We start from the raw sequence: 57,671 nt of genomic DNA, 5'->3' as shown, positions 1-57,671 counted from the left end.
CGGCAGCGGGTGTGGCGCGCGCCACAGCCGGCGGGTGGAACTGATCGCGGCCGCGAACCGACTTCTTGTCCGGACAGTGTGGATAAGGAGGTCTTGTGCTTGGTGTGTGGGTCAGCTTCGGGCGGGAAGGGTGGCCTGCGGCCGCCGGCGGTGAGTTTGGAGAGAACCCACCGACCCTGCAACCGCGACCGTGCTCGGCCGTGCTCGCAGCGGACAATCGGCAGTTCGACAGGTAGTGCACCTCCGAGACGCCGTACACCCCGGCCCCTTCACGCTCAAGTGCACTACCCACCCCACCCACACGTCCTGTCCACCCGCCGACCACAGCCCCAAAACCCCAGCCACCCGCCCACCACACGACACTGCAGCGTCGCGGGAGCCTTTTCCGGACCGGGCAGGAGCTTTTCTGGCGCTATTCCAGCAAAAGGCTCCACCAACATTCCTCGTGCACCTACATGCCGGACAGCACTTAGTAGCTGTTCCACCTAAGCCACACATCAGTCACAAGAGTCGGATAAGGAGTGGTTGTGAGCGAAGTGCAACGGGCGGCGCCCGCGGCTGGATTGTTCCGTGCGTTCTGGCGATGGCACTTCTACGCGAGCTTCCTGGTGATCCCGGTGGTGCTGATCCTCGCGGTCACCGGTCTGATCTACCTGTTCCGATTCCAGCTGGAACCGGTGCTGCACGCCGACCTGATGAAGGTCGAGCAGCCCACCGGCCTGGTCGCGCAACCGTACGAAGCGCAGCTCGGTGCTGTCCGCAACGCACTTCCGGACGCGACCGTCGTCTCGATGACCGAGCCGTCCGGGCCGGATCGCTCGACGGTCTTCTCGGTCTCGACGCCCGCGGGTTCGCGGGACGTGTTCGTCGACCCGTACGAAGGCAAGGTGCTCGGATCGCTCGACCCGGACACAACGCTGTCGGGAGCCGCGATCCTGCTGCACGGCGAGCTGATGGCTGGGCGGTGGGGCGACTACGTGATCGAGATCGCGGCCTGCTGGGCGATCGTGATGGCGCTGACCGGCTACTACCTGTTCTTCCGTGGCCGGGTGGCGCGAGCGCGTCGGCGCGCGGCGGGGGCGGCCGGGGCGGTGCTCCGATCGCGGCACGGCCGGACCGGCGCCGTACTCGGCGCTGGCCTGCTGTTCTTGATCGTGTCAGGGCTGCCGTGGACCGGGTTCTGGGGCGCGAAAACGCAGGAACTGGCGACCCAGCAGGGGACGTCGTTCTGGAGTCAGGATCCCGGTGCGCTCTCGAACCCGTCCTCGACCCTCGACGAGTCGCTCCCGCACAGCCACACCGTGCCGTGGGGCCTGGGCAAGAGCCAGGTGCCGCGCTCGAACCCGGCGGACCGGGCCAAATCGATCGCGACGGTCGACACCGCTGTCGAGGTCGGCGTACGGAACGGACTCCGCCGCCCGATGACGATCGCCCTGCCGGCCGACGACGAGGGTGTCTACTCGGCGATCGGTTACGCCTTCGAGGACCCCGGCAAGGAACGTACGCTGCACGTCGATCAGTACGGCGGTCGCGTCGTCTCGACGTACGGGTACAGCGACTACCCGGCGCTGGCGAAGGTCGTTGCGCAGGGCATCGCACTGCACGAAGGCCGCCGGCTGGGTACGGTCAACTTCTGGCTCACCACTGTCTTCTGCCTGGGCGTCGTCTTCATGTGCGTCAGCGGACCGTTGATGTGGTGGCGCCGCCGACCGAAGGGCAAGGCGCTCGGTGCGCCGCGCGGCCGGCTGCCGCTTCGCGCGACGCCGGCGCTCGCAGTACTGGTCGTCGCGCTGGCGCTCTTCCTGCCGCTGTTCGGGATCACCCTGCTCGCGGCCCTCATCCTCGATCAACTCCTGCTCCGCCGGCTCCCGACGCTGCGGACCTGGTTCAACGTCGCTCGCTAAGGACCCCATGTCGTGAAACGCATCGTGGCTTTGCTGCTCGTCCTCACCATCGCCGGGTGTTCCGGTCCAACTGCCGCCCCGACCTCCGAAGTGGCGGCCACGACGAAACCGGAGAAGACGACCTATCCGTTGACGATCGACAACTGCGGGTTGAAGCAGACCTTCACCAAGCCACCGTCCCGGGTGGTGATCCTGAACGGCACCTCGGTCGGTGAGGCGGAGAGCTTTGTCCTGCTTGGCCTGCAAAAGCACGTGCTCGCCAACGGGCAGTCGTACGGCGTCTCGGATGACCCGACGATGGTCGCCAAGGTGGCCGCGCTGCCGAAGAACGGTCTGTCGATGAACAAGAACTTCGACGTCCCTGCCGAGCAGGTGCTCGCGCTGAAACCAGACCTTGTCGTGTCGACCTGGTCGGGCGGTTTCCAGGCGTCCAGCGGCTTCGCCACCCGGGAGCAGCTCGCCGCGGCCGGCGCGGCCACGATCGTCAACCCGGTGAACTGCGCCTTCGGCAACCCACAGGCAACAGCCGGTGAGAAGGCGGCGTACGACGCGCAAGGCATCGAATCGTCCTTCGCGTTCATGACGCTGCTCGGCCAGATCTTCGACGTACAGCAGAAGGCCGCCGACACGGTGGCAGCGCTGCGCTCCCGGATCGAGGCCGTGCGTACGAAGGTCCAGGGCAGTGCCCCGAAGAAGGTCGTGATCATGTACCCGGGAATGTCGATGATGAACGAGAACAGCTTGCCCGCGGTGATGACCGGTGGCATCTACGACGACGTGATCAAGGCGGCCGGTGGGGTGAACGCGTTCGCCGGACAGTCGTCGGACGCGACCCGGACGATCAACGCCGAGCAGCTCGCCGCGGCGGACGTCGACGTACTGGTGGTCGGCGCGTTCACGCCCCAGGAGAAACCATTGGAGGAGGCCGCGAAGCTGCTGAAACAGTTCCCGCAGTGGAACGCGGCGAAGACCGGCACCGTCACGACAGTTGCCGATGGCGCGTATCTCGGTCCGCTGAACGCGTACGCGGTCGAGAAGATCGCGAAGGCGGCGCATCCGGACAAGTTCAGCAGATGACCGTCGTACGCCCGGTCGGGCTGGTCGTACTGCTGATCGTGGTTGTCACCGCCTCGATCTCGATCGGTACGGTGACGCTGCCGGTTGATCAGGTGTGGTCGGTGATCTGGTACCACGTGAGCGGGCGCGGTACGCTGCCGGAGCCGCTCATTGAGCAGATCATTTGGTCGATCCGCGTACCGCGGGTGCTGCTCGCGGCGATCGTCGGTGCCGCGCTGAGCGTTGCCGGGGTCGCGTTGCAGGCGCTGATCCGGAACCCGCTGGCCGATCCTTATGTGCTCGGGATTTCGTCGGGGGCGTCGTTGGGCGCGGTCTTGGTGATGGGTGCGGGGTTGGCGGGGCTGAGCACGTCGGCCGGGGCGTTCATCGGTGCGAGTGTTTCGCTGCTGGCGGTGTTTGTGCTCGCGCAACGGTCGGGACGGCTGGCTGACACGCGGTTGATTCTTGCCGGTGTCGCAATGAGCTATCTGGCGATGGCCGGTACGAGTCTGGTGCAGTTGCGGGCGGAGCCGACCCAGGTACGCGGGATCTTGTTCTGGTTGATGGGCAGTGTGGCGGGCGCCGATTGGGCCGATCTCAGGTTGCCGGTGGTGGTGATGGTGGTTGCGGCGGCGTACCTCATGTTGCAGGGGCGCGGGTTGAACGCGTTGGCGGTTGGTGACGACGATGCGGCTGCACTTGGGGTTGATGTGCACCGGTTGCGGATCGTGCTGTTGTTCGTGTCTTCGTTGCTGACCGCAACGGCTGTGGCGGTCGCCGGGGGAGTGGGGTTTGTCGGGCTGATGGTTCCGCATGCGGCGCGGTTGGTGGTTGGCGCGGATCATCGCAAATTGTTGCCGGTCGCAACGTTGGGCGGTGCGGTGTTCCTCGTACTGGTCGATCTGGCGACCCGGACTGTTGACCGGCCCAACGAGTATCCGATCACGGTGTTCACGGCCGCGCTCGGGGCGCCGTTCTTTCTGTGGCTGCTGCGGCGAGGTACGGCATGAAGCTGGTCGTACGGGACGTCGGGTTGGTGCTGGATGGGCTGCCGATCTTGGCTGGGGTCGATCTGACCGTGCAGCCGGGGGAGTTCGTGGCGATCATCGGGCCGAACGGTGCCGGGAAGTCCACGTTGTTGCGGGCGATCTATCGCGCGTTGCGGCCGACGACCGGGACAGTGCTGCTCGGCGATGACGATGTGTGGCGTACGCCCGCGAAGGCGATCGCTCGACGGCGGGCCGTTGTCACGCAGCATCAGACGATGGCGACTGATTTCACCGTTGACGAGATGGTCGCGATGGGCCGTACGCCCCACAAAAGCCTGCTCGACCGCGAAACCCGCGCCGACCGCGACATCATCACGCAGTCACTGGCGAAGGTGAATCTGACCGGAGCCGGCAAGCGATTGTTCTCCACGCTCTCCGGCGGCGAACGTCAGCGCGTACTCGTCGCGCGGGCACTGGCCCAGCAAGCACCACTCATCGTGCTGGACGAGCCCACCAACCACCTCGACGTACGCGCCCAACTCGAACTCTTGCACTTGGTACGAGGCCTAGGCGTAACCACAGTCGCCGCCCTCCACGACCTGGACCACGCCGCAGCCCACGCCGACCGCGTCGCCGTCCTCCAGTCCGGCCGCCTCGTCGCTGAAGGCCCACCCCTGGAGGTCCTCACGGTCGACCTGATCAAATCCGTCTTCGAAGTCCAAGCCCACATAGGCCCCCACCCCCTCCACGGCCGCCCCCACATAGCCGTAGCTCCACTACCGGATCGCGTACCGAAGGACAGGTAGTACACCGGTGATACGGCGTACGCATCCGCGGAATCACGCTCAGGTGTACTACCTCGGCCCGACTACTACCTGTTCTTCGGTACACCCAACTCGATGGTGCGGTCGGTGATGGCGGTTAGGAGGTCGGGGTCGTGGGAGATGGCGAGGACGCCGAACTGGTTGGTGCGGGACTGGTTCAGGAGGTGGTGCCAGATTTGGGCTTGGGTCAGGGGGTCTACGCTCGCGGTGATTTCGTCGGCGATCAGGTAGGCGGGGTTGGTCAGGAGGGCGCGGGCCAGGTTGACGCGCTGGAGTTCGCCGCCGCTGATTTCGTGGGGGAAGCGGTCCAGCCAGCTGGGGTTGACGAGGTTGGGGTCTACCTCGTCGACGGCGGTCGCGTCGGCGCCGGACTCGGCTAGTACGTCGCGGATCTTCCAGTGCGGGTTCATTGCGCGCTCGGGATGCTGTAGGACCAGCTGCACCGGGTACGGACCGCGTTGGCTTGGTGGAAGGGTGATTTCGCCGTGGGTTGGGGTGAGGAGGCCGGCTAGTAGGCGGGCGATTGTGCTTTTGCCGCAGCCGCTGGGGCCGAGTAGGCCGACAACCTCGCCGGGGTCCACCGACAGCGACGCTCCTTGGATGATCCACTCGTCGTGGTAGCGGAACCACAGGTCCTTGGCGATCAGCACGGCTGGGCCTCCGGGACGATCAGGCCGTTGGCGGGGAGCGCATTCCAGAGCAACCGGGCGTACGGATGCGTCAGCCGATCCTCCGCGAAACTCCGCGGATCGGCGGTCTCGACTGTGCGGCCGTCGTGGCAGATCACCACGGTGTCGGCGACGGCGAGTGCGGCGCGGAGTTCGTGGGTGATGAGTACGACGGCTCGGCCTGCATCGGCGAAGGACCGGAAGTCCTGGAGTACGGCGGCGACGTCCGCGGCGGGGAGGCCTGGGGTCGGTTCGTCGGCGAGGATGAGTTCCGGATCGCCCATCGTTGCCATCGTGACCAGGACGCGGCGGATCATGCCGCCGGACAGTTCGTGCGGATAGCGCCCGAGTACCTCCCGCCCGAGACCCCGAGCTTCCAGCGCCTCGGCCGCGTCACTCGACGGCCGGCCAGCCAAGCGAGCGGAGCGGCGTACCTGACGGCCGATCGTTGCGAGTGGATCGAGGTAGTCGATCGACTGGGGGAGCAGCGCGATGTCAGTACCCGCCAGTTGCCGGCGGGCGGGGGTGTCGAGCACGGTGCCGTCGTAGGCGATGGTGCCCGTCTCGGTGGCGTTCGGCGGGAGCATGCCGAGTACGGCGTGCGCGAGCAGGGTCTTGCCGGCACCCGATGCGCCGACCAGCGCCACGACCTGACCGCGTTCGGCGGTCAGATCCATCCCCGCCAGCGCGACGATCTCCCGGCGGCGCAATCCCCGCGTGTACTGCGTGAACGTCACGCGCAACCCGGTGATGCTGAGCAGCGGACCCACCGGCGGTGACTCGTCGCGCCGACCGGTCCGGCGATCTGGATTCACAGGTGATGGCTCCTTGGGTCCAGTAGCGCTCGGGTGTTTTCGGCGATCGAGTCGACCAGCTTCACGGTGATCAGCAGGCAGAGGCCGGGGAGGACAGCCAGCCACCAGGCGCCGGCGGACAGGAAGCGCATGGATTCGGCCAGGAGTACGCCGATGGACGGCTCGGCGGGATCGACACCCAGGCCGAGGAAGGACAACGCGGCCTCGTGCAGGATCGCGTGCGGGAACAGCAGCACGGTGCCGACCAGGAAGTGCCCGAGGAGCTGCGGTACGACGTGCCGCCGCGCGATCCACCACCGCCCGCGACCCAGGCGACCCGAGACGGCGACGTAGTCGGAGGACATCACCTGGCGGGCATGCCCGCGCAGTACGCGGGTCAGCGACGGCCAGTGCGTGACCGCGACCGCGATGATCACCGCCCGCGTACCCCCACCGAGCGCGAACGCGAGCAGGATCAGCAGCACCAGATGGGGGAGTGCGAGGAAGAGATCGACCAGCCAACCGACGACCCGATCGACGAGACGCCCGCCGACCGCCGCTGCGCAAGCCATCAGCACGGCGAACGTACCGGAGATGACCGCCGCGCTGACGCCCACCACCAGACTGAGCCGCAGCCCGGACAGCGCCCGCGCGAGCATGTCGCGTCCGAGCCGATCGGTACCGAACGGGTGCTGCCAGGACGGACTCAAATTGCGATCCGCCAAGTGCGTCGTACTCGCCGCGTCGACCGACAACGTCCCGGCGATGACCACCGCGAGCACGACCGCCAGCGACACTGCAGTGAACGTAACCGTACGCCGCCGCCGATCGCCCAGCCGGCGAACCGCTGCGACCGCGCTCATCGGGCCGCCTCAAGTCGTCGCGTCCGTGGATCAATCCAGCTGTGTAAAAGATCGCCGAGCTGATTGCCCGTGTACACGAAGACCGTGGTGAAGAGCGCGATCGCCAACAGCAGCGGCACGTCCTGCCCAAGCGCGGCGGTGGTTGTCGCCGCACCGAGCCCCGGGTACGAGAAGACCTGCTCCGCGAGCACCGATCCGCCGAACAGCTCACCGAGCGAAGTGAACTGCAGCAGCAATGCAGGACCGGCAGCGTTCCGCAGCACCCGATGCACCACTAGCCCGAACGTACGCTCACCTTGCGCACGAGCGAACGCGACGTAGTCACTCGCCATCGCGACCGCAACCGCCTGGCGCGTATGCAGAACCACCGGTGCGATCCCGACCAAACTCAAAGTAAGTGCTGGAAGCAACAAATGGTGCAGCCGGTCCAGTAATCCGACCTCGCCCGCGACGGCGCCGACCGGTACGGCGCAGCAGATCGGCGTCCACTGGAGCGACACCGAGAACACGTACAGCAGCAGGAGACCGACCCAGAACGTCGGCGCGGACGACAGCGTGTACGCCCACCAGGTGATGATGCGATCGGCCCACCGCCCGCGGCGAACGCCCGCGACGATACCGAGGGTGAAGCCAATGATTCCGGAGAAGCACCAGGCGACGGCCATCAACGCCAGGCTGGTCAGGAACTTGTTCGCGATCACATCGGCGACCGGCTGGTTGAAGGCGTGCGACTGGCCGAGATCGCCGCGGGCAATGTGCGACAGCCAGGTGCCGAACCGTTGCAGCGGCGGATCGTCGAGTCCCCAACGTTCGGCGATCTGCGCCCGCTGCTCCGGCCCGATCGAGGCGATGTCCGCGCCGACGTACGCGCTGACCGGGTCGACCGGTGAGGCGGTCATCAGCGCGAACGACGCACCCGCGACGGCGGTGAGGAGGAGAAGCAGACGGAGCAGCCGGGTGGCGATCGCGCCGACCCAGCGGGAGGGACGCGACCTGACCGGAGGGTCCGCGAGCGGAGATGACGAAGGGCCTCCGGGCTGCTCTGGTCGCGGTGATCCGGCGGCGCGCGGCGCGGTTGTGCTCAACAGGTCCAGCGCCAACCGGTGATGCCGGCGGTGATCGGCCAGCCGTGGCCGTGCGGCTCGATCTGCGGTTTGCCGATGTCGAGGCAGTCGCTCACGTAGTAGGTGTGCTGCAGGTTGACCAGCCACGCCCACGCCGCGTCGCCGGACGGCCCGAAACCGTTGCCGTCGGCATCACGTTGCGCCGCCTTCCAGTACTTGGTCGCCTCGTCCTGATCGGTCGCGCCCATCGCGGCGTCGAGGTTCTTCTGGACAACTGGGTTGGCGTAGTACCCGGGGTTCCAGTACCCGACCCCGGCCGATCCGGACGAGTACAGGTTGTACAGCTCGGTCGGATCCGGGCTGCCCCAGCCGAACAGGACCGCGTCGGCGTGCAGGCGCTTGTCGATCACGTCCCAGCTCACGCCCTTGGTGGTGATCTGGATGCCGATCGGTTTCACCATGTCGGCGACGGCCAGCGCGAGGCCCTGCCGGGTCGTGTCGCCGGCCGGGTACAGCAGGTTGAACGCCGCCTTGACCCCATTGCGCTCACGGACACCGTTGGTGTCCTTCCAGCCCGCCGACTCCAGGAGCTCCTTCGCTTTGCCCGGATCGTTCCCCTGGATCGCCGACGCCGGCTCGAACCACGGCATCCCGTCGACCGGACCGGTGGCCGGCGACCCGTACCCCTCCAGCACGCCGTCGACGAGCGCCTGCCGGTCGACCACCTGGTTGATCGCTTGCCGGATCGCCTTGTCCGAGGTGACGTTGTTGCCGATCGGCAGCCCGGTCGCAGTCTTCTTGCCGGTGTCGGCCTGGTACGGGAACACCAGCCCGCGATTGTCGACCGATTTCACCGGGACCAGCCGCATCGACGGCACCGAGGTCTTCGCCAGACTCGACGGTACGGCCGCCATCGACACCTGCCCGGCCTTCGCCGCGGCGAGCGAAGCGTCCTCGCCGGTGAACGTGAACACGATCCGCTCGAACTTGGGCTTCGTACCGTAGTAGGAATCGTTGCGCTGGACAATCAACTGCTGGCCTTCGTCCCACTGCACCAGCTTGAACGGGCCCGACCCGATCGGCTTCCGCGCGTACTCCTTGCCATGGGCATGTTTCGGTACGATTCCCAGTGAGATCAGCCGGTTCACGAACGTACTCTGCGGCCGCTTCAACCGGAGCTCGACGGTGTCGTTGTCAACAGCAACGGCCTGTGACAGCCCGGTCACATCGGTCAGGCCGCCGCTCTTGCTCGCAGTGCTGAAGGTGTACGCGACATCGGCCGCCGTCACCGGCGTACCGTCGGAGAACTTCGCGTCGGTGCGGAGGTCGACCGTCCAGACCAGGCCGTCCGGACTGACGGTGTGCTTGGTGGCAAGATCGTTGACAATCTTCAGGTCGGCGTCCCGTTTCAGGAGCGTCGACTGGAAGAGCGGGGAGCCGTACCGGCCCCAGCCGAGTGTCGGGTCGTACCCGTCCTCGGACTCGCCGCCGATCGCCAGCCGCAACTCCTTCGGAGCGGACGACGACCCCACCGCGCCGCCCGCGCCGTTCGAACCGGCATCCACCCCGGCGGTACAGGCCGCCAGCGCTAGGCCGAGCGTCACCGCGAATGTCACCGGCAGGACCGTCGTACCGACCCTGCGTGCCCCACGCACCACTGCGTTCCTCCACCGATAGGTGTGCAGCACCGCCGAACCACGGTGCTGCCTCAGATGCGACTCGATCGCAACAACCGAACGGCAACCTATCCAGCCGATCGCTGTTTCCGCAACTGACCTGGACCCGGTGCTGAGATCGCCGTTGCGCAGTGCTGCGCGGATCGGCATGATTGACTCCACAATCACGCAAGTGAGCGGAAGGAGTGGTCAGTCGATGACCGCGAACTGGACGTTTGTCCGCTGCGACGCGCTCGCCAAGGTGCACCCATCACGGGAGCCACGGGCAGTGTCGGCCGAGACCCGATTCCAGGCGTTCCTCGGCGAGAACGCGTCCTTCCAGCTCGCGTACCGGCCACCGATGGACCATGAATACCGTGAGCCGAGTCCACTGCACGTGCGGGTCGAAGGCGCCGCGGCCGACCTGGTCACGATCTCGTGTGTCGACCTGGTGCCATGTACCTTCCTCGCCCGCCCAGGGCACGACGACGGCTACGAATTCGACCAGCCCGGCTTGTACCCGGACGTGCTCCGGCCCGTCCCGAACGGTGAACTGCCGGTGCTCTTCGGCAGCTGGGGCTCGGCTTGGTTCGATGTCCGTACGACCGACGCGGCGCGGGCCGGCGTACACGAACTCACTGTTGTCGTGACCGGGCCGGACGGCTCCGAGCTGCATCGAGAGTCGGTCACGGTCGAGCTCACCGGCGTCGAACTGCCGCCGCTCGGCATCGTGTCCAGCCACTGGATGCACCTCGACGCGCTTGCGGATCACTACGGCGTCGAGGTGTTCAGCGAGGAGCACTGGGGCCTCGTCGACCGGTTCATGGCGTCGGCGGCCGAGATGGGTGCGACCTCGTTGCTCGCGCCGGTGTGGACGCCGCCGCTCGACACCGCGCTCGATACGTACCGCACCGTCGTCCAGCTGATCGACATCGCCGAGACGAGTGACGGGTACGAGTTCGGCTTCGAGCGGCTGCGGCGCTGGCTCGAACTGTGCCGGCGGAACGGGATCGTCGGGGTCGAGGTCGCGCATCTGTTCACCCAATGGGGTGCCGAGAAGACACCGGGCATCGTGGTCAGCCGGGACGGTTCGGAGCCGCAGCGGGTGTTCGGGTGGGACGTCGACGCAACCGACGCCCGGTACCGGACGTTGCTGGAGGCGCTCCTTCCGGCACTGCAGGCCGTGCTCGACGAGGAGTGGGACCGCGAGCACGTGGTCTTCCATGTGTCGGACGAGCCGTCGGGGGAGAAGGGGCTCGCGTCCTACCTCGCGGCGAAGGCTGTTGTCGACGATCTACTGAAGGGCTGGACGGTCGTCGACGCGCTCAGCGAGTACTCGTTCTACACGTCGGGTGCCGTCCCGGTGCCAATCGTCGCGACCGATCACGTCGAGCCGTTCCTGGCACAGCGGCCGGAGCGTCTGTTCGTGTACTACTGCGTGTCCCAGGACCGCGATGTCGCGAACCGCTTCATCGGTATGCCGTCGGCACGCAACCGGGCGATCGGGCACCAGCTGTTCGCGTCCGGGGTGGACGGTTTCCTGCATTGGGGATTCAACTTCTGGTACACCTGGCACGCGACCCGGCGGATCGATCCGTTCCGGGACACCGCCGCCGGTGGTGCGTTTCCGTCGGGCGACCCGTTCGCCGTCTACCCCGGTCCGGACGGTACGCCGTGGCCGTCGATCCGGCATCGCGTCTTCGCGCAGGCGATGTGGGACTACCGGGCGCTGCAGGCTGTACGCGCCGCGCGTGGTGCCCAGGCCGCGCTGGACATCGTGGACCCGGACCGCGACCTGCGCTTCGACCGGCCGGTGCTTGAGCCGGATCACTACTACGCGGCTCGCCGGCGGATGGTCGACGCGCTCAGTCGCGGATGATCGCGGCCAGTGCGGCGGTCGCTTCGGCGGCCGTCGTGCGGTCGTGGATGAGCTCGGTCGCGATAGCTTCGGCGGCTCCGAGTACGCCGCGGCAGCGGAGATGTAGAACGTCCTTGGGTAGCGAGGAGTGCGGCGCGAGCGCGTCGGCCATCAAGGTGATGTAGCCGGCCAGGAGTTCGTGCTGCATGGCTTCGAGTTCCGGATCGCCTTTGAGCGCGGCCGACAAGGACGTGAACTCAGGCATGTCGATCGCGCAGGCGAAGTACGCGGTGCTCATGACATCGGCGAGCGCGTCAATGGTGGGTTCGGCCGTACGCAGGGCGTCGGTCAGCGCGGCGCGGTGGCGTTCGTCGAGTTCGCGGTAGAGCGCGAGGAGCAAGCCGGCGCGGGTGCCGAAGTGGTCGTACACGATCGGTCGGCTGACGCCCGCTGTCTCGGCCAGGGTGACCAGGGTGAGCGCGTCGGCGCCTTTGCCGCGGACGAGCTCGGCGGCGACGTCGAGCAACTGCTCCCGCCGCGCCTGCTTGCTCAGTCGTGCCATCTGCCGTCCCGTCCTTCGTGGTTACAAAATGTAGGTTACATCATGTAGCTTGATGGGTGTGAGCATAGAACAGACATCCTCGGTCCTGATTCTCGGCGGTTCCGGACAGGCCGGCTCGGACACGGCCGCGCTGTTGCGCCGGTGGTATCCGGACCTGCCGCTGACGATCGCCGGCCGCACCCCCGAGCGATTGCGAAAGGTCGCTGACGAACTCGGCGTGGCAACGGTGGCGACGATCGATCTGAGTCGGCCGGATCTCGGTTTGCCGGACCACGGCGCGTACTCGGCGGTCGTCGCGACGCTCTGGGACAACCAGCTGAACGGGTTGCGGATCGCGCAGGATCGCGGGCTGCCGTACCTGAGCATCTCCAGCGGCCTGGTGGACATCGGCCCTGAGGTCATAGCCGCCGCCCAACGCCCAACCACTTCCGCGATCACCATCGCCAGCCACTGGTGCGCCGGCACCGCAACTCTCGCCACGCTCCTGGCCGCCCGCGACTTCACCCAGACCGGCGATGCGCGGGTGGATGCGGTTCGGGTCGGGGCGATCCTGGATGCGAATGACCTTGGCGGACCCGCGGGGGCGGTGGACCTGGAGCGATTTGCGACGGCGACCACGGCTGGGCTGGTTCGTCGTGATGGCGTGTTCGCTTGGGTCAACGGCACGGAAGCCGACGTCGCTGTTCAGCGTGCCGACGGGAGCACCGTCACCGGGCAGGCGATTGCGATTCCCGACGTACCAAGCGTCGCGCTCGCCACCGGTGCCAAGGACGTGACCTTCGCGTTCGCCGTCGTCCCGAACAGCACCCCGCCCCAGGAGGTCCGCATCGACCTGGAGGGCACCGACTCATCCGGCGCGCGCGCCCACCAGTCGTACATCCTGACCCACCCACACGGCCAACGCCCGCTGACCGCACTCGGCCTCGCACTCACCACCGAACGCCTGATCGGCCTCCAAGGCCCACCAGTCGCCCCCGGCCTCCACACCCCCGAATCCCTCATCGACCTAACCCACACCGCCACCCACCTAACCGCCACCGGCGCCACCTTCACCCGACTCGCGTAGGTGTGCTCAGTACTCTGCGGGAATGGAGTTTCGCCTGCTGGGGCAGCTGGAGGTACGGGCCGGTGGTGCTGAGGTCCGGATCGGGCGGCGGCAGGAGCGGCTGGTGCTCGCGGCGCTCCTGCTCAAGGCGAACGAAACAGTCCCGCCGACAGAGCTCATCGACCTGATCTGGCCGGACAATCCGCCGACCGACGCCGCCGGGGCTGTGCAGGTGTACGTCTCGCGGTTGCGCAAGACCGGCGTACGGGTCGACGGTACGCGGGATGGCTATCGCGTAGTCGTCGAGCCGGAAGCGGTTGATTTGTACCGTTTCCGGCGCTCGGTTGCGGAGGCGCGGCGAACGATCGACCCGGTCGCACGGTCGGCCAAGTTGCGTACGGCACTAGAACTGTGGCGAGGAAAGCCGCTCGCGGACTTGTTCGCGGATGCGGTGCGTACGCAAGTTCTTGCCGGCGTGGAGGAAGAACGTCGCGCGGCCGAGCAGGATCGGGTTGATGCGGATCTCGCCGCCGGTCTGCACGAGGCCCTGGCTGAGGAGCTGGCCGAACGCGTCGCGGCCGAGCCGTTGCGCGAGCAGCTGGTGATCGCGTGGATGACAGCCCTGTATCGTTCCGGCCGCAAAGGAGATGCGCTCGCGGCGTACTCCGGTCTCGCGGATCGGTTGGCGGGGGAGTTCGGGCTCGATCCGGCGCCTGCGGTACGACGTCTGCAGCTCGCGATCCGGCGCGATGATCCGGCGTTGAGATTGCCCGGTACGGCACGCGGCGGCGATGCCGTACCCAGAGAACTCCCCGCTGACATCTCCGTGCTCGTCGGCCGCGATGATCTGCTGGAAGAGGCTCGGGGCGTACTCACGGGAACTGCTCGCGTCTACTGCCTGTGGGGTGCGGCCGGCGTTGGTAAGTCGGCGCTTGCGACGAGAATCGGTCATCTGGTCAGTGCGGACTTCCCTGATGGTCAGCTGTTCGCACGGCTGCAGGATGTGCACGGGGCTCCGGTACCACCTGAAGTACTACTCGGCCGCATGCTCCGATCGCTGGGCGTGGCACCTCGCGCAATCCCAGCATCACTGGAAGAACGCACCGCGCTCTTCCGTGAGCAAACTGCCAGCCGGCGCGTACTCGTCGTACTGGACGACGCACTACACGCCCCCGACGTCGCGCACCTCCTGCCAACCGGCCCGCACTCCGCCGCAATCATCACCTCCCGCCGCCACCTACCAAACTTGACCACGCCGGCGCTGCCGGACGCGACCCAGGCAATACACCGGCAAGTCGTACCGCTCGACGCCAACACAAGCCAGGGCCTGTTGATCAGGTTGGTCGGTCGCGCACTGCACGACCACGCGACCCTGCACACGCTGGTGACCGGCTGCGCCGGCCTGCCGCTCGCGCTCCGGATCGTCGGCGCCCGGCTCGCGCTGTCTGGCGAAGATGCCCTCCCAGCACTCCTCGCCAGCCAACCAGGCAGCGGCGATAGTCCGCCGGTAAGCAGCCGGCCAGATACCGGTCAGGGTTTGCAACTGGATTCGCTGGTGGCGGGGGATCTTGCGGTCCGGAGCAGTCTGGATCGGACGGTTGCGTTGCTTGACGGTGAAGGGCAGGCGCTGTTCGAGCGGTTGTCCCTGGTGGGGGTCACCGAGTTCCCGTCCTGGGTCGCGGCCCCGCTTCTCGACTGCGACGAAACCACCGGACTCGCCGCCTTCGAGCGGCTGGTCGACCTCGGACTGGTCGAACTCGTCAGCGGGCGGTACTACAAACTGCACGACCTCGTCCGCTCCTACTCGGCCGCCCGCCTCGCCGCCACTGGTGACCCCAGCAAACCCCGCGACCGCTACCTCACCGCGGTGCACCGACTGACAGCACTCGCAGACACCCAACTCAACCACGGCATGACCCTCGCGACTCACCTCGAAGTGCCGGCACAACCGATCCTGCCCGCGGCCGAGCAAGAGATCACCGACGATCCAACGCTCTGGTTCAGCCGCACCTGGCAGCTGATCGGCGCAGCGGCTTTCACCGCGCTCGACCTCGGCAAAGCAGAGCTCGCCGGCCAACTCGCCCTGCGCCTCAACGGCTACCACGTCACCCAAGAACTCCTCGAACCACGAATCGAACTCCTCGAAGCAGTCCGCGACGCCTTGAAAGACAAAGGACCGTTCGAGCTGTACGTGCGTACCGAGATCGCCCTATTGCCCGCGTACCACCGGAGCCCACGCGAGCTCCTCAGCGAAGGCACTCGACTCCTCGAACTGGCGATCCAGGCCAAGTCGCCGTACCTCCAGGTGCGCGCACTGGTGGAGATGAGCCACGGCGCCCGCTGGGCCGGCGAACCGGAGCTTGCCCTCGAACACAGCACCGAAGCCCTCCGGCTGATCGACCAACCTGACGGTCCGGAGTCGATGCGCTCCGTCGTTCTCCGAACCATCGCCTCGGCAACGACCGACTTGCACGACTACGCCGCCGCGCAGGAATGGTTCGAGCAAATCCTGCAGCTGAGCGTGCCCGGCAGCATGATGGAAGGTCTCGACCTGGCCATCCTCGGCGAGATCAAAATGGAGCTCGACGAACTCGACGACAGCGAACAACTGCTCCGTCGAGCAGCGGCCAACTTCCGCTCGGTGTCGAGCTACTACCACCTGGCCTGGCCCATGGCGCTGCTGGCCCGACTCGCTGTCCGCCGGCAGCGCACCGACGAGGCCGCCGAGCTCGTTGCCGAAGTGCACAGCTGGTTCGAGACGCTGCCGTGGAGCGTGGAGATCCACCTTCGGGCGGCCGAGGCCGATCTGGCGATCGCTACCGGAAACCACGAGGCTGGGCGGGAGATCCTGCTCGCGACCATCAAGAAGGCGGAGGATCGCGGCGACTCACAGTTTGCGACGGCGTACCAGCAGATCCTGGATGCCCACGACCAAGCCGACTGAGTTCAGGGGAAACGGGTCGCGGTGGCGATCGACGCGGCGCCGGCCAGGAAGGTGAGGAGCATCGCGATGCCGGCGAAGCGGGACGTGATCTCCTTGTCCTGCTTGTCGTAGCCCACCGACGAGCCGATGTCCTTGTACACGTCGTCGAGCTGACCGGCCGACTGCGCGGTGTAAGCGTGGCCGCCGGTGATGCCGGCGATCTCTTCCATTTCACCGCGATCCGGTGGTACGCGCTGGCGGATCCCGTCCATCTCGATGTACCCGGAGTCGGTGCCGAAGGTGATCGTGTACACGGGAACGTTCTTCGCCTTCGCGGCGGCCGCCGCCTCCTGGATCGTGCGGCCGACCGTCCGTTTGCCGTCCGATTCGAGTACGATCCGGGCCGGCGCGGGCTCGGTCGGATGGTCGGGATCCGGCGCTACCTGCGTGATCGCCTGCAGCGCCGCGAAGATGCCTTCGCCGGTACCGGTCGACTCGGCCAGTTGAAGACCGTCGATCGAGCGCATCACGACGGCCCGGTCGGTGGTCGGCGGTACGACGATGGTGGCCGTACCGGCGAATGCGACCAGGGCGACGTTGAACTTCTTCGGCAGCCGGCTGATGAAGCTCTTCGCCGACTTCTTCGCGGCCTCGAGCCGGCTCGGTTCGATGTCGTTCGCCATCATCGACAGCGACACGTCGATGGTCATCACGATCGTGGCGCGTTCCCGCGGTACCTTCACCACGCTGCTCGGCCGCGCGAACGCGACCACCGACGACGCGGCCGCGAGCAGTACGAGCCCGACCGTGAGATGCCGCCGCCACTGCGGCCGGCGCGGTACGACCCGGTCGATCAGCGCGATGTTGGTGAACCGCGCGGCGTACGTCGCGCGGCGCCGGCGCATCACCAGGTACGCGGCGACGGCCGCCGGGACAAGCACCAGCAGCCACAGACGCCCAGGGTCCAGGAAGCTCATCGCACGCGGCCACCGCTGCTGGTGCCCGCCACGATCATGTCGGCATTCCGCGACCGCGACTCATGGTCTTGCCACTGTAACCCCGCCACGCACGCAGGCGAGACTGCCGGTTTTCAGCCTCCTCTAAGCTCCCATCAGGCCGGCTGATCGACGCAGGCTCTGTCGCCACCGCAACTGGGCCGGTACGCCGAAGGGGGTACTGGCGTTACCTGGACCAGCAGGGACTCCCGCCGGACCGGATGCAGGCGTTGACTGAAACTCATGAAGAAGCTTTCGAAGCAGGCGACGGGTAAGGGGCCGGCGGATTGGTTCACCGGTGAGGTGTGGTTCGACGAGATCTACCGCGGTGACGAGCCGTCTCGAGCGCGGGTGAACTCGGTGCATTTCACACCGGGCGGCCACACGGCCTGGCACATGCACACCAACGGGCAGACGCTGCACGTCACCGAAGGTGTCGGCCTGGTGCAGGCGCGTGGCGGCGAGGTGATCGTCATGCGCCCCGGTGACACCGTGCACACCCCGCCCGGTGAGTGGCACTGGCACGGCGCGACGCGTACGGACTTCATGACCCACCTGGCGATCTGGGACGGCACCGGCGACCCGGACGTACCCGAAACCACCTGGGGCGAGCACGTGACGGACGCCGAGTACGACGCGGCGAACGGGAATGGATGAGGTCGCGCTTGCGTGGGTACTGAAGAACCCGACTGTGGTTGTGCCTATCGTTGGTGCCACCAAGGAACATCAGCTGGCCGATGCCGCTGCCGCGCTGGATGTCACCCTGACCGATGCTGAAAGCAACATTCTCGAAGGCGTGTACGAACCGCGCCTCCCGACCGGATATTGAGGAATTCTGATGCGTGCCACTTACATGTACGGTGCCGGTGACGTTCGTGTGATCGACGTGCCGGACCCGATCATCAAAGAGCCGACCGACGCGATTGTCCGGGTCGTCCGGGCCTGTGTCTGCGGGTCGGATCTGCACCCGTACCACTCGATGCCCGTGACGCCCGGTGGGAGCTCGATCGGGCATGAGTTCGTCGGCGTCGTGGAAGACACCGGCGCCGAGGTCAGCTCGGTGAAGGCGGGCGACTTCGTGATCGCGCCGTTCGCATGGTCCGACGGTACCTGCGACTTCTGCCGTGAAGGTCTGCAGACCTCGTGCCGCCACGGCGGGTTCTGGAACTCCGGCGAGGTTGGGGGTGGGCAGGCCGAGGCGGTGCGCGTGCCGCTCGCCGACGGGACGCTGGTCGCGGTTCCGGTTGCGGAGGACAGCCCGCTGGTCCCGTCGCTGCTGACGCTGTCGGACGTGTACGGGACGGGGTACCACGCCGCGATCAAGGCGCACGTCAACCCGCGTACGTCGGTAACTGTGGTCGGGGACGGGGCGGTCGGGCTGCTTGCTGTGCTGGCGGCGCGGCAGCTTGGTGCGGAGCAGATCGTCTTGATGGGGCGGCACGCTGCCCGTACTGACCTTGGCCGTGAGTTCGGTGCGTCGGACGTTGTGGCCGAGCGGGGCGAGGAGGGCATTACTCGCGTCCGTGAGCTGACCGGTGGTGACGGTACGCATGTGGTGCTGGAAGCCGTTGGGCACATGCCGGCGTACGAGCAGGCGGTCGGCGTGGTGCGTGCGGGCGGTGTGATCAGCCGGGTCGGCGTACCGCAGTACGACGACGCGCCGGTCGGGTTTCCGAGTCTGTTCGGGCCGAACATCACGCTCACGGGCGGGCCGGCGCCGGCGCGGGCGTACATCGAGACGCTGCTACCGGGCGTACTCGACGGCAGCGTGAACCCGGGGCGGGTCTTCGACCTGGAACTTCCGCTGGCCGACATCGCCGACGCCTACCGCGCAATGGACAACCGCGAGTCCCTGAAGGTACTCATCCGCCCCTGACCGCGCCGCGGCTCAGGCGCGGGCGCCGATCCTCACCCTCCCAGCCAAGTGCGGTCAGGCGCCTGCGCGGGCGCCGATCCTCACCCTCCCGGCCAAGTGCGGTCAGGCGCCTGCGCGGGCGCCGAGGGTGGCTTTGGCCTTGTCGGCGGCGGCCCCCATGGCGCCCTCGAGGTCGTCCGGGACACCGGCGACGACGGTCACGGCCAGCAGGACGTCGTCGACGCCGGTCGTGGACATGGTGATCTCCAGCCCGTCGAGCGACCCGCCGCTGGCGCTGAACCGCACCGCGACCGGATCAGTCCCGGCCTTCGGCGCCGACACCTCGCGTACGGTGATGGTCGACCGTCCTTGACCGGCAATCGCCAGCGACATCGTCCGGCACCCGGTGATCGCCTTCTTGAACGACTGCTGGAAGGCACCAACCGCGGCCTTCGAACCGAGCGCATCAAGGCTCTCGTCGATGAACGGCCCCTGCTCACCCCCGGAGTACGACCGCCCGGCGGACGCCTTGGAGCCGGGCAGGGTGTCGGCGTTGGTCAGCATCACCAGCCGCGCGCACCGCGGGTCCTTCGACGAGACCTTCACATCGGAACCGTCGCCACCGGTATCGGTGTCGATCGCGAACCCGGCCGGCAGATCGGTCAGCGCGAGCAGAGCCTTGGTCAACTCGGCCGCGGTACGCGTCGGCAGTTTCGGCGCCGTGGCCGAAGGGCTGGGCGGCGGCGTCACGACGCTAGGAGTTGACGAGGTGGAAGGCGTGCTGGGCGTGGGGGAGGAGCTGCTCGGAGCCGCCCCGCCGCCGGCCGCATCGGTCGACTCCTTGCCGGAACCACCTGAGCAACCACTGACGACCAGCACCACGGCCGCACCGGCAACGGCAACAGAACGACGGAAGTTCGACATCTTCGGCTCCTCAGGTCTTCTCGGGCAGGTGACAGCACATCGCCGACCAGACTTCCCGGCACACCTGAAAGCACCGCCCCGTGCGGGTACTTGTCCGGTAAATCGCGGTGCCGCGTGCCCGCGTTACAGCAGTCACCAGATCGTGATCTCCGCCCGCGGCCGCGTACGCCGTGGGTGCTGCCAGGTGTTTGCGGCGACGCGGAGTAAGGTTTCGGTCTTATGCCTGCTCCTCGTACGCGTCGTCCGCGCCCGCCCGACATGATCATCCCGGAGGGAGCGCGCTCGGTGTTCACCGACGGCGCCTGCTCCGGCAACCCGGGCCCCGGTGGCTGGGCGTGGGCGCTGTCGAAGACCGAGTACGCCTCCGGTCACGAGGCCGTCTCGACGAACCAGCGCATGGAGATCCGCGCCGCGCTCGAGGCCGTCCGCGCGAACGACGGCCCGCTCCTGGTCGTCTCGGACTCCACCTACGTCGTCAACTGCTTCCGCGACCGCTGGCACGCGGGCTGGCTCGAACGCGGCTGGCTCACCTCGGCCAAAAAACCAGTCGCCAACCGCGACCTCTGGGAACCCCTCGTCGACCTGGTAACCATTCGCGGAGACGTCGCCTTCCAATGGGTAAAAGGCCACTCCGGCCACGAAATGAACGATTTCGTCGACAAACTGGCCGTCGCCGCCTGCCTCGGCCAGGACTGAGATTGGGAAACTGCTTTCACAGGCTATTGGCCAGCTTTCAAGCGGTCAAGATGCTGTGAATGCGCGGCTTTTGAATTGCGGCCGGTCAGGCTGGGTGGGTGGAGGGCCCGAGGGCGAGGGTTGGGGTGGTGAGGTGTTCGCCGGAGGTGTGGTCGGTGGTGGTCAGGCTGGTGGCGCCGAGGCGGCCCAGTTCCATCAGTTCGAGGTCGACCGAGGTCAGTTGGCGGGAGCCGGCCTGGTCGACGACCGTGCCTTCCCAGTTGTCGACGCCGATCAGCGCGAGGTCGTCGGGGATGCGGAGGCCGGCCGCCGCGCAGGTCTCCATTGCGCCGAGGGCGAGGTGATCGTTCGCGCAGAACACGGCGTCGAACTCCGCGCCTGATTGCAACAGCTCCGCCATCGCCGCCGCGCCGCGCACCCTGGTCCAGTCGCTGTGGATCACCGGTCCGACGGGCTCCAGGCCGGCGGCGGTGAGGGCGTCCAGCATGCCTGCTTGCCGGCGCTCGGCCGCGATGCTGCGCTCGGGTCCGCCGAGGTGCGCGATCCGGGTGTTTCCCGTGTCGATCAGGTGCTGCGTCGCCATCCGGCCGGCGCCGCGATTGTCGGGCAGGTACATCACGTCGCCCGGGTCGCGGGACGCGGTGAAGATGTACGTGACGGGTACGTCGAAGTAATGCGTGAGTGACGGCGACGTGTGTTCGTGGCCGTCGCCGATGACGAGCAGGCCGTCGATCCGCCGCGCCCGCAGCTCGCGGATGCTGGCGGACATCGCCTTGCTCTCCTGCACGTCGCCGTCGTAGACGAGCGCGGCCTGATTCTGCGCGCCGAGCTGCACAATCGCCCCCATCGCGACCGGGCGGGCGAACGTGTTCTTCGCGCGATGGGTGAGGACGCCGATGGTGCCGCTGCGGCCGGACGCGAACGACCGGGCGAGCGCGTCCGGCCGGAAGTCGAGCCGCTCGGCGGCGGCCCGGACCCGCTCCCGGGTGGCCGCCGAGATCCGGGTGTTGCCGTTCAGCGCCTTGGACGCGGTGGCCAGCGAAACGCCCGCGACGGCGGCGACGTCGCTCAGGCGGGCGGCTTTCTCTCTCGGCACCGGAAAAGCATATCTCCGCTGCCGAGGTCTTGACGCGACACCCGAACAGAACACATGCTTCCGGCGCAGGTGTGAAACCGCTTTACCACTGCCTCGACTTTGCTCCAGCTCGCCGAAAGCACCTGAGCCCGAGAGAGGAAGCACGTCATGATCCAGCGCCGAACATTCCTCAAGCTCACCGCGGGAGCGGCCGCCGCCTCCGCCGTACCCATCTCCGCACTCACCGCGCTGCCCGCCTCCGCCGCCACCACGCTGACCGCGTGGGGCGTCTGCGGCCATCCACCGTCGATCGACGACACCTCGTACCCGGCCGCCGGCGTCTGGGATCAGCTCGCGCTCGCCGCCTCCCTCGGCGTCGGGTACTACCGCGTGGACTTCATGATCCCGACCCAGGACGAGGCGTCGACGGACTGGAGCTGGTACGACGCGGTGGTCTCCGCCGCACGCGCCAACGGCATCGCGCTGATGGCGATCCTCACCGTTCCGGACGCGATCGCCGACGCCGACAACGGCTGGATCCAGAGCCAGGTGTCGATGCTGGTCACCCGGTACGCGGGCCAGATCCCGCTGTACCAGCTCCAGAACGAAATGGACGGCGTCTGCATCAACGGACCGGGTGTCGACGGCTCCTCGATCAACGACTACAACCCCGCCGTGTACGGACCGGTGCGCGACCGGATGCGGGCGATCGGCGCTGGGGTACGGGCGTCCGACTCGCAGGCCGGGCGCGTCGTCAACATCACCTGGAAGCACACCGGCTTCCTCCAGTTGCTCAACAATGACGGCCTCGCGTACGAGATCAACGGACTGGACTGGTACTGGGGGATGGACGACCTGATCGCCGTCCTCGAGGTGATCAACCGGTTCCAGCAGCGCGAAATCCTGCTCACCGAGCTGAACCTCGCCGACGGGACCCAGTCGGCGTCCGAGGCGGAGCAGGCCGACTACATCGCGAACGCGGTGCAGACGCTGCGGGCGTCCGCGCCGGACAAGGTGCATGGCGTGTACGTGTACGAGCTGCTCGATCAACCCGCTTGGGACGACTCCCAGGCGCACTACGGCCTGGTGAACGTGAACCCCGACGGGAGTTGGGGCGATCAGAAGCAGGCCTTCGGCACCTTCCGCCAGCTCATCGCGGGCTGATCGTGTCCCGGATGAACCGTCGATCGAACCGTAGATCCAACCGAGTCGGAGAAACGCAATGAAACGGAGAACGTTCCTCAGCGTCGGCGCCGCGACCGTGGGCGCAGCAACCGTCGGAGCGGCGACGACCGGTGCCGGGCCGGCCGGTGCCGCGCTCGCGTCCGGGGCCTCACTCGCGTCCGGGGCCTCACTCGCCGCTGCGACGCCGCAGCAGGCCTTGGCCGCCTCCAATGTCTTCGTCACGCCTGCAGTACCGCGCCTCGTGGTCCCGCAGGCGAAGCCGGGGGAGCGGATCGCCATCACCGTGACAGCGCCGGGTGGTGACCGGGCCTGGACGGGGTCCGCGCGGGCATCGTCCGGCGTGACCACCGTCGTCGTACCGGTCGGTCCCGGGTACTACGACGTCGCCTTCGAGCTCCCCGGGCGTACGGTGACTGATTCGTTCTGCGTTCTCAGCAAGATCGCGGGCGTCGTCCCCGGGCTCGGAGTGAACACCCACTTCGGCTTCGGTCCCGATCCCTGGGAGCCGAACGTGCTCGCGCCGATGGTCGCGGCGGCCGGCATCGCGACCGTCCGCGACACCCAGGAATGGTGGGGCGCTGAGACTGCCAAGGGCACGTACGACTTCACTCTGTACAACACGTACCACGACGTACTGGTCAAGAACGGCCTCACCGATCTGCCGGTGCTGAGTTTCAACAATGCGCTCTACGACGGCGGCGCGACGCCGTACACGGATGCGGGTCGCGCCGGTTTCGCGCAGTACGCGGTCGAGCTGGTGAAGCAGAACCCGAACGTTGCCGCGGTCGAGGTGTTCAACGAGTTCAACATCCCGACTTTTGGTGCTCGTGGCAACAGTCCGGCGAACTGCCAGCCGGACTACTACTTCAAGTTGCTGCAGGCAACTGTCACTGAGCTGCGGAAGCACTATCCGGGGCTCAAGTACGTGGCGCCCGCGACGGCCGGCGTACCGCTCGACTGGATGAAGGTGGTCTTCGACAGCGGTGGCCTGGACTACATCGACGGCGTTTCGATCCACCCGTACAACTACCCGGCGTCGCCTGATTCGCTGGCGCAGCAGGTCCGGAGCGTGGCCGCGCTGATCCAGTCGTACGGTGTCCGGCGCGACATCTGGATTTCCGAGCTCGGGTGGCCGGCTGGTACGGCGCATCTTGCTGTTGATACCCGGTCGCAGGCCGCTTACGCGGTGCAGGGTGCCGCGGCCGCGTACGCCGCTGGGGTGACGGACTTCTATTGGTACGACTTCATGAACGATGGCACGAACCCGGGCGAGACCGAGCAGAACTTCGGCCTGGTGACGATGGTTTCGGGTGGTGCGAGCCGGCCGAAGCCCGCTTACGTCTCGTACGCCAACCTTGCTCGGCAGCTTTCCGGGGCGGCGCGCGGGCACAAGCCGACCGGGCTGGCCCAGGACTCGCCGGCCGCTGGGGTGTCGCGGGTGATCATCCCGGACGGTGCGGCGAGGACTTGGATGCTTTGGGCCTCGACTCCGACGCCGTTCGCGGTAACTACGGGTCGGTCGGCGACCTTCACCGACACCTACGGCGAAGCTACGCGAGTGGATGGCACGAACGTCTTCTCCGTGACGGTTGGCAAGGAGCCCGTCTACCTCTCGACGGCGGGTGCGATTGCGGTAGCGCCGGCGGTGCGGCATCAGTTGACGGCGAAGGAAGCCAAGCGCGGTGAGGATCTCACGGCGGTGTGGATTGTTGACAATACTACGGGGACACGCCGGGCGTCGGCTCAGCTGGTGAGCTCGCGGAAGGTGGTTGCCTCGGTCAACGTTCCGGCCGGGGCGAAGAAGAGCGTGGACGTCTCGTTCGGAGCGGCGGCCGCGGTGGGTTGGCGTACGGTGCATGCTTCCGTCACCGAAGGGGACGCGGTGGTCGGCAAGCTGGTCGCCGACTACCAGGTTGCCGAGCCGCTCTCGCTCGCGGTGCAGCATGTGCTGAAGGACGGGTCGGATCAACTGCGCATCCGGGTCTCGAACGACAGCAGCGCGGCACAGACGGCATCGATCGCTTGGACGGTGGGCTCGGCTCAGGGCTCCGCGTCCGCGGTTTCGATCGCAGCCGGTGCGGTCGATGAACGGTTCATCAGCCTGGCTGAGGTGGCCAGCGGGACTTCGTACGACGTGACTGCGACGTTGAGCGACGGTACGCCGTTGAACGCCGCCGGGAAGGTGGTGATTGTCGCGGCCTCCGAGCTGTATCACGCGGCGAACAAGACAATCGCGATCAACGGGGTCAACCAGTTGGCCGGCACGACGCCGACGGGTACGTCGAGTCAGGGCACTGTCGTCGTCACCGGCTACAACGGGCCGCAGGACCTGTCCTTTGATCTGTGGGTCACGCATGACGCGGACAAGCTGTACTTGACGGTCGCCGTGACCGATGACGTGTTGCACGCGACGGCCGGCGGGGATCAGATCTGGCAGAACGATTCGCTGCAGTTCTCGGTCAGCTCGGGTACGCCGGGCGAGGCGCAGAGCTGGAACGAGATCGGTGCGTCGCTTGTCGGCACGGACGTCGACACTTGGCGCTGGTCGGGTCCGGCAACCGGTGCATTGCCGGCCGGGGACGCTGCGATTGTGCGGAGCGGTACCACCACTACGTACACAACTGGTGTCAGCTGGGCTGATCTCGGGATTGATCCGACCGGGAATCTGATCAGCGTCTCGATGCTCGTCAACGACAACGACGGCCAGGGCCGCAAGGGTTACATCGAATGGGGTTCCGGGATCGGCAACGGAAAGGACTCGGCGCTCTTCAAGGCCTTCACGCTCGACGCCTGACATCGAGCCGCGGGCGAGTGGACAGTTGCCACTCGCCCCGCGCGGGCTGGTGAGGATTGTCACCGGCTGACGGGTCGCCGGTCTCCTATAATTGGTCGTGGGACCTGGTTACCGGGTCCGCGGACGAGGGAGCCGTACCCGCCCACGACAAGACGGCCACGAAGAGGTGGTCGCAATGGCATGGCTGATCCTTGTCCTGGCCGGAATCCTGGAATCCGTCTGGGCAACGGCATTATCGGAATCAAAGGGCCTCACCCGCGTACGCCCCGCACTGCTCTTCGTGGTGTCGCTGACGTTGTCGATGGCCGGCTTGGCGTGGGCGATGAAGACGCTGCCCACCGGCACGTCGTACGCGGTCTGGGTAGGCATCGGCGCCACCCTGACCCTGCTCTGGGGCTTCAAAACCGGCAAGGACCGAGCGACCTGGACAAAGTCCCTGCTGCTGGTCCTGTTGGTCGGCTCGATCATCGGCCTCAAGGTGGTGAGCTGACATGCCGTGGCTCGTCCTCGTCATCAGCGCGGTCTTCGAATCCGTCTGGGCCACCGCCCTGGGCGAGTCAGCCGGCCTGACCCGCCTGACCCCGACCGTCATCTTCTTCATCGCTCTGACGATCAGCATGGCCGGCCTGGGCTGGTCCGCCAAGCACATCCCCATCGGCACCGCGTACGCCACCTGGGTCGGCCTGGGCGCCGCCCTGACTGTCCTCTACGCAACCCTCGCCAACGGAGAACCGATCTCCGCCCTCAAGATCCTCTTCCTCACCGGCATCATCGCAGCAGTCATCGGCCTGAAACTGGTCCGCACTGAGTGACCCGGGTGTCCGGCAGACTACTGTGGGTGCTGAAGAAGCTCAGTGGGGTTGGGGTGAGCGCGATCGGGATGGTGACGACGGTGATCGCGCCAAGGGAGTTTCTGCTGACGGCAGTGGTGTTCCTGGTCGGCGGTCTGTTGCTGCTGGCCGAGGCCGCGTTCGGGTCCGGGGACAACCAGTCGGTCAGCCTTGCCGCGCTGGTTGCTGCCGCGGGCGTCGGAGCAGGGCAGTACGTGAAGTCGGGTTGGCTCGTCGACCTCCTGGCCGCGGGGCGGATACCGATCGTGGTGGTCGGAGCGATCGGTGCAGTGGTGCTGAGCGTGGCGGCGTTCCGGCGCCGTCCGCCACCGCGGTACGACCCACGTGATCTGCGGGGGGTCTGAATCATGGACACTCCGTCGACGGTGCTTCAGGTCGCGTTGCTGATCCTGTTCGTCCTGCCGGGGATCAGCTATCAGTTCGTCCGGGAGCGACTGCGCGGCGCGGTCGCGGGCGAGCGGCAAGTGGGCGAGCGCGTACTGCGGGCAGTGACCGCCTCGATCCTGCTCGACTCCCTGTACGCCGTGATCGCGGGCCCGGCACTGGTCAGGGTCGTGCACCGCGATGACGTATCCGGCTGGGACGCGGTCAGGCAGCAACCACGACTCGTTGGCCTGCTGGCCCTGGTGCTGTTCATCGTCATACCGTCCGCGGCCGCGTTGCTGGTCTCCTTGTGGCAGCGCCGCCGGTTGAACGCGGCCTACCGCAGTACGCCCACGGCCTGGGACCACATGTTCCGCAGCAGTAGATCGTGCTTCGTCCGTGCCCGGCTGAAGGACGGTACGTGGGTCGGCGGATGGTACGGCGGACGCTCGTACGCGTCGTCGTACCCGGAACCGGCCGAGGTGTTCCTGGAGTCCGCCTGGCGGATGAACCCGGACGGAAGTTTCGCGAGCCGGATCGCCGGCACCGCGGGCCTGTATGTGCGGACGGCCGACACTGATGTGATCGAGCTGCTCACGGCGCCCAGTCCAGCGGCCAGTTCGGAGGACAACTGATGCCAGACCTGACCCCGGACCTGACACCGGCCGAACGCGAGCTGCTGGAGAATCCCGGCCGGGTGCGCGGTTACACCCCAACCGATGGAGCCGCCGAACCGACGACCGCGCCGTCCGACCCCGCGAGCACGTCGCCGGCCAAGGACGATCAGGACCCGACGTGAACGTGACCCGCCCACAGCGCAGGCAGGTTCGGGTACTTCTCCCGAGCCGCGCGTGTCGACTCGTGGACCGCGAGCGCTGCCTGGGTACCCGCGCCGCCGCGTACAGAGCGGTCGAGGTGCTGATAGACGTCGGCCGCGAAGCCGGCGGCGACCTTGTCGAGCAAGGGCCACAGCGACGCGATGACCTGCGCGAACCCGGCGAGCTGGAACGACGACGCCAAGTGGATCGCTTCGTCGGCAAGCGCAGCGGGCGGTTGCGCCGTCGTACACGAGGAGAGGAACGCGAGCTCGGCGTCGGGTAGCTCCAGCCGGGAGATGTCCAGGACGGTCATCGGTTCGGCCGCGTGATCGTGCAGCAGCAGCCGGCCGCGCGACGGGGCATCCGAGTCCATTTGAGCGTGACACGCGAAGTGCACCCAGTCGTGGTTGGGCAGCCGCCCGAGTACCTCGCGACGCGTCGCCTGCCTGTCCTCGATCAGCTGCCGGTCCGGGAAGTACTGGTGTACGGCCTTCGCCTCGGTCAACGCTGATTCCAGCGGGTCCGCGCCTGGCGTGGTCGTCATCGCGACCACCAAGGGGCGTGGGCGCCGCGCCGGGTTGCGCTTGGTCCGCGCCTGGGCAAGGGCCCGCACCGTTGGGGCGTACGAGGAGACTGCCCGATCGAGCAAGGTTCTGGGTACGGCGAGGCCGGACTCGTGGTGATAGCCGGCGGCGTGGATCGGAAGCAGCGCGAGCGCTCCGGTGGGTATCCACCAGACTCGCTGCCAGCCCGCGCCCGGCGCGGGGCGCTGCAACGCCAACGCGTCCGCAACAGGCTCGGCCAGCGCATCCCACATCCACGCCAGGACGGCGCTGACGTCCTGCTGGCGATCGGGGCTGAGAAGATGCGCGGGGTCGACCGCGGCGGCGAGCTTCCGGACCTGCTCCGCCACGACGCTGGCGCCCGCGCCGGGAAGTTCGAGGGTACGGACGCCGCTTGTCGTCGCGATGATCGCGTCCGACCGGTACCGGCTGACATTGAGGTAGACGATGGGGCCTTGACGGGCTTGGGCCAGCACCGCCGCGGTGTCCGTCGGGCGGGCGAAGTCGCCCAATCCGGGCTCGGCCCGGACCCGGCTCAGGACGTCTTCCCACGCCGCCAGCGCCGCCCGCCGCGATTCCCGGGCCGCCTCACGCTGCGACCCGCCCGCCGCGGCACCGATCGACTCGGTGCGGTCCGGTTCGGCCTCCAAGGCCTTGCGCGCACGTTCGAATTCCCACGCGAGACCTGGGTTCCGGGCCCGGAGAGCCGGCACGTCGCTGCGGCCTTCGATGCCGCGGGCCAGCAGGATGCCGCGGCCCTGCTCCAACAGGTCGACCGCCTTGCCGGGTTTGCCGTCGGCGATCGCACACGAGGCGGCCGTCGTGGCGATGCCACTCCACTGCCCGAGCCGGTGTTCCTGGTCCGCGCGGCGCAGGTCGGGAGCCGCGACCCGGGGGAGGAGGTCGATCACCACGTCCAGCGCGCGGACGGCGTCGGCGTACGCGCCGTCGGCAGCGGCCAGCTCACTCCAGGCCAGACCGGCGGACACCCGAGCGGTGGTTGCGGCGGTGGTCATGGTCGCGGCCTCGCGCAACAACCGCGCGGCTCGCTCGCGGTCGATGATCACCGACGCGCCGGCACCACCGAGGGCGAGACCCAGATCGACGAGATGGCCCGCGCGCGCCGGGTCATCGGCCGGCAGTCCAAGCAGGGCCCGCTCGGAGACGGCGATCGCCTCGATCCGGGCGACGTCGTCGCCGGCTTCGTACCGGAACCGCAAAGCAGCGGCTAGGCTGCGGCGGCTTCGTCCGTACAGGCGGTAGCCCGGCTCGACGTTCCGGACGGCTTCCCGGCCGGCCGCGAGCGCCGCGTCGAGGTCCGACCGACTGCCGGTGTGGCCGAATCGCCGCGTCCGGAGCGAGCACAGCATCGTCAGGTCGCCGACCCGCACGGTCGGCTTGGAGCCCTCGCGGCCGGCCGCGACGAGAGTTTCCACGGTGCGGATTGCTTCGTCGAGCGAATCGAGTTGGCGGCGGCGTTCGTACAAGCCGGCGAGGGCGGCGGCCAGCTCCGTGCCGGCCCGGACCTGATCCGCTGTGGTACGGGCGAGCTCGACGGCGTGCCGGCACAGGTCGACCGCCTCGAGCAGATCGTCCTCGTCGCCGAAGTCGTCGTACCGGATGCGCAGACCGGCCGCGAGTTCGCTGACCACGGCGGCGCGGCGGGGGTCGACGGCGGGCGCGGTACGCAGAGCCTCGCGACCCACTTCGATCGCCTCGGTCAGGTCGGCGGCGGTGCCGAGACGCTCGTACCGGCCGCGCAGCGCCGTTGCGAGATTCGTGGCATAGAGGCTGCGATGCGGCCAGGCGGCACCGGCCAGCCAGGCTGTCCGGAGCTCGTCGATCCCGCGGTCGAGTCGGCCGACGTCGCTGGTGCGGTCGAAGTTGCGCAGCCGGTAGCGGCCTTCGAGATTCGCCTGCACGGCGCGGTCAGGGTCCGCGTCAGGATTCTCCCGCAGCATGCGCATCAGCTGAACGGAGCGGATGACCACCATCGTGCTTCCGGCCACCAGCAGGTACGACCCGGCCGACCGCTGCCACGACGTGAGCGCGCCGTCGGGGGCGTTGGTGTTGAGCCCGATGATCACCAGGCCGCCGGCCATCAGACCCATGGTCCGGCTCCGCGGAGCGATGTGCCGGTCCGGAATCAGCCCGAACACCACGACCATCAGCCCGGCTGCGAGATAGACGACACTCCAGCCGGTCACCATGACCAAACCCTACGGCGTCGTCGCGGCCTTCGCTCAGGTGCTTGACAGGTTCGAGTCCCTAGCCTTCGGGATCATGCATACGCGAGTGTTTTCGGCGCCGAAGGTTCCGGCCGTCTTTCTGATGTTCTGGGTTGTGAAGTTGTTGACCACCGGGATCGGAGAAACCGGGTCGGACTTTCTGGGGACGGTCAGTATTCCGCTGGCCGCGCTGGTGGGGGTCGGGAGTTTCGGGGTCGCGCTGTACCTGCAGCTGAAGGCCGATGCGTACCATCCGGTGCGCTACTGGGTGACCGTACTGACCGTCGCGGTGTTCGGGACGATGGTTGCCGATGGGCCGCACCTTGTGCTCGGCACGCCGTACTGGGTGGACTCCATCGGGTACCTCGCGCTGCTGTGCGGTCTGCTGATGTGGTGGCGGCGGAGTGAAGGCACGATCTCGGTGCATTCGATCACCACCGCGCGGCGGGAGCGGTTCTACTGGGGTGTTGTCCTGCTGACCTTCGGCCTGGGCACGGCCGTCGGCGACGCCACCGCGATCGACTTCGGCCTCGGCTTCACCTGGTCAATCGTTCTCTTCGCGGTCCTGATCCTCGTACCCCTCGGCCTGCGAAAGCTCGGCCTGAACGTAACAATCGCCTTCTGGGCGTCGTACGTCCTGACCCGCCCCCTCGGCGCCTCAATCGCCGACTGGTTCGGCAAGCCCCTCCACACCGGCGGCCTCGGCTGGGGCACCGGCCCAGTCACCGCCATCGGCCTACTGCTCTTCGCCGCCCTCGTCACCTACCTCGCCCGAACCCACAACGACGTCGACCACGCCGCCGTACACAACCGCTCAGCCACCAACGACCTCACCGTCGACGCCCGAGCCTAATTCCGGACCGGACCAGTAAAGGTGGAGCCTTTTCCTGGAATAGCGCGAGAAAGGCTCCTGGCCGGTGCGGAAAGGGCTTCCTGCGACGAGGCGGTGGTGTGCGGGCGAACAGGAGGTGTGGGTTGGGTGGGTAGTGCACTTGAGCGTGAAGGGGCCGGGGTGTACGGCGTCTCGGGGGTGCACTACCTGTCGAGCTGCCGGTTGTCCGTACGGCAGCACGCTGCGGGTACGGCGCCAAAGCAACCCATACGCCAAGTACATCCCCATCAACACAACCTGGACCATCCCAGTCTCCTAGCCGCAAGCGGACGACTGGACAGCGTGAAGCCAGGGAGCGTCACTGACCCTGGTGGCCAGATGCCAGCAATCGGCGGAGGGTTGCGCCGTAGATGTTGGTTTGGGCGGTGGGTGGCAGGGTTTGTAGTGGCGGGAGGGCGATGGTCTGTTGGTATGTCATGTGGGCGAGGGCGGGGGAGAAGTCGCTGCCCCAGATCAATCGGTCGGTGCCGACGGACTCGAGTAGCCAGTGCATCCAGGCCGAACTTGCCGTGTGCGGGTCCTGGTCGCAGGGGCGCGCGCAGGCGTACGTGCCGGACAGCTTGATCCAGCAAGGGTGGTTGAGGACGAGGTCGCGGGTGGCGGCGAGGCGGGCGGAGTCCGGGGCCGGGGCCACGCCTGGCAAGCCCAGGTGGCCGAGCAAGATCCGCGCTCGCGGATGCCTTCCGGCCAGCTCGGCGATCGTGGCGTGAGTCGCTGCCGGTGCGTTGATGCTCAGGATCGAGCGGCGCGCATCGGCCAACGCGAAGATCTCGTTTGCCCAACCCATCCAGCCGGTCGACGCACATCGGCTGGGCTCGACGTACAGCGAGATGCCCTCGTAGCCGCGGTCCAGCAGTGCGGCTGCTCGATCGGAGTTCGTGGACTCATCGACGTACATGACCGGATGCAGCCAGCTTCGACCGGCGGCCAGCCCCAGGATGTACGCGTTGTTGCCCGCGAACCTCGGATCACCTTCAAAGCCGATCACGAGCGCGTCCTCGATGCCGTACGTGGACCTCAGACCCTCGTACTGGGCCAACTCGCCTTCCGGGTGACGTTCACGCAGCTCCAAGCTGAACGAGTCGGCGAAGAGATGGATGTGGGCATCGGCCAGTGGCGGCTGAGACTGCGCGTGGTTCATCATCAAGACCCGCCCGTCGAGGTCGATTGCCTGGTTCCGCCTGGCGGATCTCATCATGGCCCAGGTCAGGCGATGCCGGCGTGGTCGACCCACGCCGGCAACCTGGTGATGATCAGGACGGGCCGACCCAGCTTTGGTTGCGGGTGCCTACGCAGTCGTAGATTTGGAGTTGGCGGCCGTTGGTGAAGTCGGCTTCGGGGAGGTCGAGGCAGCGGCCGGCGGCCTGGTTGACGAGGGCGCCGAAGTTGGCTCGGTGCCATTTCTGGTTGGTGCCGCCGGTGCAGGTCGCGACGCGTACCAGCGAGAAGTTCGCCGTCTGGCCGGACGGGACCTCCATGCAGACTCCTCCGGTTGTCAGCTGCCCGAGGCTGTCCAGGGTCCAGGTCTGGTTGGAGTTCGCCAGGCAGGACCACAACTGCACTCGGCCGCTGGCAACGTCGCGGTCGACGCACGTGTCTTGGCGGGTGGTCGACGCGATGGCGCCGGCGGGCGCTGAGCCCTCGGGCGCGGGTGTCCAGGTCGAGCCGATGGGGGAGAAGGTGAGTGAGGTGAGGGTGACGGCACCACCGACCGCGTAGACGCGGAGCCCGAGGCTGCCGGGGGAGGAGTTGAACGCGACGTTGTCGCTGATCACGGTCTTGCCCTCGTTGCCGAAGACTTCCAGCTGGCCGCGGTCCACGAGGAGCCGGATCGTCACCTGGTTGGAAATCGGTGGCATCGAGGTGCCGTACAAGGTCTGCGCCGCGACGCCGTACGCGACTGTGCGATCGCTCGATCCGTCCGAGCGTACGTGCAGGCGGAAGCCGAACTCCGACGCCGTCGCTCCGGTCAGATCGAACCGGGCGGTGAGCTCGTAGGTGTCGGCCGAGACACCGCTGAGTGGATCGGTTGCCGGATCAGTGGTGATCGAGCGCGTACCCCAGGTCTGGGTCGACGTACGGATGGTGGAGATTTCGCTGACCGGATTTCGGGTCAGGCGGAGGCCCTCCGGATAGGTCTTCAGGGCGAGCTCGACCGGGAAGGACGCGTTGCCGGTCCAGGTCACGCCGGCGTTGCTCGGTTGCCACGCCACTTGCACCACCCGTCCGTTCGGCAGCTGGTTGAACGTCTGCGGCGCGTACCAGGTGGACGGCGGAAAGGCGGCGCCGGAGACACCCCACTCCATCCGCTGCTGGGTGGCCGAGTCCGCGACGAAGAGTCCGTTCGCGTCGAGTGCGCCGATGACGTACTCGCCACTCGCATCTTGCAGGACCCACTTCTTGTTGTTGGTGTTCCCATCGACCGGTAGCTGATAGAGGTCGGGGCATTCGACGAACCAGCCGGCCGCGTACACACCTCGGTAGGTCCAGTTGAGCAGGTTCGTCGAGGTGTAGAAGGCGGCGCCAGTACCGGCGCGGAACGTGATGAGCTCCCAGCGGTTGTGCTGCGGATCCCACTGCACCTTCGGGTCGCGGCTCTCGACCGGATCGGTGATCACCTTCGCGCCGCTGTTGTACATCTGGAACGTCTTCGGCGCGTCGGTCGAGTACGCGATGCTGACGCCGTCGGTGTTGGTGAACAACAGGATCGGATCGTCGGACCCGGTCTTCAGGCCGGTCACATTGTTCACGTCGACCCAGCCGGAGCCGGACCAGAGATTGCCGCTCTGTACGCCCGGTTCGAGCGAGATCGGTTGCTGCGTCCAGTGCACCAGGTCCGTACTGGTCGCGTGCCCCCAATGCACCGCGGCGTCCCAGCCGAGTCCGTGTGGATTGTGCTGGAAGAACAGGTGGTACACGCCGCGGTAGTACAGCGGAGCGTTGATGTCGTTCATGAATCCGTTCTGCGGACTGAAGTGGAACTGGCCGCGGAACGGTTCGGTGTAGTCGGTAGCGGCGTACGGGTACTCCGGATAGTCGGAGGGTGAGCCGGCCACGGCGGCCGGAACCGCCGTGAGACCGGTGAAGGCGAGCACCCAGGCCAGAAACGACGCGACCCGGATCACGGCGTCGCCCGGAACCCGTACGTCGCTCCGGTCAGCGCCTGGAACTCGGCCGACGTGCCGCAGTCCAGGACCTTCGTGTTGACCGTCGATCCATCGAGGACCACGGTGCGTACGGCGACGTTGGCGGCCGTGTGATTGGTCGCGACGTAATTGTTGCTGCCCGACTTCACCAGCACCATCGTCGGCGTCGCCCCGGCCGGTTTGATGTTCGCGGTCGGGACGTCGTACGAGAAGTGATTGCCGACCACGGTGTTTCCGCTGCCGTTGAGCTGCACCAGGCCGAACAGATCGTCGAGCCCGTTGTTGAAACCGGTCATCGCGGGGAACGACTCGGCGACCCGGAGGAAATGGTTCGACCCGATCAGGTTGTTGTGGCAGGCCCCTTCCATCTGGATCATCCCGGGATAGAACGCGTGCAGGCGGTTCGCGCTGATGGTGTTGTTCGTGGAGTTCTTCAGGTGTACGGAGCTCTTGCCCCGCGGGAAGATGTTGTTGCCGGAGACGATGAGGCCGAAGTGGTTCTCCGCGAAGATCGAGAAACCCACGTAACCGGCGCCGATCATGTTGTCGTTGACCATGCAGGCCTGTCCGGAGCTGACCAATTCGATGCAACTGCCGTTCTCGCAGAGGAAATTGCCCTGGATGTGCAGCGCGTCGGCGTCGGTGATCACGATGCCGCGCTCCAGGTACACCATCCCCAGGCCGCGAATCCGCAGCGAGTCGGTGGCTGTGGTCGAGCGGATGCCGATCTTGCCGTTGAGGTAGCTGTTCTGGTTCGGGGTGAACGAGATGCCGTCCAAGCAGAAGTCCAGGAGTTCGATCGAGCTGAGCCGCGGATCGCCGCTGCGGCTGATCAGGATCGCCTCGGCGTTCCCGTCGGTGTTCTCGACCCGGATCCGGCTGCCGCCCGGCCAGAGCTCGTGCCAGCTCGAGGTGTTGCCGGCGTTGTACCGGATGCTCGACGACGTGAAACCGTGCCCGGACCCCTTGATCTGCAGGTAGCTGAGGTCGATCACGATCCGGGTCTTCAGCGAGTAGTCGCCCGGCGGGATGTAGATGACCGCTCCGGGCTTGGAGGCCTGGGACGGCTGGTTCGTCTTGATGTCGGCGATGATGCTGTTCACGATCGCGCCGATGTCGGTGTACGCGGTGGTCGACGGGCTGCCGGGGATGGTCCAGGTGGTGACGTCATAGATCGTCGAGGGCATGAACGTTCTCGTTTCTCTGAGGTGTGAGCGGTGGTCGGTCAGAGCACGCCGAGGAGCGTGTTGTGCGGTCGCGGTGCCGGGGTCACGACGACGGCCGCGGACGCCGGCGTACGCGAATGCTGGAGGTAGCCCGCGGTGACGGCCGCGGCCGCGGCGGCCAGGAAGACCCGGCGGGGCAGGCGTGAATCCGGGGGAGTGGAGGAGGTCATGACGGCTCCTTCGCGAGATGCCAAAAGGTTTTGGCAGAGCGGAATTGATCCGAAGGTAGAACCGCGCCCAGACGGCGGCAAGATCGCCGCGACTGCCAAACGTTTTGGCAGCTGTTTGGCAGAAGTTTGGCGTTGACCGGCCCGCTCCGGCTGGTCAACATTGCTGCCAAGACGTTTTGCCAAAACGTTTAATCACAAGTCTTGAACGGAGTCGGAGCATGAAGCTTCGCAGCACCAGCGGTCGTCTCCGGACCGCGCTGGCCGGTCTCGCGGTCGCCTCGAGTCTGATCCTGGCCGGCTGTGGCGCCGGCGGAACCTCGGCGGGCACCACCGGCAAGCTCACCGTCCTGGTCGAAGGTGGCGGCAAGGCTGAGCTCCAGCCGATCGCCGACCTCTACCAGCAGCAGACCGGTACGACGGTCGAACTGGTCGAACTGCCCTACGACGGTCTCTACGACCGGATCCAGACCGAGCTCGGCGCGGGCAAGACGTCGTTCGACGTCGCGGCCCTCGACGCCATCTGGCTGAGCGCCTTCTCGGGCGGCATGTCGCCGCTCGACGGGCTCTTCACCGACGACGTGAAGCGCGACCTGTTCCCGGGCCTGGTGACCGAGGCGCAGGTCAACGGGTCGTACGTCGGTATGCCGGCCTGGACGAACTCCGAAATTCTGTACTACCGCACCGACCTTTTCGGCGATCCGAAGGAGAAGGCCACGTTCCAGGCGAAGTACGGGTACCCGCTCGTACCGCCGACCACCTGGAAGCAGTACAAGGACGTCGCCGAGTTCTTCACCCGCGACACCAACGGCGACGGCCAAACCGACCTGTACGGCACCGACGTGAAGGGTGCGGTCGAGACCGAGTGGCTGGCCACGGTTTCGCAGACCGGCGAGAAGAAGATGGTGCTCGATCCGAAGAGCGGCGAGGTCACCATCGACGACGCCGATCACCTGGCGGCGCTGAACTTCTACACCAGTTTGTTGCCGTACGCACCGCCCGGCGCCGCGCAGCTCGACTGGGCCGGCGCGCAGAACCTGTTCTACCAGGGGAAGCTCGCGATGATGCGCTTCTGGGGCCACGCGTACACGCAGACTCCGGCCACCGCCAAGGTGAAAGGCAAGATCGGCGTCGCGCCGATGATCGCCGGTCGTGGCGGCATCGCGGGCGTGCCGGGCGCTTGGTACCTGTCGGTGCCCAAGGCAACCACCAAGCAGGACGAGGCGAAGAAGTTCATCGCCTTCGCGTACGAGCACAACGATCTTTCCATCAAGACGTCTTTGGGTTTGGTCGCCCGGGTCTCCGCGTTCGAATCGCAAGCCGGCGTCGCCGGGCACGAGAACTACCCGGCCATCCTCACGACCCTGAAGTCGCCCGCCACGATCGCGCGGCCGGCCACCCCGAAGTGGCAGGAGATCGTCACCTCGGTGCTGACGCCGATGCTGCAGAAGGCGGTCGCCAAGCCCGCCGACAATGCGGCGCTGCTGAAACAGGCGAAGGCTCAGATCCAGGCGATCGTCAAGTAGAAGGACATTCCTGTGCGCCTTACCGACCGCCGGTTCGCACTCGTACTGATCGCGCCGGCCGCCTTGTTCCTGGCCGCCTTCGTGGCGTGGCCCTTGTTCCGATTCATCAGCGACGCGTTCTACGAAATCTCGCCGATCGCGGGCGGCCCGCGGAAGTTCGTGGGGCTGGAGAATTTCTCGGCCGCTTTCGGTTCCGCGGCGTTCCAGGGCGCGGCGCTGCGGACGATTGTCTACACGGTCATCGTGGTCGCGCTCGAATTCACCTTCGGGCTTGCCGTGGCGCTGGTCTTCTCGGCGCTCGGCAACCGGTCGGCCGTGTTCCGGACCGTCTTCATGTATCCACTCATGGTCGCCCCGGTGGTTGCGGGACTGCTGTGGAGATTCCTGCTCATCGACAACTTCGGCATTCTCAACGAATTGCTGCGACGAGTCGGTGTGCTGCACAGTACGGATCAGATCAGCTGGCTGAGCAATCCGAAGATCGCGTTGTTTTCGGTGGCATTACCGGACATTTGGCTGACGACGTCGTTCATCACGCTGGTGTTGTTCGCCGGGCTCCAGAACGTACCGGGTGAGGTCATCGAAGCGGCTCGGATCGACGGAGTACGGTTCCCGACACTGCTCTTCCGGATCATCCTGCCGTTGCTGCGACCGGTGATCGCGGTGGCGTTGATCGTCCGCGGCATCGATGCGGCGCGTGCGTTCGACATCATCCTGATTCAAACCAACGGCGGGCCACAGGACAGTACGACGACGCTCAGTCTGCTGATCTACCGGACGATGACGCGCAACGGCGATCCGGGTCTGGCCAGCGCGATGGGCACGGTGTACCTGATCGTGATGCTCGCGGTGGCCGCGGTCGCGATCTTCGCGCTCTGGCGGCCAGGGGGTGAGGAGGCATGAACGGCCTTGAAACCCGGCGCCGCCCGACGCGCGTCATCCTGTGGTGTGCGCTGGTCGCCGTGCTGGTGCTGTACGGATTCCCGTTCATCTACCTGCTGCTGACGTCCTTCAAGACGCCGCTCGACGCGATCGCCGTACCGCCGCAGGTGCTGCCGTCGCAGTGGACGCTCGACAACTACGTCGCCGCGCTCAGCAAAGAAGGCGTCGTCCCGGCGTTGATCAACAGCGTTGCGACCGCGGTGCTCAGTACGGCGTTCTCGCTCGTGCTGGGCGTACCGGCCGCGTACGCGATCACGCGCTTTCGGACACCGAGCGGGCGGATCTTCGTGGTTGCTGCGCTGATCACCCGGATGGTGCCGACGATCGCGGTCGGGGCGCCGCTGGTCGAGACGATGCGGCGGCTCGGGATCTCCGACACCACGATCGGACTGGCGATCGCCCACACCACGATCTCGCTGCCGCTGTCGATCTGGCTGATGTCGAGCTTCTTCGAGGCGGTACCGGTCGAGCTGGAAGAAGCGGCCAAGGTCGACGGCAGCGGCCGGTTGCAAGCGTTCCGGCACGTCGTCCTGCCGGTGGTGTCCGGCGGCTTGGCGGTGACGGCGATCTTCGCCTTCCTCGCGTCCTGGAACGAGTTCCTGTTCGCGTTGCTGCTCACGTCGGTGCGGGCGCAGACCACGCCGATCGTGATCGCCAACTTCCAGACCCAGTTCGGCCTCGACTGGGGCGGGATGACCGCGCTCTCGGCGGTCTACTCGGTCCCCGTCATCCTGCTCACCCTCGCACTCCAGCGGCACATCGTCGCCGGCCTGACCCTCGGCGCCGTCAAGGGCTGACCCCTCTAGTACACGGAGTAGATATGGAATTCTGGCAACCGAACAGCCCGCTCGGCGGACTGGCCCACGTGAAGCCGGGCCGGTCGCGACGCGAGTCGAGCTGGGACCGCACCGGCGGCAACCGGGACTTCGCGGTGGTTCCCGCGGGGGAGACCTTCGTGATCGCGGACATCGGCGGGGCCGGTCGGATCGAGCACATCTGGCTGACCACGCGGTGCTACTCGGAGAAGTACCTGCGCAAGCTTGTCATCGAGATGTTCTGGGACGGCGAGGAGAACCCGAGCGTACGCGCGCCGCTCGGCGACTTCTTCGGCGTCGGGCACGCCGTCGCGAAGCACTACGTCTCGCTTCCGCTGAACGCGGTGTTCGGTCCGCGGCGTGGTCCGAAGGGACCGTTCGCGGCGGCGATGAACTCGTACTTCCCGATGCCGTTCGGCAGTCATGCGAAGATCCAGATCCGCAACGAGAGCGATCAGCCGATCGAGAACCTCTTCTATTACGTCGATTACTCGTTGAGCACCGAGCCGATCCCGGACGACGTAGCACGGTTCCACGCGTACTACCGGCAGGAAACGCCGACCACCGCCGTACGCCACACGACTGATCTCGAGAACCCGGCGCCGTGGGATCTGCCGGGGACAAACCTGACCGGCGACGACAACTACGTGATCCTCGATGCGACTGGTAAAGGCCACTACGTTGGCTGTGTGCTCAGCATCGACAACTTCGACGCCTCCAACCAGGTGTTCACTTGGCCGGGGGAGGGCGACGACATGTTCTTCATTGACGGGGAGGTCTGGCCGCCGTCGCTGCACGGAACGGGTACCGAGGACTACTTCGGTGCTGCCTGGGGATTCCCGAGTGGGGAGTACGCGGGTCCGTACCACGGCATCACGCTCGGCGCGAGCCCGCAGGAGCACTTCGGCCTGTGGAGCATGTTCCGCTGGCACATCGAGGACCCGGTACGGTTCGAGAAGAGCCTGCGGGTGTCGATCGAGCACGGACACGCCAACGATCAGGGGAACGACTACTCGAGCGTCGCCTACTGGTACCAGTTGGGTGAGCACGCGCCGCACGCCGAGCTGCCACCGGTGGCGGAGCGGCTGCCGCGACGGTGGCCGGAGCACGGCCTCTGGGACGAGTAAATGCCTGACGAGGAGGTGGTCGTGCCGAAGGTGGGGATCCGCGACGTCGCGCGGGCCGCGGGCGTATCCGTCACGACGGTTTCGCACGTACTGAACGACACGCCGCACACCCGGACGAGCGAGGCGACGCGGGATCGGGTGCGATCGGTCGCGCGGGACCTCGGGTACACGCCGAACCGGCTCGCGCGCGGGCTGCGGACGCGGTCGTCGGACATGATCGGGTTGCTCACCGAGGAGATCGCGACCACCCCGCACGCGGGCCGGATCATCCTCGGCGCGCAGGAGGAAGCGAGCCGGCACAACCTCACGTTGGCGATCATCAACTCGCATCTCGACGCCGGCGCGGATGCCCGCCGAGCCGACGCCCGGGCGCTGATCGAGCGCCAGGTCGACGGCATCATCTACGCCACCGTCTTCCACCACGAGGTGTCGGTGCCGCGCGAGCTGCGCGCGGTGCCGGCGGTGTTGATAGGAGCACTGGACCGGCAGGGCGTCGTGCCTGCTGTACTGCCGGACGAGGCCAGTGGTGCGGCCGATCTCGTTGCCTTGCTGGTTGGTGCGGGGCATCGGCGGATCGCGTTCGCGGACTCGAGCATCGAGGTTCCGGCTACCCAGGGGCGTCTCGTCGGGTACCTCCGCGGTCTGGAGGACGCCGGCATTCCGCGCGATGACCGGCTGATCGCTTCAGGTGAATCGGAGGCCGCGGGCGGGTACGCGACCTGCCTGGAGCTGCTTGATCGGGCGGATCGGCCGACGGCGATCTTCTGTTACAACGACCGGATGGCGATGGGGGCGTACCGGGCGGCGCAGGAGCTCGGGTTGCGCGTACCGGATGACGTGTCGATCGTCGGCTTCGACGACCAGGCGCCGATCGCGGCGAGTGTGCACCCGGCGCTGACTACGGTCGCGTTGCCGCATTACGAGATGGGCGCTTGGGCGGTGGCTACGTTGACGCGGCTGATTCAGAGCAGCAGTACGTCGTGGTACCGCTCGACCCACCCGACGTTGCTGCCTTGCCCGGTCGTCGTTCGCGAATCGGTTGCCCCGAACAACAAGTGAGAAAGGCTGACATGCGTCCGCGATTTCACTTCACCGCCCCGAGCGGATGGATCAACGACCCACACGGCATCACGTACCGCGACGGCCGGTATCACCTGTTCTACCAACACGTCCCGGACAGCCTGGAGTGGGCGCCTGGCTGCCACTGGGGACATGCGGTGTCCGACGATCTGTTCTCCTTCGAGACATTGCCGATCGCGCTTGCCCCAGGCGACGGCGACGACGGGATCTGGACCGGTTGCGTGGTCGAGGACACGATCTTCTACACCTCCGTCTCGCAGCCGGACCTCGGTGTCGGGCGGGTGCGAATGGCGACGCCCGCGGATGCGCGGTGGATCGGCTGGCGAAAGGGCGAGGTGGTCGCCTCGGCGCCGGCGGACGTGGTCGCGTACCGTGATCCGTTCGTCTTCCGCGACGGTTCGCAGTGGCGCATGTGGGTCGGCGCGGCGTTGAAGGACGATCGCGCGGCAGTCCTCTCGTACGTATCCGAGGATCTTCGGGCGTGGGCGTACGACGGCATCGCCGCGTCCCGATCGCGGCACGACCACGACCCGATCTGGACCGGCGCACTCTGGGAATGCCCCCAGCTCTTGGAGATCGACGGCCGCCACGTCCTGATCACCTCGGTCTGGTCCGAAGATGCGCTGCATTACGTCGCTTATGCCATCGGTGCTCTCCGCGATGGCAAGTTCCACGCCGAGACCTGGGGCCGCCTGACGTACGGCGACAGCCACTACGCGCCGTCGTACTTCCGCGACGCCACCGGCCGTGCTTGCCTGCTGTTCTGGCTGCGGAACATCGCCGACCCATCAGAAGGCTGGACCGGCGCCCACAGCATCCCGTACACCTTGCAGCTCGAAGACGACCGCCTGGTCGCAGTGCCCCATCCCGACCTCGCAATGCACAGACGTCCTGTGAGTGACCGCCAACTCCCGGGCACCGCCGCCGACCTCTCCTGGACCGGCACCACCCTCACCATCTCGTCCGCCAACCAAGTCTTGGCCGAAGTCACCGCCACGACCGACCTGACCCTACGAGTCGGCGAATCCTCCTGGACCATGCCTCACAAGCCCGGTCCAGTACACGTCATCCTCGACGGCCCCATCCTCGAACTAATAACCCTCCAAGGCCTCCTGGCCGCCCCCATCACCCCACCAACCACCAACCTGACCATCACCACCGACGGTGCCCTCAACCACGTCGCCACTCTGCACCACTAGCGTCGCGTCGTCAGTCGGCGAGGCCCAGGGTGTTGGCGAGGAGGGCGAGTTGGTCGGCGTAGTGAGTGAGGAACTCCGGGGAACGTGCGTCGACGCCGAGTAGGCCCTCCACGACGTGCGGCAGGGTGACCGGAGCCATCGCGGCCGCCATCAAGGCGATCAGCAGGCAACCTGGGTCGAGGTCGGCCGAGAGTTTGCCGTCGGCTTGGAGCGCCTTGAGCTCGTCGACACTGCGCTGCAGCCGCTCCGCCCGCGGTCGATGATCAGCATCGGAGGCTGGTCCGGAGTACTCCAGGCCGCCCCACGCCATCAGGCGGACGGCGTCGGCGTTGTGCAGGGCCTCCAAGGCGTACCGCCGTACCTGTTCGGCCGGTGTCGTCGCGGTGGCCGCAAGGTCGCCGTCGCGGTCGCGCCACGCTTCGGACAGCGCTTGGTACAGGCCTTCCTTGCCGTCGAAGTAGTACGAGATCAGCTGCTGATTGACGCCGGCCCGAGCGGCGATCGCCGCGATCCGCGCGCCGGCGAAACCATGCGCGGCGAACTCGGCCACGGCCGCGTCCAGGATCGCCGCACGAGTTCGCTCGGGGTCGCGCTGCCGCTCGCTCGGCTGGGGAGAACGTCTCGGGCTCATCTGCGAATCATATGCCCACCTGGCTTTATCATCTGAGCGTTTGACAAAGTCATGAGAATGCCTGAATCTGGATTTCATGACTACTTCGGAGGCCGTCCGCTCACCCGTGCTGATCGTCGGGGGCGGGGTGACCGGCCTGACCGTGGCGCTGTTCCTTGCCCGGCGGGGGCTCCGGCCGCTTCTCGTCGAGCGGCACCCGACGACGGCGATCATGCCGAAGGCGCGCGCGTTCAACCCGCGCTCGCTGGAGATCTACCGGTCGGCCGGTCTTGAGGACGAGATCCGGAACCATACGTCCCTGCTGGCCGGCTTTCCGGAGATGATCGGTGCCGAGACGCTGGCCGGTGGCGAGCGGTTCCGGTTCGATCTACTGGCGCAGGTCCGGCCGCAGGCGGGGCTGAGTCCGACCGATTGGGCCCTGATCGACCAGGACGACCTCGAGCGGGTGCTGCGTGCGGAGGCCGAGCGGCTCGGTGCCGACGTACGGTTCTCGACCGAGCTGGTCGATCTCGAAGAACAGGACGACGGCGTACTCGCGACCCTGCGGGACCTGACCGAGCAGCACGAGTACACCGTTTTCGCCGACTACCTGGTCGCGGCAGACGGCAACCGTGCCGGTGTGCGGCAGCGGCTCGGGGTCGGCGCGGACGAGGAGGCCGAGCTGGGGCACGCGCTGCATTTCGTGTTCGAGGCCGATCTGTCGGAGGTGCTGGGGGACCGGCGCTTCTTGCTCGGGTATCTCGATCGCCCGACGCCGGGGACGGTACTGGCGCCTTTGCAGAAGGAGGGGCGTTGGATGCTCGGCGTGCCACAGCACGACGGACTGACTGCGGAGTTGACCGAGAAGCGCTGCATCGAGCTGGTGCGGGAGGCGACCGGGGTCGCGGACCTGAAGGTCTCACTGGTTCCGCTTGTGCCTGGGTCGGATCGGTTGGTTTCCGATGTACGGATCGGTGGCTGGGTAGCGCATCGGTACCGCGTCGGGCGTGTCTTCTTCGCGGGGGACGCGGCGCACGTCGTACCGCCGTCGGGGTCGTATGGCGCCAATACCGGTATCGCGGACGCGCACAACCTCGCTTGGAAGCTCGCGGCCGTGCTGGGCGGGCAGCCCGAGGCGCTGCTGGACACGTACGAGGAGGAGCGCCGGCCGGTCGCGGTGACGACGCTGCGGGTGGCGCTGGATCTGCTGCACAACAGGCACGCCGGATCGGCCGACGACATTCAGCGGATCGACGACATCACGATGATCTTCGGGTACCGGTATGCCTCCGCCGGCGTCCGCGTCGAGGACGGCGACCCCGGCGGTGAGGTTGCCGACCCACGGGTTCCGACCGGCCGGCCGGGGCTGCGCGCACCGCACGTCTGGGTGGAACGGAACGGCGCCAAGCTGTCGACGCAGGACCTCTTCGTTGATCGGGCGACCTTGCTCGTCGGTCCGGAAGGACAGGGTTGGGCGTCGGCGGCGGAGCGGCTGACCGATGACCTCGCCGTACTGCGGATCGGAACGGAGGTCGTCGATCCGTCCGGCGACCTGCTCAAGGCCTACGGAATCACGCCGCGCGGAGCCACCTTGGTCCGGCCGGACGGCTTCGTCGCGTGGCGGTCGGTGGACTCGGACGAGAACTCGGACGACACCCTTCGCGACGCGCTGACGTCCGCTGGTTGCAGACCCACAGCCTGAGGACCCCACCCCGAGGATGATGGAGAGCGCTCGGCGTCGCCGCCGAGCGCGTGCCAGCCGTCGAGGGGTGTCAAGGAGGAATTGTGGGACGTTTCTACCGTCGTGGTGGTCAGCTGCTGATGACCGGCGCGTTGGCTGTGGGACTTCTGGCCGGGCCAGGCCTGACCGCGAATGCCACGCCTGGAACAGCGTTCTCGCCGGGTGCGCCGGGCGCGGGGGATCCGTACTTCCCGGACATGGGCAACGGCGGGTACGACATCAGCCACTACGACATCAAGCTGGCGTTCGACCCCAAGACCAAGGCGATCAGCGCGACCACGACGATCCTTGCCAAGGCCACGCAGAATCTCTCCCGGTTCGATCTTGATTTCCAGGGACCGTTGAAGATCAGCAAGCTCACCGTCAACGGGCGTGCCGCGTCCTTCACTCGGAGCGGTGTGGAGGAGTTGGTGATCACTCCACGGCACGGGCTGCGGCGGGGTACGACGTTCGTCGTGGCGGTGACGTACGCGGGTGTCCCGAAGCGGATCGACGACCGGGCGCTGGGTATTTCCGGCTGGGTCGCCACCAAGGACGGTGCGGTCGCGCTCAATCAGCCGATCGGCGCGGCGACCTATTACCCGGTGAACGACACGACCCGCGACAAGGCGACGTACGCCCAGACCGTCACCGTGCCGACCGGCCTGACCGTGCTGGCGAACGGCGAACCCGGACCGACCACCACGCACAACGGCCGGACCACCTTTCGTTGGCAGATGAACCAGCCGATGGCGAGTGAGCTGGCGATGATGGCGATCGGGAAGTACAACGTCACCCGCGGCGTGACCGCGGACGGCCGGCCGAACCTCACCGCGATCGGTCAGTCGATCGACACGAAGGCCGGGCAGGGCAAGGTGTTCAACCGGACCACGGCGCAGATCGTCCAATGGGAGTCGTCGCTGTACGGGCGCTACCCGTTCGGCTCGACCGGCGGCGTACTCGCCGATGCGCGGGTGGGCTACGCCCTGGAGACGCAGGGGCGACCGGTGTACGACCAGCGTACGAGCAAGGTCGACGGTGAGCTGCTCGCCCACGAGCTCGGCCACCAATGGTTCGGTGACAGCCTCACGCCGGTGCACTGGTCGGACATCTGGCTGAACGAAGGCTTCGCCACGTACTCGGAGTGGCTGTACGAAGAGAAGTTCAACGGTGTCCCGGTGCAGCAGACTTTCGCGGAGACGTACGCCGATGAGAAGGACTGGACCGGCAAGGTGGCCGACCCTGGACGGGACCGAATCTTCGACGACCTGGTCTACAACCGCGGCGCGATGACGTTGCAGGCGCTCCGGCTGAAGATCGGCGACCGGGCGTTCTTCCAGGTGCTGAAGCAGTGGCCGGCGGCGCACCGGTACGGCAATGTGTCGACGCAAACCTTCATCCGGTTTGTCGAGCGCGTGACGCATCGCGACCTCGGGGCGTTCTTCCAGACTTGGCTCTACCAGCCGGGTAAGCCTCGGATCTGACTGTACGGATAACGTCGGGGCGTGTTGTTGCCTGGATTGTCGGTGCCGGGGGCGGAGCTGCCTGTCCGGGCGGTTCTGCCCGCCACGGTCGATGCGGTGCGTTCGCGCGGTACGGCGGTGCTGGTTGCGCCGCCCGGGTCGGGCAAGACGTCGCTGCTGCCGCTGGCGCTGGGCGATGCCCTGGACGGGACGATCATCGTGGCCGAGCCGCGCAGGTTGGCAACCCGCGCGGCCGCGGCCCGGCTGGCGACGCTGGTAGGGGAGCCGCTCGGGCAACGGATCGGTTATGCGATGCGCGGTGAACGCGCCGGCGGCCGCGGACTGCGGGTCGAGGTGGTGACGACAGGTCTTCTGGTACGGCGTTTGCAGGCGAATCCGGATTTGCCGGGAATCGCGGCGATTGTGATCGACGAGTGTCACGAGCGGCACCTCGATGCGGATCTGCTGCTGGCGTTCTGTCTCGACGTCCGGGCGAATCTGCGGGACGACCTGGCGATGGTTGCGACCTCGGCGACGGCGGACACGGTCAGGTTGAGTCGGGTACTGGGCTCCGATGCTGTTCCGGCGCCGGTGATCACCGCGTCTGCTGCGCTGTTCGACGTGGCGGTCGAGTGGGCTCCGCCGCCGGTACCTGTGCCGCTGCTTCCTGGCGGGCGGGTCGATCCGCGGCTGCTCGATCATGTCGCGGCGGTCGTCCGCCGGGCATTGGCCGAGAACGAGGGCGACATCCTCGTGTTCGTACCAGGCGAAGCCGAAATCAACGGCGTGACCCGCCGCCTGTCCGACCTGAACGTCCTGCCGTTGTTCGGCCGCCAGCCCAAAGCAGAACAGGACCGCGCCCTGACCCCACCCGGGCCGACGGACTCGAGGCTGTCATCAGTCGGTGGAACAACTGCTCGACGGATTGTGGTGACGACTTCGGTTGCGGAGAGTTCGCTGACTGTGCCTGGGGTGCGGGTGGTGGTCGACTCGGGTCTTGCCCGGGAGCCGCGGACCGATCAGTCCCGCGGGCTCGGTGCGCTGGTCACCTGCCGGGTGTCGAAGTCGTCCGCTGACCAACGAGCCGGTCGCGCCGGGCGGGAGGCGCCCGGCCGCGTCTATCGGTGCTGGTCGGCTACCGACCACGCGCATCTCGACGATCACCCGGCGCCGGAGATCGCGATCGCGGATCTCGCCGGGTTCGCCCTCGACCTCGCAGCGTGGGGTGCACCTGGCGGCAACGGCCTGACCTTGCTGGACGCGCCACCGGCCGCCGCAATGACCGCAGCCACCGAATTGCTGCGCCGCCTGGACGCCGTTGACGACGCCGGCCGCATCACCGAGCGCGGCCGGCAGATGGCGGCGATCGGAACACACCCCCGGCTGGCCCGCGCCCTGCTCGACGGCACACCACGAGTCGGCGCCCAACGAGCCCGCGAGATCGTCGCCATGCTCTCCGACGATTCCGCCCGCACCAGCGACGACCTCCCAACCCACTGGCGCACCCTCCGCCGAGGCACCGACCGTACGGCCACGGCCCGCTGGAAAGAAGAAGTCAACCGCCTCACCCGAACCACAACCTCCACCCCAACACCAGGTGTGGCGGCGGGTGGGGCACCGAACGCAGCGGCGACGGGTAGTGCACCGGATGCACCGGCGGGCGGAGGTTCGGCAGAGGTAGGGGCGGGCGGCGCGCCGACGGGCACGCCAGCTGCGGGTGGGGCATCGGGTACGGCACCGCGTGTGGCGGCAGCGGGTACGGCAGGGGGTACTGCGGCGAGTACAGCACCGGGTGCAGCGGCGTCGGGTGGTGTGTCGGCGGGTGCACCGGCGGGTGGAGGTTTGGCAGGGGGGCGGGCGGGTGGCGCGGCGACGGGTACGCCGGGTGCGTCGGGGAGTGGGCCGGCGGGTGGGGTGCCGGATGATCTTGCGGTGGGGGTTGTGGTGGGGCTGGCTTATCCGGATCGGATTGGGCGGGTTCGGGGCGTGGATTCGGCGGCGTACCAGATGTCCGGGGGTACGGGCGCCACGCTGGATCCGCAATCAGCTTTGCGGAGCACGACCTGGCTGGCGATTGCGGTTGCCGATCGGGCGCCCGGGCGGGCCGATGCTCGGATCCGGTCCGCGGCGCCGATCGACGAGCGGACTGCGCGCGACGTCGCCGGCGAACTCGTCTCGACCACCGACCAGATCCGCTGGGACGACGGCCGGATCGTGACCCGCCGCGTCGAGACACTCGGTGCGATCGTCCTCAACGACATCCCGCTCGCAAAACCAGATCCGCTGCTCGTACAAGCCGCTGTCCGCGACGGCATCCAGCGCACCGGCCTGTCCGTACTGCATTGGTCAGAAGCCGCCCTCGCCCTGCGCGAACGGCTCGCGTTCTGCCACGCCCACCTCGGACCCCCATGGCCCGCCGTCGACGACGACACTCTGCTGACCGGTCTCGACAACTGGCTGGGTACCCAACTCGCGTCGGTACGAGGCGCCCGCGACCTCACCCGCATCGACGTGACGACGGCGCTCCGGCAACTACTGCCCTGGCCCGAAGCAACCCGATTCGGCGACCTCGCACCCGAACGCCTACAGGTCCCATCAGGCTCCGAAGTCCGACTCAAGTACGACGGCGCAGAACCACCGGTCCTAGCAGTGAAACTACAAGAAGTGTTCGGGTGGACCACCACCCCAACCGTCGCAGACGGTCGCGTCCCAGTCGTCCTGCACCTCCTGTCTCCCGCCCGCCGACCAGTAGCGATCACCAGCGACCTAACCTCCTTCTGGAAGCAGGGCTACCCGCAAGTCCGAGCAGACCTACGAGCCCGCTACCCCCGCCATCCCTGGCCAGAAGACCCCCTCACCGCCACCCCAACCAAACGCCCCAAACCCCGCCGCTGAACCGCCCGGACAACTCAAACGATCCGGCACGTCAGACAAGGTCAGTCTGGACTTGGCGCGTGGTCGGGCGGTCGTCTTGGTCGAGGCGTACGACGGTGTGCCGGTCCCACCGTTCGTCGGCCTGTGGATAGTCGGAACGCCAATGGCAACCACGACTGTCCTGTCGTGCAGTCGCCGCCACAACGACAGCCCGCGCAACCGTCGCGAGCGGTCCGGTCCCCACACTGTCCAGCTCGTCCGCCGCGGCGTTCAGACCGGCGCCGTCGCGACGGATACCGGCGTACTTGCTGAGGATCGTCCGAATCCGCTCCGGTTGACGATCGTCTCCGAGCATCAGCTCACGGACGTGGCCGAGGTCCTTCGCCGGGAGATCGAGAGTCAGCGCCGTCGCGACGCGCCGCCCGAAGACGAGCCCTTCCAGCAAACTGTTCGAGGCGAGCCGGTTGGCCCCGTGGACGCCGGTCGCCGCGACCTCGCCGACTGCGTACAGACCAGGGACATCGGTTGCGCCGTTCCGATCGGTACGGACGCCACCGCACAGGAAGTGTTCGGCCGGCGCGACCGGGATCTGCTCGGACAACAGGTCGACGCCAATGCGTGCGCACGAGGCCAGTACGGTCGGGAACCGTTTCCGGAGCACGTCCGGTGCGACAGCTGTCGCGTCCAGCCAGACATGGTCGGAGCCGTCGCGGCGCATCGTCGCCTCGATCGCGCGCGCGACGACGTCCCGCGGTGCCAGGTCGGCGCGTGGATGACGTCCGGCCATGATCCGGCGACCGTCGACGTCACGCAGTACGGCGCCTTCACCTCGCACGGCCTCGGTGACCAGCGGCAACTGACCGGCGGTCTCACCGGTGTGCAGCGCGGTCGGGTGGAACTGGACGAACTCCATGTCGACCAGCGACGCACCGGCTCGCAGCGCCAAGGCGATGCCGTCGCCGCGCACGGTCGACGGATTGGTGCTCGCCAGGTAGGCGTTGCCGATACCGCCGGTGGCCAGTACGACGGCACGCGCCTCGATCCGTACGACCTCGGCGCCCGTCTCGACGAGTACCCCGACGACGCTTCCCGATTCCGACTGCAGCAGCCCGACCGTACGCCCGGTCATCATGTGCACGCTGGTTCGCTGCACGGCGGTCAGGAGGGCGCGATGAACTTCCGCGCCGGTCGCGTCACCGCCGGCGTGTACGATCCGCGGCCGGCTGTGGCCACCCTCCAACGTCCGCGACAGCGAGCCGTCGCCGTTGCGGTCGAAGCGAGCCCCGTGCGCGATGAGTTCGGCAAGACGCTGCGGTCCTTCCTCGACCAGCGCGCGGACGTTGCGCGGATCGCAGAAGCCCGCGCCCGCGACCTGGGTGTCGTGCGCGTGGTCCAGCGGATCGTCGTCGCCGTACGCTGCCGAGACGCCGCCCTGGGCCCAGGGCGTGCTGCCGTCGCCGGCGCCGATCAGGACTACGTCGCGGGTCGCCGCGAGACCGAGTGCGGTGGACAGGCCCGCCACACCCGAGCCGACGACGACAACGTCAGTGACGTCGGGGACGGGTGTCATCGGGCACCCGCGGGCTTGCCGATGGCAACCATCCGCTCGACCGAACGCCGGGCCCGCTCGACGACCTCGGGCGGCAGTTGGATCTCGTCGCGTCCCTGCCGTAGGCACCGCACCAGCAACTCCGGGGTGATCATCTTCATGAAGCGGCACGAGGCCTTCGGGTTGACCGGCAGGAACGTCGTCCGCTGGTTGACCTTGCGAAGCTGATGGAGCATGCCGATCTCCGTCGCGACCAGCGCCGTTTTCGCCGTCAGGCCGCGAGCGGTGTCGAGCATGCCGGCGGTGGAGAGGATGTGCGTCCGCTCGGACGGCAGATCACCGACGCCGGCGAGCCAGATCGCCGACGACGCGCAGCCGCACTCGGGGTGGACGAGCACCTCGGCCTCCGGATCGGCGGCAACCTGCGCGCGCAGGTCGGCCGCGCTGATGCCGGCATGCACATGGCATTCACCCATCCAGACCTCGATGTTGTCCCGGCCGGTCTGCCGCCGGACGTGTGCTCCGAGGAACTGATCGGGCAGGAACAGGATCGGCCGATCCGCCGGAATCGAGTTCACCACCTCCACCGCGTTGGACGACGTACAGCAGACGTCCGCCTCGGCCTTCACCGCCGCGCTGGTGTTGACATAGGCAACGACAACGGCGTCGGGGTGTTCAGCCTTCCAGGCCCGGAGTTGGTCGGCGTCAATGGTGTCGGCCAGCGAGCAGCCCGCTTGAGCCGTCGGGATCAGTACGGTCTTGTCCGGGCTGAGAAGTTTGGCGGTTTCGGCCATGAAGTGCACGCCGCAGAACACGATTGTGGACGCGTCGGTGCTGGCCGCGATGCGCGACAGGGCGAGTGAGTCACCGACGTGGTCCGCCACGTCCTGGATCGCCGGTTCCTGGTAGTTGTGGGCGAGGATCACCGCGTCGCGCTCCTGGGCGAGGCGCCGTATTTCTTCCTGCCAGCTGATTGCCGTGGTCACAACAGGTCCTACTTTCAGGGGGTTTTCGCTTGAGAAGCGATAACTGGGCATGATGATGCCGTGACGATCCGTCGATCAGCCGTCGTTGCGGGCCACCAGCAGACTGATGTCGAGTGCGGCAGGGGAGTGGGTCAAGGCGCCGACCGAAATGGCATCCACGCCGGTGGCGGCGACCTCCGCGATGGTGTCCAGGGTGACGTTGCCGGAGGCCTCGAGTTTGGCGGTGGATCCGGAGGCGTTGCGCCGTTCGACGATCTGAGCCAGCTGCTCGACCGTCATGTTGTCCAGCAAGAGCCACTCGACCTCACAGTCGAGCGCTTCGCGGGCCTCATCGGCAGTGGTGACTTCGACCTCGATCGCCCTCGGCTTGCCGTCCGCGGACATGCCCTCCCGAACGTGCCGAACGGCCGGAAGTACGCCGCCGGCCGCGGCAAGGTGGTTCTCCTTGAGCAGCACCATCGCGGACAGGTCGAGCCGGTGGTTCGTACCGCCGCCGCAACTCACGGCGTACTTGTCCATCGCCCGGAGGCAAGGTGCTGTCTTGCGCGTGTCGAGGAGCGCGACGGGGCGTGCTCCGATCGCGGCCACGTACGCCGACGTGAGGGTTGCGATACCCGACATCCGTTGTACGAAGTTCAGCGCCACCCGCTCGCCGGTGATGATCGACCGCGCCGCGCCGCTGATCCACGCCAGCGGCTGCCCTGCGACGACCGGATCACCGTCGGCAACGGCCGTCCGTACCTTCACGGTTGGATCGACGGCGGCGTACACCTCCTGCACGACTGTCAGGCCGGCCACGCGACCGGGCTGCTTGGCGATCATCGTCGCCTCGACCTCCAGCGCTTCCGGGACGCTCCACCGGGTCGTGACGTCGTCGGTCGCCTGGTCCTCGATCAGTGCGGCCGCCACCGCGGTCCGGATCGTCTCCGTTGTCAGTTGCATCTGCTGGCCTGCTCTCCGGTATGTTTTCGCTTCAGAGGCGATAACTAACTGCACGCTACCATCGGGCTCGTGCCCACAGCCAAGAAAGGTGATCCGGTTAACTTCCCGAGTTACCCCCACGAGGTACTCGCCGTGGTCCTGTCCGTTCGCGACGACAGGCTGTGCGTGCTGCTGTGGAAACGTGCGCGCAGCCCGTACCGCGGCCGCTGGGCGCTTCCCGGCGGCGGGGTGGAGCCGGCCGAGCGGCTCCGGGACGCGATCACCGGGCACCTCGCGACGAAGGTCGACGTACGCGACGTCGCGCATCTCGAACAGCTGGCCACGCACAGCGCGATCGATCGTGATCCGCGGGCCCGCGTACTGGCGACGGCCTATCTGGGCCTTGTTCCGTCCGACGTGGAGCCGAAGCTTCCCTCCGACACGCAGTGGCATTCCGTCGACGAGTTGCCGCCGACCGCGTTCGATCACCACTACTTCATCGAGGCGGCGGTCGCCCGGTTGCGCGCGAAACTGTCGTACACGAACATCGGTTTCGCGCTGGCACCGCTGGAGTTCACCATCGCGGAGCTCCGTGACCTGTTCGGCGCTGCCCTCGGCTACGAGCTCGGCGCCACCAATCTCACCCGCGTCCTGACCCGCCGCCACGTCATCGACCCCACCGAACGCCGAGCCACCCCCGGCCAAAGCGGCGGCCGCCCCGCAACCGTCTACAAATTCGCAGCCCGCGAACTAACCGTCACCGACCCCTTCGCAGTCCTCCGCCCACCCCGCTGACTGACCGTCCTGCCGTGGCGCGGCCTACCAGCCGAGGTCCTCGAGCAGCGCGTCGAGGTCGGCGGCGAAGACCACGTCGGGGCGCGGCGTCAGGTTGGTGAGATGGCCGTAGATCTCCAGGGTCACCAGGCCGTGGATACGCGCCCACAGCCGAATCGAAAGGGCGAGGCCGGCTGGAGGGAGGCTCGGGTACGCCGCTCGTACCTCGGTGACGAGTACGGGATCCAAATCGGCCCACGTCAGCGCGTCCGCGCGAGCGCCCGGCTTCCAGCCAAGCGCGACGATGCCGGTGAGCAACACGCACGCCCGGTGCGCGGCTTCGCGGGCGGGGCCGTCGGCCGGCATCTGATACCCGGGAATCGGGTCGCCGTAGATCAGCTGGAACTCGGCGACGTTCGCCACCGCCCACTCCCGGTACGCCGTCGCGACCGCGCGCAACTGCGCCGCCGGATCGCCGGCCCGGGCCGCCGTGTACGCGGCGAGCTCCGCGTCCGCGAGTGAGTTGTGGATGTCGGCCACCAACGCGGTGATCAGTGCATCCCGGGTGTCGAAGTAGCTGTAGATGGCGCCCGCGGTCATGCCCATGTCGCGGGCGATCGCCCGCAGCGAGATCCCGGCCGCGCCGTGCTCGGTGAGCGCCCGGAGCGCGACCTCTTTGATCTCGGCGGCGGTCTGCGCACGCAGCCGCGCCCGCCTGGTCGTCACCTCGGTCACGGTTGACACTCTACACCGATCAGGTCTTATGCTCTGTGCAATTACTACACACCGTTCAATGTTTGGTCGGTGTGTATCACTCTCGCTTGCTGAGGAAACCTCGTGAGGAAATCTCCCGCGCTCCAGCTGATCGTGCTCGCGCTCGGTCAGTTCCTGGTCGCGCTCGACTACAACATCGTCTACGTCGCACTGCCGGAGATCGGGCGCGCCCTCGCCTTCGGACCACAGAACCTGCAGTGGGTGGTGACGGCGTACGCCGTCGGCTTCGGTGGGTTCCTGCTCTTCGGGGGCCGGGCGGCCGATCTGCTCGGCGCCCGCCGGATGTTCGCGCTCGGTCTGGCCCTGTTCGGCCTCGCGTCACTGGGCGCGGCCCTGGCCACGAACGACGGCGTACTGGTTGCCGCCCGCGCGGTCCAAGGTCTCGGTGCCGCGCTGCTGAGCCCGGCCTCGCTCTCGCTGATCAGCACGACCTTCGAGGAAGGGGCCACGCGCAACAAAGCGCTCGCCGTGTGGGGCAGCGCCGGCAGTGCCGGACTCGCCGCCGGCGCGCTGCTCGGCGGAGTGCTCACCGATGCCTGGGGCTGGCGGTCGGTGTTCTTCGTAATGGTCCCGATCGGTCTGGTCGTCGCACTCGCGACGCTGCGGTTGATCCCGGCCCAGCGCCGTACGGCGCCCCGCGAAGGATTCGACCTGCTCGGCGCGGTGCTGGTCACGGCCGGTTCGTCGTTGCTCGTACTCGGACTGGTGAACGGGCCGCAGTCCGGCTGGCTCTCGCTCCGTGGAGCCGGTGCGCTGGCTGCCGGCGCCGTACTGCTCGGGCTCTTCAGATACGTCGAAGCGCGCACCACCACACCGCTCGTCCCGCTGCGCTTGCTGAAGTCACGCAGTCTGGTTCGTACGATGTTGGTGATCCTGCTCTTCCAGACCGCACTCGGCGGGGCGTACTACCTCTTCACCTCGTACCTGCAGAACGTGATCGGCTACAGCCCACTGGCCGCCGGGCTGGCGTTCCTGCCGCTGACGATCGTTTCGGCCACGGCCTCGCTGCGGGCGACCGCCCCGCTCATTGCTCGGTGGGGATTCGCTCGCACCCTGGTCATCGGGTTGGTGATCAACGGACTCGGCCTCGGCCTGCTCGCGCTCGGCATGCTGAGCAACGGCTCGATCTGGACAGTCCTTCCCGGCCTCGTGGTCTGGGGCATCGGCGGCGGGATCACTTTCCCCGCGATGTTCGCCACCGCCGCGAGTGGCGTACAGCCCGGCGAACAAGGCGCCGCGTCCGCGTTGGCCACGACCGCGCAGCAGATCGGCGGCGCGCTCGGCCTCGCCGTACTGGTCGTGATCGCCAGCGCCCCAGCGAACCTTCTCGCAGGCCTCAGAACGGCAATGCTGGCCGCGGCCGCGGTCGGCGTCGCTGCCGTCCTCCTCACCAAGTCCCTTGCACCGAAAGGAAATCTCATGCCCGACCTGGTCGCCGAGTACTTCGCCGCCTGGAACGACGCCGACGACAACAGCCGCTCCACCCGCCTGCAAAACCTGCTCGACAAGGAGGTCCGCGTGGTCGACCCCGACTGGACCGCCGACGGCCGCGATGCCGCGATCACTGCGATCGCCCAGTCCCGCGCAAAGCTCGGCACCCTGCGCCTCCAACTCGACAAGGTGATTCACAGCCACCACGACACCACCCTGTACAGCTGGACCCTCACCGACCCAACCACCACCGTCGCCACCGGCTACGGCGTCCTCCGTACCCACGCCGGCCAAATCACCCAAACCGAGATCTACTTCGCCTGACCACCCCGGCGCTACCCGATCGCCTGGGTAGCGCTGCCTGCAACGCGTACCCAGCGCACGTTCCCCGCCTCAGCGCGGCCGGCTGGTCAAGGACGCCGACGATCCGGTACCCGGGAATCGCCTGCAACAGCGGAATCAAGCATTGCGGCGCCCGCGGCGCCAAAAACAGCCGGCCCGAAAGGACGGCTGCGTGGTGACGGTCAGGCAATGGCGCGCAGCCCGTGGGACTGCGCGCCGGGTGCCGGTCAGGGCTTTTTCGCGAGGCCTGCCATCAGGATCCGCTGGTACGCCTCGAGGTCTTCCGCGGCCGGGACGTCGGCGTCCGGCTCCTCCGGGAACCAGCGAGCCAGGAAGTCCAGGCCGGGCGCGACCAGCGGCATCCCGAGGAAGTGCTGCGTGATGCGCTCCGGGGTCCGGATCCAGCCGTTGCCGAGGCTCTCGAGGCCGGCCCGTTCGATCGCCTTCTGGAGCGGCTCGCCGGTGTCGACGAAGTCGGTGATGAACAGGTAGCTGCCCGGGGCGAGCGCGTCCACGATCGTACGCACCCACTCGTCGGGCTTCTCGTCGTCGTGGAAGTGCATGTGAATGCCGACGACCATCAGCGCGATCGGACGTGAGAAGTCCAGGTGGTTCTTGATCTCCTCGTTGTCGAGGATCGACTGCGGCTCACGCAGGTCGGCGGTGACAACGATCGTGCTGTTGTTGGTCGCCAGCAGCGCGCGGCCGTGCGCGAGCACGATCGGGTCGTTGTCGACGTACGCGACCTTGGCGGCAGGGTTGATCTCCTGCGCCGCCTGATGGGTGTTCTTCTGCGTCGGCAGGCCACTGCCGATGTCAAGGAACTGGTCGATCCCCGCCGCCCGTACGAGGTAATGAACCCCTCTGACCAGGGCCGCACGGTTGTCGATCGCACAGCGCCCGGCGTCCGGCACGTACTTCAAGTACAGCGCAGCACCTTCGCGGTCGGCCGCGAAGTTGTCCTTACCACCAAGTAGAGCGTCGTAAACGCGGGCGATGGTCGGCTGCGAGGTGTCGAAACCCGGATCGTAATCCGGATCTTCTGATGGGGCCATTTGACGTAGCCTTCATGTCGGGAAAGGAATCCCTAGCCATCCTAGGGCAGCCAGAAGCCAATCAGCACCCGGGAACGGCCAGTCGCAACCGAGACCAGAGCTTCGCCAAAGTACCTGATTCCTCAACCGATAAAGGAAGTTTGAGCCTCCCAGGTCCTGACATAAATGCCTAAGCTGCTCACGTGCACTCCTTTTCATCGTCGATGTTCCTCCGGCCGGTCGAGATGTCAGATCTGCGGACCTACGTGTCCTGGGGGCGCGACCGAGTCTTCTGCGAGCATGCAGGCTGGACCGTAGACCTGCCTGAGCCGGCGCACGAGGCTCATTGGCGCGCACTCATCGAACGGCCGAACCCGAACCCGGTTCGCCTGGCGGCAGTCTCAGGAGAAGAAGTGGTCGGCTATGTGGATCTAGCCGGCGAGGAACCTGATCGACGCGAACTGGGCTACACGATCGGCCCATCCGCCCGTTGGGGCCATGGCCTCGGACGGACCGCCGCG

51 protein-coding genes and 1 riboswitch (1 of these 52 only partly in view) are annotated in these 57,671 nt (G+C 67.4%); of the genes, 31 read left to right on the top strand and 20 right to left on the bottom strand.

Annotated elements, in window-relative coordinates; all coding sequences use genetic code 11:
* Positions 1-527: 527 nt before the first annotated feature.
* Genes ABD260_RS23300 through ABD260_RS23285 form a run of 4 tightly spaced genes read left to right on the top strand, consistent with a single transcriptional unit; the run spans position 528 to position 4,755 of the window.
* A complete protein-coding gene (locus tag ABD260_RS23300; RefSeq protein ID WP_344236287.1) occupies positions 528-1,904 on the top strand; it encodes a PepSY-associated TM helix domain-containing protein in 1,377 nt (458 codons plus the stop codon).
* Positions 1,905-1,916: 12 nt separating this feature from the next.
* On the top strand, positions 1,917-2,981 hold the full coding sequence (locus tag ABD260_RS23295; protein WP_344236285.1) for an ABC transporter substrate-binding protein: 1,065 nt from the start codon (positions 1,917-1,919) through the stop codon (positions 2,979-2,981).
* Positions 2,978-3,970 (top strand): FecCD family ABC transporter permease, encoded by a 993-nt coding sequence (locus ABD260_RS23290; RefSeq protein WP_344236283.1) that lies wholly within the window; start codon positions 2,978-2,980, stop codon positions 3,968-3,970. Before ABD260_RS23295 ends, ABD260_RS23290 begins: the two co-directional genes overlap by 4 nt.
* Entirely contained in the window at positions 3,967-4,755 is a 789-nt protein-coding gene (locus ABD260_RS23285; RefSeq protein ID WP_344236281.1) for an ABC transporter ATP-binding protein, read from the top strand. Before ABD260_RS23290 ends, ABD260_RS23285 begins: the two co-directional genes overlap by 4 nt.
* 65 nt (positions 4,756-4,820) lie before the next feature.
* Here ABD260_RS23285 and ABD260_RS23280 read toward each other — a convergent pair whose 3' ends face one another.
* The 5 genes from ABD260_RS23280 to ABD260_RS23260 form a co-directional block, all read right to left on the bottom strand.
* Entirely contained in the window at positions 4,821-5,423 is a 603-nt protein-coding gene (locus ABD260_RS23280) for an ABC transporter ATP-binding protein (protein ID WP_344236279.1), read from the bottom strand.
* Positions 5,417-6,256, bottom strand: coding sequence for an ATP-binding cassette domain-containing protein (locus ABD260_RS23275; protein WP_344236277.1), 840 nt, complete (start codon positions 6,254-6,256; stop codon positions 5,417-5,419). Before ABD260_RS23275 ends, ABD260_RS23280 begins: the two co-directional genes overlap by 7 nt.
* Positions 6,253-7,098 carry an ABC transporter permease gene (locus ABD260_RS23270; RefSeq protein WP_344236275.1) on the bottom strand — a complete coding sequence of 282 codons (846 nt, stop codon included), beginning with the start codon at positions 7,096-7,098 and terminating at the stop codon, positions 6,253-6,255. Before ABD260_RS23270 ends, ABD260_RS23275 begins: the two co-directional genes overlap by 4 nt.
* Positions 7,095-7,997 (bottom strand): ABC transporter permease, encoded by a 903-nt coding sequence (locus ABD260_RS23265; protein WP_344236273.1) that lies wholly within the window; start codon positions 7,995-7,997, stop codon positions 7,095-7,097. The genes ABD260_RS23270 and ABD260_RS23265 overlap by 4 nt, the downstream gene beginning before the upstream one ends.
* Positions 7,998-8,179: 182 nt before the next feature.
* Positions 8,180-9,778: an ABC transporter substrate-binding protein gene (locus ABD260_RS23260; protein ID WP_344236271.1), complete on the bottom strand. Its 1,599-nt coding sequence runs from the start codon at positions 9,776-9,778 to the stop codon at positions 8,180-8,182.
* Between the two features lie 232 nt (positions 9,779-10,010).
* Between ABD260_RS23260 and ABD260_RS23255 the strand changes: the two genes are divergently transcribed.
* On the top strand, positions 10,011-11,696 hold the full coding sequence (locus ABD260_RS23255) for a DUF4091 domain-containing protein (protein WP_344236269.1): 1,686 nt from the start codon (positions 10,011-10,013) through the stop codon (positions 11,694-11,696).
* On the opposite strand, the gene ABD260_RS23250 is transcribed toward ABD260_RS23255, so the two are convergent.
* Positions 11,683-12,237, bottom strand: coding sequence for a TetR/AcrR family transcriptional regulator (locus tag ABD260_RS23250; RefSeq protein ID WP_344236267.1), 555 nt, complete (start codon positions 12,235-12,237; stop codon positions 11,683-11,685). The two genes, ABD260_RS23255 and ABD260_RS23250, sit on opposite strands and share 14 nt — an antisense overlap.
* A 58-nt stretch (positions 12,238-12,295) precedes the next feature.
* Between ABD260_RS23250 and ABD260_RS23245 the strand changes: the two genes are divergently transcribed.
* Positions 12,296-13,303, top strand: a complete 1,008-nt coding sequence (locus tag ABD260_RS23245; RefSeq protein ID WP_344236265.1) for a saccharopine dehydrogenase — start codon at positions 12,296-12,298, stop codon at positions 13,301-13,303.
* A 22-nt stretch (positions 13,304-13,325) separates the two neighbouring features.
* Complete coding sequence (locus ABD260_RS23240; RefSeq protein ID WP_344236263.1) at positions 13,326-16,226, top strand: AfsR/SARP family transcriptional regulator; 2,901 nt, start codon at positions 13,326-13,328, stop codon at positions 16,224-16,226.
* Between the two features lie 2 nt (positions 16,227-16,228).
* Here the strand turns inward: ABD260_RS23240 and ABD260_RS23235 are convergent, their stop codons facing one another.
* Positions 16,229-17,182: a VWA domain-containing protein gene (locus ABD260_RS23235; protein ID WP_344236261.1), complete on the bottom strand. Its 954-nt coding sequence runs from the start codon at positions 17,180-17,182 to the stop codon at positions 16,229-16,231.
* Between the two features lie 261 nt (positions 17,183-17,443).
* On the opposite strand from ABD260_RS23235, the gene ABD260_RS23230 reads away from it, so the two are divergent.
* Genes ABD260_RS23230 through ABD260_RS23220 form a run of 3 tightly spaced genes read left to right on the top strand, consistent with a single transcriptional unit; the run spans position 17,444 to position 19,076 of the window.
* On the top strand, positions 17,444-17,857 hold the full coding sequence (locus ABD260_RS23230; RefSeq protein ID WP_344236259.1) for a (R)-mandelonitrile lyase: 414 nt from the start codon (positions 17,444-17,446) through the stop codon (positions 17,855-17,857).
* Positions 17,850-18,029, top strand: a complete 180-nt coding sequence (locus ABD260_RS23225) for an aldo/keto reductase (RefSeq protein ID WP_344236257.1) — start codon at positions 17,850-17,852, stop codon at positions 18,027-18,029. The genes ABD260_RS23230 and ABD260_RS23225 overlap by 8 nt, the downstream gene beginning before the upstream one ends.
* Positions 18,030-18,038: 9 nt before the next feature.
* Positions 18,039-19,076: a zinc-binding dehydrogenase gene (locus tag ABD260_RS23220; protein WP_344236255.1), complete on the top strand. Its 1,038-nt coding sequence runs from the start codon at positions 18,039-18,041 to the stop codon at positions 19,074-19,076.
* A gap of 102 nt (positions 19,077-19,178) precedes the next feature.
* On the opposite strand, the gene ABD260_RS23215 is transcribed toward ABD260_RS23220, so the two are convergent.
* Entirely contained in the window at positions 19,179-19,979 is an 801-nt protein-coding gene (locus tag ABD260_RS23215; RefSeq protein WP_344236253.1) for a hypothetical protein, read from the bottom strand.
* Positions 19,980-20,198: 219 nt separating this feature from the next.
* Here ABD260_RS23215 and ABD260_RS23210 point away from each other — a divergent pair, with 219 nt between their 5' ends.
* Positions 20,199-20,675, top strand: coding sequence for a ribonuclease H family protein (locus ABD260_RS23210; RefSeq protein ID WP_344236251.1), 477 nt, complete (start codon positions 20,199-20,201; stop codon positions 20,673-20,675).
* Positions 20,676-20,760: 85 nt separating this feature from the next.
* Here ABD260_RS23210 and ABD260_RS23205 read toward each other — a convergent pair whose 3' ends face one another.
* A complete protein-coding gene (locus ABD260_RS23205) occupies positions 20,761-21,771 on the bottom strand; it encodes a LacI family DNA-binding transcriptional regulator (protein ID WP_344236249.1) in 1,011 nt (336 codons plus the stop codon).
* Between the two features lie 147 nt (positions 21,772-21,918).
* On the opposite strand from ABD260_RS23205, the gene ABD260_RS23200 reads away from it, so the two are divergent.
* The 7 genes from ABD260_RS23200 (at position 21,919) to ABD260_RS23170 (ending at position 27,742) form a co-directional block, all read left to right on the top strand.
* Positions 21,919-22,914, top strand: a complete 996-nt coding sequence (locus ABD260_RS23200; RefSeq protein WP_344236247.1) for a twin-arginine translocation signal domain-containing protein — start codon at positions 21,919-21,921, stop codon at positions 22,912-22,914.
* A 58-nt stretch (positions 22,915-22,972) separates the two neighbouring features.
* Positions 22,973-25,729: a sugar-binding protein gene (locus tag ABD260_RS23195; RefSeq protein ID WP_344236245.1), complete on the top strand. Its 2,757-nt coding sequence runs from the start codon at positions 22,973-22,975 to the stop codon at positions 25,727-25,729.
* Positions 25,730-25,826: 97 nt separating this feature from the next.
* Positions 25,827-25,892: riboswitch (guanidine-III (ykkC-III) riboswitch) on the top strand.
* 12 nt (positions 25,893-25,904) lie between these two features.
* The gene (locus ABD260_RS23190; protein WP_344236243.1) at positions 25,905-26,219 is read left to right on the top strand and encodes a DMT family transporter; all 315 of its coding nucleotides are present in this window, start codon (positions 25,905-25,907) and stop codon (positions 26,217-26,219) included.
* A gap of 1 nt (position 26,220) precedes the next feature.
* Entirely contained in the window at positions 26,221-26,541 is a 321-nt protein-coding gene (locus ABD260_RS23185; RefSeq protein ID WP_344236241.1) for a DMT family transporter, read from the top strand.
* A gap of 26 nt (positions 26,542-26,567) precedes the next feature.
* Entirely contained in the window at positions 26,568-26,924 is a 357-nt protein-coding gene (locus tag ABD260_RS23180; RefSeq protein ID WP_344236239.1) for a hypothetical protein, read from the top strand.
* Between the two features lie 3 nt (positions 26,925-26,927).
* Positions 26,928-27,578, top strand: coding sequence for a DUF6338 family protein (locus ABD260_RS23175; RefSeq protein WP_344236237.1), 651 nt, complete (start codon positions 26,928-26,930; stop codon positions 27,576-27,578).
* Positions 27,578-27,742, top strand: a complete 165-nt coding sequence (locus ABD260_RS23170) for a hypothetical protein (protein WP_344236235.1) — start codon at positions 27,578-27,580, stop codon at positions 27,740-27,742. The genes ABD260_RS23175 and ABD260_RS23170 overlap by 1 nt, the downstream gene beginning before the upstream one ends.
* On the opposite strand, the gene ABD260_RS23165 is transcribed toward ABD260_RS23170, so the two are convergent.
* Positions 27,727-30,534, bottom strand: coding sequence for a CHAT domain-containing protein (locus ABD260_RS23165; RefSeq protein WP_344236233.1), 2,808 nt, complete (start codon positions 30,532-30,534; stop codon positions 27,727-27,729). The genes ABD260_RS23170 and ABD260_RS23165 overlap by 16 nt on opposite strands.
* Between ABD260_RS23165 and ABD260_RS23160 the strand changes: the two genes are divergently transcribed.
* Complete coding sequence (locus tag ABD260_RS23160; RefSeq protein ID WP_344236231.1) at positions 30,533-31,405, top strand: COG4705 family protein; 873 nt, start codon at positions 30,533-30,535, stop codon at positions 31,403-31,405. The genes ABD260_RS23165 and ABD260_RS23160 overlap by 2 nt on opposite strands.
* 337 nt (positions 31,406-31,742) lie before the next feature.
* On the opposite strand, the gene ABD260_RS23155 is transcribed toward ABD260_RS23160, so the two are convergent.
* The 4 genes from ABD260_RS23155 to ABD260_RS23140 are packed head-to-tail and all read right to left on the bottom strand — an operon-like array spanning position 31,743 to position 35,986.
* Entirely contained in the window at positions 31,743-32,678 is a 936-nt protein-coding gene (locus tag ABD260_RS23155; protein ID WP_344236229.1) for an amidohydrolase family protein, read from the bottom strand.
* 19 nt (positions 32,679-32,697) lie between these two features.
* Positions 32,698-34,569: a ricin-type beta-trefoil lectin domain protein gene (locus ABD260_RS23150; RefSeq protein WP_344236227.1), complete on the bottom strand. Its 1,872-nt coding sequence runs from the start codon at positions 34,567-34,569 to the stop codon at positions 32,698-32,700.
* Positions 34,566-35,777 (bottom strand): NosD domain-containing protein, encoded by a 1,212-nt coding sequence (locus tag ABD260_RS23145; protein WP_344236225.1) that lies wholly within the window; start codon positions 35,775-35,777, stop codon positions 34,566-34,568. The genes ABD260_RS23150 and ABD260_RS23145 overlap by 4 nt, the downstream gene beginning before the upstream one ends.
* A 38-nt stretch (positions 35,778-35,815) precedes the next feature.
* Complete coding sequence (locus ABD260_RS23140; RefSeq protein WP_344236223.1) at positions 35,816-35,986, bottom strand: hypothetical protein; 171 nt, start codon at positions 35,984-35,986, stop codon at positions 35,816-35,818.
* Between the two features lie 218 nt (positions 35,987-36,204).
* Here ABD260_RS23140 and ABD260_RS23135 point away from each other — a divergent pair, with 218 nt between their 5' ends.
* From ABD260_RS23135 to ABD260_RS23110, 6 genes are read left to right on the top strand one after another with little or no spacing between them, the layout of a single operon-like run.
* A complete protein-coding gene (locus ABD260_RS23135) occupies positions 36,205-37,509 on the top strand; it encodes an ABC transporter substrate-binding protein (RefSeq protein ID WP_344236221.1) in 1,305 nt (434 codons plus the stop codon).
* A 12-nt stretch (positions 37,510-37,521) separates the two neighbouring features.
* Positions 37,522-38,412, top strand: a complete 891-nt coding sequence (locus ABD260_RS23130) for a carbohydrate ABC transporter permease (protein ID WP_344236219.1) — start codon at positions 37,522-37,524, stop codon at positions 38,410-38,412.
* Positions 38,409-39,248, top strand: coding sequence for a carbohydrate ABC transporter permease (locus tag ABD260_RS23125; protein WP_344236217.1), 840 nt, complete (start codon positions 38,409-38,411; stop codon positions 39,246-39,248). Before ABD260_RS23130 ends, ABD260_RS23125 begins: the two co-directional genes overlap by 4 nt.
* 23 nt (positions 39,249-39,271) lie before the next feature.
* A complete protein-coding gene (locus ABD260_RS23120; protein ID WP_344236216.1) occupies positions 39,272-40,393 on the top strand; it encodes a glycoside hydrolase family 172 protein in 1,122 nt (373 codons plus the stop codon).
* Positions 40,394-41,452 carry a LacI family DNA-binding transcriptional regulator gene (locus ABD260_RS23115; protein ID WP_344236214.1) on the top strand — a complete coding sequence of 353 codons (1,059 nt, stop codon included), beginning with the start codon at positions 40,394-40,396 and terminating at the stop codon, positions 41,450-41,452.
* An 11-nt stretch (positions 41,453-41,463) separates the two neighbouring features.
* The gene (locus ABD260_RS23110) at positions 41,464-42,672 is read left to right on the top strand and encodes a glycoside hydrolase family 32 protein (RefSeq protein WP_344236212.1); all 1,209 of its coding nucleotides are present in this window, start codon (positions 41,464-41,466) and stop codon (positions 42,670-42,672) included.
* 10 nt (positions 42,673-42,682) lie between these two features.
* Here ABD260_RS23110 and ABD260_RS23105 read toward each other — a convergent pair whose 3' ends face one another.
* Positions 42,683-43,303: a TetR/AcrR family transcriptional regulator gene (locus ABD260_RS23105; protein WP_344236210.1), complete on the bottom strand. Its 621-nt coding sequence runs from the start codon at positions 43,301-43,303 to the stop codon at positions 42,683-42,685.
* Between the two features lie 76 nt (positions 43,304-43,379).
* Here ABD260_RS23105 and ABD260_RS23100 point away from each other — a divergent pair, with 76 nt between their 5' ends.
* The 3 genes from ABD260_RS23100 (at position 43,380) to ABD260_RS23090 (ending at position 49,360) form a co-directional block, all read left to right on the top strand.
* Positions 43,380-44,984, top strand: a complete 1,605-nt coding sequence (locus ABD260_RS23100) for an FAD-dependent oxidoreductase (RefSeq protein ID WP_344236208.1) — start codon at positions 43,380-43,382, stop codon at positions 44,982-44,984.
* An 83-nt stretch (positions 44,985-45,067) separates the two neighbouring features.
* Positions 45,068-46,486, top strand: coding sequence for a M1 family metallopeptidase (locus tag ABD260_RS23095; RefSeq protein ID WP_344236206.1), 1,419 nt, complete (start codon positions 45,068-45,070; stop codon positions 46,484-46,486).
* Between the two features lie 21 nt (positions 46,487-46,507).
* Complete coding sequence (locus ABD260_RS23090; RefSeq protein WP_344236204.1) at positions 46,508-49,360, top strand: ATP-dependent RNA helicase; 2,853 nt, start codon at positions 46,508-46,510, stop codon at positions 49,358-49,360.
* A gap of 31 nt (positions 49,361-49,391) precedes the next feature.
* Here the strand turns inward: ABD260_RS23090 and nadB are convergent, their stop codons facing one another.
* From nadB to nadC, 3 genes are all read right to left on the bottom strand, one after another.
* The gene (gene nadB, locus ABD260_RS23085; protein ID WP_344236202.1) at positions 49,392-50,909 is read right to left on the bottom strand and encodes an L-aspartate oxidase; all 1,518 of its coding nucleotides are present in this window, start codon (positions 50,907-50,909) and stop codon (positions 49,392-49,394) included.
* Positions 50,906-51,874, bottom strand: coding sequence for a quinolinate synthase NadA (gene nadA / locus ABD260_RS23080; protein WP_344236200.1), 969 nt, complete (start codon positions 51,872-51,874; stop codon positions 50,906-50,908). The genes nadB and nadA overlap by 4 nt, the downstream gene beginning before the upstream one ends.
* Before the next feature lie 75 nt (positions 51,875-51,949).
* Positions 51,950-52,816 carry a carboxylating nicotinate-nucleotide diphosphorylase gene (gene nadC / locus ABD260_RS23075; RefSeq protein WP_344236198.1) on the bottom strand — a complete coding sequence of 289 codons (867 nt, stop codon included), beginning with the start codon at positions 52,814-52,816 and terminating at the stop codon, positions 51,950-51,952.
* A 132-nt stretch (positions 52,817-52,948) separates the two neighbouring features.
* Between nadC and ABD260_RS23070 the strand changes: the two genes are divergently transcribed.
* Entirely contained in the window at positions 52,949-53,590 is a 642-nt protein-coding gene (locus ABD260_RS23070; protein ID WP_344236196.1) for an NUDIX hydrolase, read from the top strand.
* A 24-nt stretch (positions 53,591-53,614) separates the two neighbouring features.
* Here the strand turns inward: ABD260_RS23070 and ABD260_RS23065 are convergent, their stop codons facing one another.
* Positions 53,615-54,304, bottom strand: a complete 690-nt coding sequence (locus ABD260_RS23065; RefSeq protein WP_344236194.1) for a TetR/AcrR family transcriptional regulator — start codon at positions 54,302-54,304, stop codon at positions 53,615-53,617.
* Between the two features lie 102 nt (positions 54,305-54,406).
* On the opposite strand from ABD260_RS23065, the gene ABD260_RS23060 reads away from it, so the two are divergent.
* Positions 54,407-56,098: an MFS transporter gene (locus ABD260_RS23060; RefSeq protein ID WP_344236192.1), complete on the top strand. Its 1,692-nt coding sequence runs from the start codon at positions 54,407-54,409 to the stop codon at positions 56,096-56,098.
* A gap of 245 nt (positions 56,099-56,343) precedes the next feature.
* On the opposite strand, the gene ABD260_RS23055 is transcribed toward ABD260_RS23060, so the two are convergent.
* The gene (locus ABD260_RS23055; RefSeq protein WP_344236190.1) at positions 56,344-57,171 is read right to left on the bottom strand and encodes an SAM-dependent methyltransferase; all 828 of its coding nucleotides are present in this window, start codon (positions 57,169-57,171) and stop codon (positions 56,344-56,346) included.
* Between the two features lie 182 nt (positions 57,172-57,353).
* On the opposite strand from ABD260_RS23055, the gene ABD260_RS23050 reads away from it, so the two are divergent.
* Positions 57,354-57,671, top strand: partial view of a GNAT family N-acetyltransferase gene (locus ABD260_RS23050; protein ID WP_344236188.1) — the 5' portion only. The gene runs 213 nt beyond the window's last position; 318 of the gene's 531 nt are visible here — the first part of the coding sequence; the start codon lies at positions 57,354-57,356; its stop codon lies beyond the right edge, outside the window.

Origin of the sequence: Kribbella hippodromi (genome assembly GCF_039531045.1) — a bacterium.
GTDB lineage: Bacteria > Actinomycetota > Actinomycetes > Propionibacteriales > Kribbellaceae > Kribbella > Kribbella hippodromi.
This window is presented reverse-complemented; position numbering and strand designations above follow the sequence as displayed.

Coding starts and splice junctions, on each gene's coding strand:
- ABD260_RS23135 (WP_344236221.1), top strand. CDS start 36,205: ATGAAGCTTCGCAGCACCAGCGGTCGTCTCCGGACCGCGCTGGCCGGT.
- ABD260_RS23285 (WP_344236281.1), top strand. CDS start 3,967: ATGAAGCTGGTCGTACGGGACGTCGGGTTGGTGCTGGATGGGCTGCCG.
- ABD260_RS23110 (WP_344236212.1), top strand. CDS start 41,464: ATGCGTCCGCGATTTCACTTCACCGCCCCGAGCGGATGGATCAACGAC.
- ABD260_RS23230 (WP_344236259.1), top strand. CDS start 17,444: ATGAAGAAGCTTTCGAAGCAGGCGACGGGTAAGGGGCCGGCGGATTGG.
- ABD260_RS23265 (WP_344236273.1), bottom strand. CDS start 7,997: ATGACCGCCTCACCGGTCGACCCGGTCAGCGCGTACGTCGGCGCGGAC.
- ABD260_RS23055 (WP_344236190.1), bottom strand. CDS start 57,171: ATGGCCCCATCAGAAGATCCGGATTACGATCCGGGTTTCGACACCTCG.
- ABD260_RS23175 (WP_344236237.1), top strand. CDS start 26,928: ATGGACACTCCGTCGACGGTGCTTCAGGTCGCGTTGCTGATCCTGTTC.
- ABD260_RS23140 (WP_344236223.1), bottom strand. CDS start 35,986: ATGACCTCCTCCACTCCCCCGGATTCACGCCTGCCCCGCCGGGTCTTC.
- ABD260_RS23225 (WP_344236257.1), top strand. CDS start 17,850: ATGGATGAGGTCGCGCTTGCGTGGGTACTGAAGAACCCGACTGTGGTT.
- nadC (WP_344236198.1), bottom strand. CDS start 52,816: ATGCAACTGACAACGGAGACGATCCGGACCGCGGTGGCGGCCGCACTG.
- ABD260_RS23200 (WP_344236247.1), top strand. CDS start 21,919: ATGATCCAGCGCCGAACATTCCTCAAGCTCACCGCGGGAGCGGCCGCC.
- ABD260_RS23210 (WP_344236251.1), top strand. CDS start 20,199: ATGCCTGCTCCTCGTACGCGTCGTCCGCGCCCGCCCGACATGATCATC.
- ABD260_RS23160 (WP_344236231.1), top strand. CDS start 30,533: ATGACCAAACCCTACGGCGTCGTCGCGGCCTTCGCTCAGGTGCTTGAC.
- ABD260_RS23190 (WP_344236243.1), top strand. CDS start 25,905: ATGGCATGGCTGATCCTTGTCCTGGCCGGAATCCTGGAATCCGTCTGG.
- ABD260_RS23235 (WP_344236261.1), bottom strand. CDS start 17,182: ATGAGCTTCCTGGACCCTGGGCGTCTGTGGCTGCTGGTGCTTGTCCCG.
- ABD260_RS23120 (WP_344236216.1), top strand. CDS start 39,272: ATGGAATTCTGGCAACCGAACAGCCCGCTCGGCGGACTGGCCCACGTG.
- ABD260_RS23185 (WP_344236241.1), top strand. CDS start 26,221: ATGCCGTGGCTCGTCCTCGTCATCAGCGCGGTCTTCGAATCCGTCTGG.
- ABD260_RS23105 (WP_344236210.1), bottom strand. CDS start 43,303: ATGAGCCCGAGACGTTCTCCCCAGCCGAGCGAGCGGCAGCGCGACCCC.
- ABD260_RS23215 (WP_344236253.1), bottom strand. CDS start 19,979: ATGTCGAACTTCCGTCGTTCTGTTGCCGTTGCCGGTGCGGCCGTGGTG.
- ABD260_RS23115 (WP_344236214.1), top strand. CDS start 40,394: ATGCCTGACGAGGAGGTGGTCGTGCCGAAGGTGGGGATCCGCGACGTC.
- ABD260_RS23290 (WP_344236283.1), top strand. CDS start 2,978: ATGACCGTCGTACGCCCGGTCGGGCTGGTCGTACTGCTGATCGTGGTT.
- nadB (WP_344236202.1), bottom strand. CDS start 50,909: ATGACACCCGTCCCCGACGTCACTGACGTTGTCGTCGTCGGCTCGGGT.
- ABD260_RS23170 (WP_344236235.1), top strand. CDS start 27,578: ATGCCAGACCTGACCCCGGACCTGACACCGGCCGAACGCGAGCTGCTG.
- ABD260_RS23195 (WP_344236245.1), top strand. CDS start 22,973: ATGAAACGGAGAACGTTCCTCAGCGTCGGCGCCGCGACCGTGGGCGCA.
- ABD260_RS23250 (WP_344236267.1), bottom strand. CDS start 12,237: ATGGCACGACTGAGCAAGCAGGCGCGGCGGGAGCAGTTGCTCGACGTC.
- ABD260_RS23220 (WP_344236255.1), top strand. CDS start 18,039: ATGCGTGCCACTTACATGTACGGTGCCGGTGACGTTCGTGTGATCGAC.
- ABD260_RS23165 (WP_344236233.1), bottom strand. CDS start 30,534: ATGGTGACCGGCTGGAGTGTCGTCTATCTCGCAGCCGGGCTGATGGTC.
- ABD260_RS23125 (WP_344236217.1), top strand. CDS start 38,409: ATGAACGGCCTTGAAACCCGGCGCCGCCCGACGCGCGTCATCCTGTGG.
- ABD260_RS23240 (WP_344236263.1), top strand. CDS start 13,326: ATGGAGTTTCGCCTGCTGGGGCAGCTGGAGGTACGGGCCGGTGGTGCT.
- ABD260_RS23145 (WP_344236225.1), bottom strand. CDS start 35,777: ATGCCCTCGACGATCTATGACGTCACCACCTGGACCATCCCCGGCAGC.
- ABD260_RS23270 (WP_344236275.1), bottom strand. CDS start 7,098: ATGAGCGCGGTCGCAGCGGTTCGCCGGCTGGGCGATCGGCGGCGGCGT.
- ABD260_RS23100 (WP_344236208.1), top strand. CDS start 43,380: ATGACTACTTCGGAGGCCGTCCGCTCACCCGTGCTGATCGTCGGGGGC.